Here is a 57,671-nt window from a genome sequence, read left to right as displayed (position 1 = left end):
ATTTCATAAGCCGTCTCCTCCCATTCGTATCCGCTTACATTTTTTTCAATTGTTAAAGCAATAGATACACTTTACTTTGTGTATCTATTGCTTTTGATTTCATTAATGATTAGTAGTTATCTGTAGCACCTTTTGCATCATTTAATACGATTGCAACACTAGCACTTGCTCCAACGCGAGAAGCTCCAGCAGCTACCATTTTGTCTGCATCTTCACGTGTACGAACGCCACCAGATGCTTTTACACCAACGTTTGGTCCTACTGTTTTACGCATTAATGCGATATCTTCAGCAGTTGCTCCGCCAGTTGAGAATCCAGTTGAAGTTTTTACGAAGTCAGCACCAGCTTTTACTGATAATTCACAAGCGCGTACTTTCTCTTCATCTGTTAATAGGCAAGTTTCAATGATTACTTTTACAAGAGCTTTTCCTTTTGCTGCTTGTACTACTTCATAAATATCTTTTTCAACGAACTCGTTATCGCCATCTTTTAAAGCGCCTACGTTGATTACCATATCAACTTCAGTTGCACCTTTTGCGATAGCATCTTTTGTTTCGAAAGCTTTTGTTTCAGTAGTGCTTGCTCCTAATGGGAAACCGATTACAGTACAAACATCTACGTCATGTCCAGCTAATTCTTCAGCAGCTAGCTTCACCCATGTAGGATTAATACAAACAGAAGCGAATTTATATTCCTTTGCTTCTTCGATTACTTTCATAACATCTTCTTTTGTAGTATTAGCTTTTAAAATTGTATGGTCAATTAACTTTGCAATATTCATTATCTTCACTCCTCATATCTTTTAACAACTTCATTCTAACCCTTAGTTGAACAAATGTAAATACACTTTTGAAATTTTGTTCATTCTTTTTTAGAAGGGAATCTCTTGTAGTAAATAAAGCGCATTCTATCTAAGAAACACTTCATATATAAAATGAAAACTTTTATATTAACAGTGGTAGTATGTATCTCAATATCCATAATTATTTTAAAAAAGGCAATTTGTATTCAAAAACACTCCCATAATTCATACATAGTAAAATAAAAGGCTTTCTCAAAATTAACATCTTGAGAAAGCCTTTTATTTCTAATCTTTTTGATACTGTAACAATTCCTTCGCCGTATGCTGATCAATAATTAATACATTTGCATACCCGCCACGTAACGCACCATCAATTGATTTTATTTTTCTATTACCACCGGCAACTAAAATAGAGCGTTTCTTTAATTTCAGTTCTTCTAACTCAATTCCAATAGTCCGTTTATTAATTTCTTCACTACTAATATTTCCATCTCCATCAAAGAAACGTGAACAAATGTCACCGACCGATTGTTTTTTGAGTAAACTTGTTTCATCCTTATCGAAATAGCCTAATCGGAATAATAGTGCTTCGTCTCGCACTGTTCCTACAGTAAAAATTGCAATATTCGCTTGTTTCCCCATTTCGATAATGTGATGAATATGTCGATCCTGTTCTACTAATTCTTTTGTCACTGCATTATCGAATATTACTGGTAATGGTAAATTTCTTGGCGTCGTTTGAAAAGCATCTGCAAATAAAGCAATGGTCTCATTCGCATATGTATTTACACTCGAATGACTAATACCACCTTTTAACTGGACAACTTCTACACCTTTTACATGTTGTGGTACGATTTTTCTAGCGATTTCATACATCGTCATTCCCCAGCTTACACCAACGATATCACCGTTTTTAACCGTCTTTTCCATATACTCAGCTGCATATTTACTAATATACTCTGTAATCGTTGCATATTCTGGCACTGGAGAAAATACGACATGTGCCTCTAGCAAGTTGTACTTTTCTTTCAGTAAATTTCCAACGTTATCTAGATCAGCAAATGGATCGGCTATACTAATTTGAACAAATCCTTTTTCTTTCGCGTACTTTAATAGTCTAGAGATCGTCGGCCTTGAAATATTTAATTTGTTAGCAATTTCTTGCTGACTATAATCTGATTGATAATATAATCTTGCAACTTCAACGCTTAATTGTTGTTTATCTTTATCCATAATAACTTATTACATATCCTTCCCTGTATTTCCTTTTCGTTACAAGCATTATACAGCTTTATGCAATAAATTTCGACTAATGAATTTTATCTAACTGAACTTCTACTACACTTAGTATTTAAAATGAAACTTTAATCAATGTTTTTTATCCATCCCCTATTAGTTATCATCCCGCCCCCATAATGTACGATTTTTCTTATAAAGCAAACCGGTCAGGTTATTGAAGAAGTCAGTTTTAAAGTTCAAATTAGATATATAAAATCAATATGAAGGTGTGAAATCAATTGTAAAATAGTAGTTTTGGAATAAGTAAATAAGAGAAATAATCAATAGTGATTATTTCTCTTTTCATATACATATTTATTTTTGGAAAAACAACCTCACTCCAAATACTAATAATACTGCGCCCGTAATACCCTCTATTGTACGGTTCACTCTTTCTTTTCTTAAAAAAGTTCTTAATTGACGTATGAGTGAGATATAAAGTAAATACCATACTGCTGTCAGAGTCGTAAATGTAACTCCTAATACAAGAAATTGGAGGAAATGATTTTGATTACTTACAATAAATTGGGGTAAAAAACTAAGGAAAAACACAGCAGTTTTTGGGTTTAAAATTGCCGTAGTAAATCCTTGTCTAAAGCTTTTAATTGCCCCAATATCCTTAGAGTCCCTTTCTACTGAACCTGATATAGCTTCTTTTTTATATAAGGCACTTTTAATTGACTTTACAGCTAAGTAAATTAAATAAACTGCCCCAGCATATTTTATAAATGTAAATAACATAGCAAATTTCATTAAGATGGCAGAGAGTCCTAGCGTAGCCATTATTGTATGAATCATCATTCCAGATATCGTTCCTAAGACAGTCTTTATCCCACCATTTTTACCATGCGAGATAGTATTTTTTGTAACTAGTGCAAAACCAGGACCAGGCATCATTATGATTAACATTGCTGTAAGGATAAATAGTAGATAATTTTCCATGTTCTAGTATTTCCTTTCCAATTTTTAGTTTTGCTTACAGTATAACTTTTTTCATTAAAACATTACATATAAAAAGCTTGATCAGAAGTTTATCTAAGGTATTAGTATCGATTCGATTAAACATTACCCTAAAACTACATGAATAAAAAACATGAAAAATTTAAATATCAAATTACAAGTCCAACTCTCACAAAAACAGGATAAAAAAATAAACAGCGGAACTAGTCCACTGTTTACTTCGCCACACCTTCATGTAATTTTTCTGTATAATCTTTGACATCTTTCCAGCTGTCTTTCGCTGTATGTAAATCTTCTTTTATAAACGTAAACTCTTCAGGGCTGATTCCTTTTACGTTTTGTAGTAAATTATTATATTTTGCCCCTACTGTATACCATTGATTTGATATATTTTGCAATGCTGTAATTGCTGCATCAATCGTTTCAGTCATATTTGTTGTTTTATTTTTTACATCTGTCAAAATTGCAACTTCTGCTTGTACGCCAGAAATTCTATCTTTTAAATTGGCTATTTCTCTTTCTGCATTTGCGATATCTTTTTTCGCAATGGCAATCATCGGTCCGCCAGCAAGACATGTAATTAGTGCTACGCAAAGTACGCCACCAGCAATGACCATATCATTACTCTTTTTGATTGAATCGTTATATGTATTGATTTGTTGCTCTAGAGCTGGAATACCAGCATTCGTACTTGCCAAAATCGCTGTTAATTGATTTGTATCCTCTTTAAAACTATTTGTGTCTTTCGCCATTCTATCGCGAAAAGCTTTCAAATCCCCTAATAATACATCTACCTCATTTTGATTCTTTACAATATCCGCATACAACTTTTCTAAATCCGCTTTTAACTTTACGCTATCCTTTTGATCAATCGCTATTAGCATGCTATTATAATACGTTTGAAAAGTATTATTGTAATTAATAATATTTTGATCTGTTTTCATAATTTGCGGCTTCATATAATTTAACCAATACGCCGCGTTAATCTTTGCATCTCTTTGATGCTGAACCATACTTCCTTTAAACTCACTATTAATGGAATTTATTTTACTTAAATCAGTCTCTTGCTGATTTTGAATTAATTTTGCATATGAATCCATTGCAAATATGCTCGATGTCGTTTGCGCCATTACATCTTGGAATCCAGCTGGTCCGAGAGAATAATTTTTCGCATTTTCTTGCAATGTTTTTACATTTGGTTCTGCTGCAACAGGATGTAAAGGAAATGCGTTACTCGTTGCCACCCCAGCAATCATTAACGCTAAAAGACATTTTTTATAAAATCTTTTCTGCATTCTTTTCACCTATTTTCTTTATAAGGGTATGAAAAACTCCTGCTCACAACTGAACAGGAGCTTCAAATCTTTCATCAATACGTAATGCTCTAACGATTCGTATTTGATTAAGCTTTTTTCGTATCTACTACTTTAATATCTTCCGCATAAATCTTTTCTGCATAGTCTTTAATGTTTTTCCAGCTATCTTTCGCAATGTTTAAATCTTCTTTAATGAAAACAAGGTCGTTTGGACTAATTGAATCTACATTTTGAAGTAAAGAATTGTATTTTGATCCCATTGTGTACCATTGGTTTGAAATGTTTTGCAACGCTGTAATTGCAGTATCAATTGTATTTGTTAAATACTCCGTTTGTGTTTTAATGTTCGTTAACCCAGCTACTTCTAATTGAGCAGTTGTAACTTGTCCTGTTATTTTTTGAATTTCAGCTTGTGCATTATCAAGCTCTTTCTTCGCTAATACGATTCCAGCTGTACCACCGCCTACAGCTGCTGCACCACCTGCAATTAACGCGACTCCTAGCGGCGTTCCTGCACCTGTAGCAATGACTACTGCACCACCAATAATGGCAATTGGCCCTAGAGCTGTCGCAACTGATGAACCGATAATAATTGCATTATACTTACTAATTGCTTCATTATACGTTGTAATTTGATTTTGCAGAAGCGGGATTCCTGCATCTTGACTAGCTAATATAGATGTAATTTGATTTGCATCACCCTTGAAGTTTTGCGTATCGGACGTCATTTTGTTTCGGAATTTCTTCAAGTCTTCTACTAACTGATCTACTTGCGCTTTATTTTCATTAATACTACTTGATAATCTAGTTAAACCTTTCGTAAGAGTCGCTTTATCTTTTGCGTCTACCGCAGTAACTAAAGTATCATAATAGTTTTGGAATTTCGTATTGTAGTTAATAATATTTTGATTCGTTGAAATAAGCTGTGGCTTTAATACATCTAACCACTGTTTCGCATTTCCTCTAGCTGTATCTTGGTGCTGAATTACTTTACCTTTTAAAGCAGTATCAACAGACGATACATTACCAAAGTTAACGTTCCCTTGTTTAATAATTGTTAAAGCGTACAGATCCATTACTAAAGCGTTTGAACCTGTTCTTTCCATTGCATCTTTTAAGCCTTCTGGTCCTAATGAGTATTCCTCATAGTCATTATAAGCTTTTGCTACCGCATGAATTGGAGCTTGTTTCACTGTACTTTCAGCTGCATACGTATGAGCTGGCATAATGTTTCCTGCTGCAAATACTGCCATAAGTGCTGATAGAGCCATTACTTTATAAGGTTTTTTTGTCATTTTTCTTCTCTCCCTATATCATTACTTATTTTTAATGTACTTCAACGTTTGTAACGTAATCTTCAAATTGATTCGTTTGCTTATTCATTTCATCACTTACTTTTTTAATTTGATTGAAATGTTTTTGAAGTAAACTACTATCTGTATATGTGCCTTCTTCAACATTCTTTTGAATTTGGATCATATTATTATTTAAAACTTTCCAATCTGTTAATAACGTTTCTAAAGTTGTAATTTGACGATCGATTAGTTCTGTAAAGCTACTTACTTGATCTTCAACAAATGTAATTTGTGTCGCTTCTGCTTCAGTTTGTGATAACTTTTGAATAAGTGGTAGTAGCTCTTTTTGCTTTTGCTGAATGCGAAGAGCCGCTTCCCTCGTTTGACTATCTGCAGCATTTACAATTTCATTACTTAAAGTACCGATAGAAACAAAATCAATTGTTTTCGTTTGTGCAGTTTGATTTGTAATTGTAAATACTTGTTTACCGATATTAATAGAACCTTTAATAATTTCTTGAGGTCTATTCAAAATAGTAGTTAGCTCAGCTTGAATTTCCCCTTGAATTCTTTTAATATCTTCTCTTAACTTCACAATATCCCCACTTGATCCTTGTAGTGTTTTTATTGCTTCATCAGCTTTAATTGATAAGTTGTTACTATCTTTATCTAATACCGTTTTAAATCGATTTAACTCTAATAAATCTCGCTCCATACTCTCTTGGATGCTTTGTACTTGCAGTTGTAATTTTCCATATGCATTTGTAAAATCTGCTTTTGCTTGTTCATCTTCATTTACGTTTCCCGCTAGTTCATAGAGCTTACTATAATAGCTATTAAATCGAGTGCTATATCTCATCATCTCTTGATTTAAGTCAATTAGCTTCGGATTATATTCATCAATCCACTCTCGTACATTTGCCTTTGCAAACTTTTGATGATTCGTTAAGCTACTCATCGCATTTACTTTAATGTCTGGCTGTTGTAAAATAACTAATCCGTATGCTTGTATAAGCGGTGACTGTGATCCTAACATTCGAATTGAATTAGATAATGTATTTGGAGCAATTACATTTTGTGCATATACTGTTTTCACTTCTGTTTGCCCCTCCGTCGCGTAAGCGCTTACAGGAATAAAACAACTCGTAGATACTGCTGTAACCAATAACCCTGTAATTAAAGTCTTTTTCACTTTAACTCCTCCTATGTATTAGCAACTATTACTATCGCATTTTATTATTCTATTTTCTTACACATAATTTGAGATGGTTAAAATAGAGAACGTTCTCACCGCGATCCATGTATGAACCACCTCTCTCAACTTTTATTGCTACAGTACTTACTTATTGTTATAAAACATTTCATATGTGATTAGTATGAATAACATTGTATAAAATTTCTATTTTATAGCCATTTCCACATTCACACAGTGAATATATTACATGAAAATATTATTCATTATAAACTAAAAAACGTACGTCAATATGAAATTCTGTTTTGTTTTCATGTAAGTTTTGTACTGTAAGGTCATTTAAACACAGCTATTTATATAACGTAAAGAAGTATTTTCACTCCCTTTATTTTCAAGATTTCCTGTCCTTATTTCAAAATATAATCCGCTTCACTATTCCAATTGAAATATCCATATATCACAACAAAAATCTCTACTTATTCACAGACATAAAAATTATATTAATATACCTTTTAGACTCATATGCAATTATGCATAGTGTATACACAAAAAGGATAGCTTCACTTTCATGAAGCTATCCTTAAAAAATCTTCTTACTTTTTCAAATGATATGGAACTGTCGTAATAACAACATTTCTTTTATAGAGTAAATACGCACGAATGAGTAAACTAGACTGGTTATGAAGAATGTTATGCCAACCTTTTTTCGGAATGAACTGTGGTATAACGACCGTAACTCGGTAATTTGATTCACTCGCTTTATATTGCACTGTATCAATAAACTTTGTTAGCGGTTGAAGAATGCTTCTATAATGCGAATGCAATGTAACGAGTCTTACTTCAGGTTGCCACTTCTTCCATTTCTCTTCGAATTTCTTTTCCTCTTCTCTGTCAAAAGCAACATATACAGCAATTACTTGATCTGCAGAAAGAGACTTCGCATAGTTCAATGAATTTTCTACCACATGTGTCATACCAGCCACAGGAACGACAATTACATTTCCTTCAATCGGAACAATTCTCTCACAAGTTTTTAAACTTAATTGATCGCCTACTGCATCATAATGCTTCTTAATTCGGTGGAACAAGAAGATAATGACAGGTAAGAAAATAAGGATTGACCAAACTTGTGCGAATTTAGTTAAAAAGAACATACTCATTACGATAAAACTAATGACTGCTCCTATTAAATTGACCGTTAACCTCAAAGCCCATCCTTCAGGTTTTTCACGAAGCCATTTTAATACCATACCCGTTTGAGAAAGGGTAAACGGAATGAATACACCTACTGCGTATAACGGAATTAAATGTTCTGTTTGTCCTTGGAAAGCTACAATTAAAATAATCGATGCGATTCCAAGTATAATAATTCCGTTTGAGTATCCTAGGCGGTCTCCTCTAATCATAAACATTCTCGGTATAAATTTGTCTTTTGCAAGGTTAACTGCTAATAGTGGAAATGCAGAATAACCTGTATTAGCAGCCAGAATTAATATTAAAGCAGTTGTACCTTGTATGAAATAGTACATGAAATTACGTCCAAAAGTTTGTTCAGCAATTTGTGAAACAACCGTTACTTCCTTACTTGGATTAATTCCGTAATAATAAGCTAAAAAGACAATTCCTGAAAATAAAACGGCAAGTAATGCACCCATTGCAAGCAATGTTTTCGCTGCATTGTTTGGTGCAGGATCTTTAAAGTTTGGAATTGCGTTAGAGATCGCCTCAACACCTGTTAAAGCAGAGCTTCCTGAAGCAAATGCTCGTAGCAGTAAGAACAAACTAATTCCTGCAACTGGTGTTCCAATTGGCGTGTGTAATGTCGGTGAAACTTGACCAGTTAAAATATTGTATATCCCTACTCCAATTAATATAAATAATGCTAAAACGAATAAATAAACAGGATATGCTAAAACGGAAGCAGATTCCGTTACCCCTCTTAAATTTAATATCGTAATCAATATAACAAATATAATCGCAATGATTACATTATGTGCATGTAAACTAGGAAAAGCCGATGTAAGCGCATCTGTACCTGCTGATACACTTACTGCAACAGTTAAAATATAATCGACTAATAAAGACCCTCCAGCTATTAACCCTGGATTCATCCCTAAATTTTCTTTTGATACAACATACGCTCCTCCGCCGTGCGGATAAGCGAAAATAATTTGTCGATAAGATAAAATAAGAGCAGTTAATAACACTAATACCCCAACAGCTATCGGAATGGAATACCAATAAGCTATTGCCCCAAGACCAGCTAATGCGATTAATATTTGCTCTGGTCCGTATGCGACCGATGACAATGCGTCAGAAGATAAAATGGCTAGCGCCTTCGTTTTATTAAGCTTTTGCTCTCCTAACTCAGTTGATTTTAACGGCCTTCCAATTAAAAACTTTTTGATAGATGAAACCACTGCTGTCCACTCTCCAATAATTTTGTACGAACTTTTCTGCTAGTTACAGCCGATAAACGATTTCTTCAGAAAACAAAAAATGTCTACAAGCCATAACGAAATAGACTTGTAGACATTATATTTTTTGTCGCACAAGCTCCACCTTCCTTCTCAATATAACGCTTACGAGGTTAGCTGTCGGATTCGGGCCTATGAGTAGCCCTACCTTTTTCAAGGATTCACCCCATTGGATTAAGAACTAATCCATAAGAACGGGTCCCCCGTACCATGCGGTTTCAGCGATTTAGAAAATTGAAACTGTGGATTATAATACTCCTTTATTTTCAAAATGTAAACAAAAATTTTGAAAAAGAAAAAATTTAAATGATTGCGCATAATCCGCCGGTAAATATACATAATGAATATTAAAAAATCGATAAAGGAGACCCATATGTCTAAAGAAAAGAAGCCTATTTTTTCCGATTCCTATTTAGATGCATTAGCAAATGAAATTAATCAATTATACGGTAAACGTGAACAGGAAATAAATTTGACAGATAGAACGAAAAGAAATAAATAATTTGTCATAAAAAAGAAAGCAATACACTTATATATTGCTTTCTTTTTTATTTTTTCATACATCCAATTGTATTGCTGATTTGTTAAAGGTCATTTCTTCATACACCTTTAAGTTTTGATATACCGCACTCAATAATGGTGCTTCTATAGAAAATTGCTTTGCTATATCTAGTAAGTACCCCTGTAAGTGCTCACCTTCAATTCCAGAACCTTTTTCCATATCCCGCTGCATCGATGACTTCATATCATACGAAATTTTATCAATTGTTTTCATATGTTCTTGGGCAATACTATCCTTTACCGGAGCTCCTAATGCCCTCATGATTTGTACAGATTCCTCAAATAAATTTCGGATGAAATCACGTCCACCTTCACTCTCACGAATTGGACCGATTGGCGCACGCATTAATGTTGTCACACCTGACATTACAGTAATAAATAAATATTTATGCCACATATCTTGCGTAATGTTTTCACTTAAAACAAAACTAGATTTTGTACCTGCAAATGCTTTAGAAATATGCTTTATCCTCTCTGAATCTTGAAGCTTCATTTCTCCAAAGACAAGTCTGTTGGCAGCACTCGTTTGTACAATTTCTCCTTGATCGTTTAACGTCGTCTCGATAAAACATAAACCGCCAATTACTTTTTCTTCGCCGAATTCCTTTTGTAATAGTAATACATGAGCGATACCATTTAACAATGGAATGATGACAGTATTTTCACCTACAAACGGCTTCAAATCTTGAATTGCCTCGTTTAAGTGATACGCTTTTGTTGAAAATAAAATGACATCAAATGGAGCAGTTCGGCCTTCCTTCGTTATTAATTTCGGTTGGAAGGAAAAATCCCCATTCACACTACGAATAACAAGTCCCGTTTCCTCTAATTGCTGTTTTCTTTTACTGCGGACAAGAAACGTAACATCTTCTCCTTTTTCGACTAATCGGCCACCAAAAAATCCTCCGACGCCACCAGCTCCTAATACTAAAATACGCATACAACATCCCCCTTTTCAAAATACAGTTTTATAACATTTCGTATACATAACATTATACATGTCCCCTACTAAATAAGCTGAATTTTCATTCTTAATCAAGTATAAAGCAGTGGTTATTTTCAAATAAATTTGGGCATGTTGTTTTTATAGCATATATGAAAGGAAACAATGTAAATGGAGGCAATACAAACAATCGAGGAAAAAGATGTAACAACAGCTATATTTCAATTCATATTCCCGTTTTCTTTTAAAACTGGATATGAACAAAATATGTTCCCTTTCTTACAGAAAAATAATTTTCGCCCTTTTCGACTCGATCATCTTGAAAATGAAAATACATACTACGGAAAGTTTCAAGTTTCACATCAAAATATGGAAGCATACTATCTTTCATTTACCAATAAAATACTATTCCCTCACTCAGAGCATCAAAAAGGATTGCAACGCTATTCTAAAGACCTTAACTTAACTGGACACTTAACAACAAATCTTGTTTCCGTTCCATTCAAGATTCATTCTATTGACGTAACACTTTGTCCCTATGAGCTTGGCTTCTTAACAATTCGGACAGAAGTAGAAACTGCTCCAAACATGACATTATCAGAAGCAATTGAATTCGCCGCCCGCTTCCGTGTACTTGAAACTAAAAATGGCACAACTGAAACGATCTGCATTGAATGTAATGGAAAAAAATATTCACAAGTAGAGAAGCTTATATTCGGCGATTTATTTCATGGTGTAACAGACTTCTTTGAGAAAAAGAGATTGCGGAGCTCTTACTTTCAAACATTCCCCTTCTTTGAGGATCAACGAATGTATGTACAAACTTTATTATCCATAAACAAAGAGTCGGACCTTCATGTAGTTGATGTATACCGAGCTTCCAGTCTTTCCGGATTAACAGACGATGGCAAGCCGTATATTAGCGCAAATAATGTTCCTTATATTCAAGATTATTTAATAAAGCATTCATATCAAAGATGGGCTCCTAGTCGCTACTTTATTATGGAAGAACATATTTTCACATGTATAACAAACGAGGGTGAACACGAATTCGCTAAACTTGCTAGTCAAATGTACGGGGAGTTTTATTACGCCTTGTTATTGAATTTATTTCATAAAGTTGTTTTATTAAAAATGGCAAATGCTTATGCGGAGTTAAATATTGAACAAGATACAAATGAAATAGAAAAATTAATTTATTCAATCAATTCGTTTACAGCGAATTACTTTTCTTTAGAGCTAGTATCCCAATCACAGAGTGAAGATATTTTCTTCCGCTTAAGAAATCTATTTAACATTGAAGTACTATACTCGAATGCAAAACAAAATCTTGATAGTTTGTTTAAATATCAAGAAAATGTCGCCTCTAAAAAAGATAGCCTTTTACTATTAATTTTAACGCTCTACTCTGTAGTAGGCCAAATGTTAGGGTTTACTATGATTGACCTTTTAAGAAACACCGATTCAAACAAAATATCGTCACCACTGGAATTTTTCGCACTTTTAATAGCAATTAGCGGCATCGTTATTTCACTTATTTTAGGTGCGCAAAGTTTATACCAATGGAGTCTACAACATAAACGAAGAAAAGCATGGGTAAAACAAACTGTACTTTCTGCTGTGAAAGAGAAAGATGATAAGAAGTAACGAAGACTATTTTCAAATTTCAAATACGTGGCAGGATTCAGTAAATGAAATTATTATGAGCGATTTTCCGATTATATCGGCGCAACTCAAAATATATCGACTTACCAACAAAAACTGACAAAAGAAAAACTACATAGAAAAAGTACTCCAAACTAAAATTTGGAGTACTTTTTTATTACACTAATTCAGCTTACTTCCCTGCTTCGATTTTCTCTAATGCAGCAGCTACTTGTTCTTCCGTTAATTCATGTTGTACTACGTAGCGGTTACGTGGGCTTACGCGACATTCATGAGAACATGCACGTAAATATTTCGCTTCGTTTTCTTCAGAACATAAAATCTTCTTATTACATTCTGGATTTGAACAGTTTACATAGCGCTCACAAGGTTCGCCTGAGAAGTGGTCTTTACCAACGATAACATGTTCTTTTTGGTTTACTGGTACAGCGATACGCTCATCGAATACGTAACATTGTCCGTCCCAAAGCTCACCTTGTACTTCTGGGTCTTTTCCGTAAGTTACAATACCGCCGTGAAGCTGACTTACATCCTCATAACCTTCACGAACTAACCAACCAGAAAACTTCTCACAACGAATTCCGCCTGTGCAATACGTTAAAATCTTTTTACCTTCAAGTGTTTCTTTATTTTCTCTGATCCAATCTGGTAATTCACGGAATGATTCAATATCAGGTTTAATCGCACCTTTAAAGTGTCCTAAATCAAACTCATAATCATTTCGTGCATCAATAATAACTGTATCTTCTTGTTTCATTGCCTCATAAAAATCTTTTGGCTCTAAATACTTCCCAGTTATTTCGTGTGGGTTAATGTCATCTTCTAGACGAAGTGTAACTAACTCTGGACGAGGACGTACGTGCATTTTCTTGAATGCATGCCCTTCTTCTTCATCTATTTTAAATACGATACCGTCAAAACGTGGATCGTTGTTCATTGCTTCCATGTATTTCTCTGTTTGCTCTACAGTACCAGAACAAGTTCCGTTAATTCCTTCTTTTGCTACAAGAATTCTACCTTTTAATTCAAGTGAATTACAAAATGCTAAATGCTCTGCCGCGAATTCTTCTGGGTTTTCAATTGTTGTGTACATGTAATATAGTAATACTCTATATGGTTTTGTAGTTGCCAATGTGTTTCTACCACCTATCTAATTTTTAAAATCATGTATAAGTTAACGTTCATATCAAAACATATATAATAAGAAAATGAATCCATTTTCTTCTCTTTATACTATTTTCTATCAGTTAACAAAAATAAAAAACAAGATTACACACCAAAACCCTGTGGTTATGTTGTAATCCCAATATATTATATATCATACAAATGCAATTCCATCAATTAATATGCTGTATTATCGGCTTTTTGTTCACATAAATTTCAAAAACAGCCCTTTAATTCATTATGTTTCCCCACGTCATCACACCATAAACTCCCAATTTTTTATTACACGACACCATCCATTGCAGCAAGGCATATAATTTGCACTAAGGAAACATTTATGTTCAAATAAAGTGAAACTTTAATCAGTGGGGGTTTTCTTCATCCCCCACTGATTATTAGCCCTCACCAATCGGACTTTAATGGGCAGCCCGACCCCCTCCTAACTTCTTTGCTTTCGCTGAATTTTGAGGTGGGGGTCTTACTGCCCATTAAAGCGGGATAAAAATATCATCTAATACATTTAAATGTATTGAAATAAACAATAAGAATACTTACAATAATTTCATCAAGTTAACATTCCAAAGGGGAAAACTACTATGAATAAAGATATATCAAAAGATGCACAAGTCCCTTCTCAAAGTACAACTGTTCAATCCGCACACTTAGCTTTAAGTGGCGAAACGAAAGGATGGAAACGACTGTTACCGTTTTTAGGACCCGCTTTTATCGCATCCGTAGCTTATATTGACCCTGGTAACTTTGCTACAAATATCGCTGCTGGTTCACAATACGGATATTTACTATTATGGGTTATATTCGCTTCTAACTTAATGGCAGTATTAATTCAAACTTTATCAGCTAAATTAGGAATTGCTACAGGAAATAATTTACCTGAAATAGCTCGCGAGCACTTTCCAAAACCTGTGTCTATCGGCTTATGGATACAAGGTGAACTCGTTATTATGGCTACAGATTTAGCTGAATTTATCGGGGCAGCACTCGGATTGTATTTATTATTTGGAATTCCTATGTTACCAGCTGCTTTAATTACAGCAGTCGGATCATTTATTATTCTTGAGTTTCAACGCAGAGGATTTCGCCCACTAGAAGCTATTATTACAGGGATGATTTTTATTGTAGTAATAGCATTTGGGATTCAAGTTTTTTATGCAAAACCAGAATTAAGTCCCCTTCTTTCAGGACTATTGATTCCGAAATTCCAAGGTGTAGACAGTATATTACTTGCAGCAGGGATATTAGGCGCGACAGTTATGCCACATGCAATCTATTTACATTCTGCATTGACACAACGCCGCGTCGTTGGAACAACTGATGAACAAAAGAAAAAGATTTTCCGTTTCGAATTTATTGATATCATTATCGCAATGGTTATCGCTGGAGCAATTAATGCGAGTATGTTAATTGTTGCTGCTGCACTATTCTTTAAAAATGGCTTGCATGTTGAAGACCTTGATGTTGCTTTTAATCAGTTCAGTACTTTAGTCGGTCCAGTATCGGCTGCTTTATTTGGAATTGGGCTCTTATCCGCAGGACTATCTAGCTCTTCTGTCGGTACAATGTCAGGTGATATTATTATGCAAGGTTTCATTCGAATGCATATTCCGTTATACTTACGCCGCTTTATTACAATGATTCCACCATTAGTTATTATCGCTTTAGGTGTAAATCCAACTTACGCTCTAGTCATGAGCCAAGTCGTCTTATCATTCGGTATTGCTTTTGCATTAGTACCACTTATTATGTTTACAAGCAATAAAAAAATTATGGGTTCACTCGTTAATCACCGCATAACAACTTTTATCGCTTGGATCATTGCTGCACTTGTTATCATTTTAAATATTTTCTTACTGTATCAAACATTTGTAGGGTAATAGAAAAAGGTATTCCAATAAAACTGGAATACCTTTTTTCATTACCACTTATGTATGTACCTCTTTTTGGCATTAGCGCACCTTTCTCAGTTCGAAAGTAAAGTGGTAATCCTTCCGAAAAAAACATGCTCACCTTGGATGGATCCTGCCTTTGATGATGAATATGTAAATGCGGCTCACTTGAACTTCCGGAGTTACCGACTTGGGCAAGAACCTCTCCTTCATTTACATGTTGTCCTTCCCTCACTTTAATTGATCCTTTTTTTAAATGGGCAAGAATCAAAAATGTCCCTGATTCATCTAGTCGTAAATAAATATGATTCCCCGCCATTGACTGAAAATCATCCTCTCCTGGAACTACATCTTTTTCATCATTATTGATAGATACAACTGTTCCAGAAGCTGGTGCCATTACTTCCGCTCCATATATTCCATAATCCCCTAAATTACTACTTTTCACTTCAGCAGGCGGAATAAGAATATCATATGCCCATCGTTCATTTGGTTTTATAACATGATAGTTCGTTTCTAATCGATCACCGCCCCAGCCCACTAATGCTCTTTCATTCAAAGGAAAACGAACGAATGCTTTAGGATTCATAGATTGTACATCTGCTGGGTAAGCAAGTCCCCCTATGTTAGCAAACCATCCTAAAGGCCAGGCTCCAATTATAGAGAAAAGAACGATGAAGAGTAGTGTTCTATCTATTCGCTTTCTGAAAATGCCTTTCCACAAAAATAGTAATACTGACCCTATCAAAATAAAAATTGATACTAAGCTAAAGGCTTGTAACCCCCACCAAACAATGACTGATATAACACCATGGGCTAAATAAACTACACTCCAACTTATAATTAAAAACGCTACTAAAATTACTAATACATATCTCTTCCACATGTTGTACCCCCACCCTCATATCTTTTTTCTACATAATACGAAGTGAAAATTACAACATATAAAAGAAATACTTACGATTTTCTTATAATTCTTTATAATGCGGTAAAACGATGGTAAAAACAGTTTCTTTCTCATTACTGCACACAGTGATATCCCCTTTATGGAGCTCTGCTATACTTCTCGCAATTGCAAGTCCCATTCCTTTTCCACCCGTATAAGAGCTACGTGATTTTTCGCCACGATAAAACTTCTCAAAAACATAAGGAAGGTTCTCTTTCGGAATGCATTGTCCAAAATTTTTAATTTCTATTTCAACATTCATGTCTCTTTTAGAAATTCGAATCAAAATCTGTTTTCCGTCTTTCCCGTACATAATACTATTACTAATTACATTTTCGAACAGCCTCACCATAAGCGCTACATCCATTTCCACATGTAACTCCTTATCACCATTAATACAAAAGCTCATATCGGCATCATCTAGTTGTGGTACAAAATCAATCATGATTTGTTCAATGAACGCTTTCATATTTACTTCACTTTTATGTAATTCAATCTCCCTATAATTTATTTGACAATATTCTAATAAATCATCTACTTGATTTTTTAATTCATAACTTTTTCGCTTTAATATACTTACATACTGTTCACATTCTTCTCTATTTGAATGAAGCTGATTTCCTAACAGGTCCGCATAACCGATTAGAGATGTTACAGGTGTTCGTAAGTCATGAGAAATATTGCTAATCATCTCATTTTTCGTTACCTGCGTTTTTTTTTCATTTTCGATAGACTCTTTTAAACTTTTAGCCATCCTATTAACATTCGTTGCTAATTCACCAATCTCGTCATTTTTCGAAATAGATATATGTATTTCCAAATTACCATTACTTATTTCTTTCAAGTTCTTATTTATTTCAGATAACCTTTTCATCATTGTTTTTGTCATGAATGCAAAATATATTGTAGTAAAAATTAAAAAAGCTATTACATATAAAAGTGAATATTTTTCCTCTAACGCAGTAACATGACTATATATATTTCCAATTAATATTTGAAACGCTATTATACTTACAGTTGCTAACAGAATGCTACATATGAATGCGATAAAAAACTTAGTTCTAATGCCTTGTAATGATTTAATCTTCAATTTTATATCCGACTCCCCAAACATTTTGAATAAACTTCGGCTCTTTTGGATTCTCTTCAATTTTATTTCTTAATCTTGCAATATGAACCATTACTGTATTATTACTTTCATAGGCCCTTTCTTTCCAAACGCTCTCATATATTTCTTCAATAGTAAACACACGATTCTTTGCAGCTGCCATTAAATACAAAATATCATATTCAGTTTTCGTAAGATTGATTGTTTCTCCATATAGCATTACTGTTCTCGACACTTCATCTATTTCTAAACCTCTAATGTTTATTTTCTTTTCTATTACTTGGACAGCATTTTGATTAAAATATGTATACCTTCTTAATTGAGCCTTCACTCTCGCTATAAATTCAATTGTACTGAACGGCTTCACAATATAATCATCTGCTCCTGTACTAAATCCTATTACCTTATCTACATCCGATGATTTTGCGCTTAAAAACATAATTGGTAAACTATGTTTCTCTCTAATCCTTCTACACAATTCTATCCCATCCATTTGTGGCATCATAATATCCAATATAGCAAGTTGAATACTGTTGTTATTTATTATTTCTAAAGCCTCTTCCCCATTATGAGCACTAAAAACTTTAAAACCTTCTTGCATTAAATTCACGTTCATAAATCGAACAATATCTTGATCATCATCTACAATTAAAATTGAATTTTTCTCCATATACAAACCTCTTTTTGAAATATATTCCACAATTAATTTTATCATAAATCAAAAATATAGTTCCCTCTTGAATAATCTTTATTTTCAGACTAGATTATATAATAACAACATATTCTAGTTTCAGAAGAAATGGAGTGAAAGTATGTTTCCTATATTAAAAACCGACCGACTCATTTTACGAGAACTTACCGAAATAGATGCACCTAGTATACTACAATGCTTTTCTAATACTGATGTACTGCGCTATTATGGCCAAAAACCATTACAAAATGTTGATCAAGTGAAACAAATCATTCATAACTTTAAGCTGAGTTACAATGCAAGAAGTGGTATAAAATGGGGAATCGAATTAAAAGACAAGAAAGAACTCATTGGAACAATCGGATTTCATGATTGGTCTTCTGAACATAAACGAGCCAATATAAGTTATGCCTTCCTCCCTGAACACTGGGGAAATGGGTATGCGACTGAAGCGGTTTCTGACGTTATATCATACGGTTTTTACACACTTCATTTAAAACGGATCGGGGCGATTGTCTTTCTTGAAAATGAAGCTTCCAATAAAGTGCTATTAAAACTAGGATTTGAAAAAGAAGGTATTCTGAAAAATTATATGTATCAAGATGATATCCCCTATGACACGAATTATTATTCTTTATTAAAATCAGTTTAATAGAAAGTATACGTAAAAACTCGCTTCAGCATAATGAATCAAGATAGTGGATTTTTAACGAAAGATGGAAAACCGAGCGTTTTTCATTTCTTAGATCATCATACGACTGATGCGAAGTAGAATACATTATATAATCTAAAAAAAGGGGCATGAGCATATTCTTACTCACGTCCCTTTTTTTACGTTCTTTTTCTGTTTTCGCAATATTTTTGGAATGTATACACAGAAAGGTTCGCTTTCCATGTAATCTCCCGTCATTGCATATGCTTTAGAACGAGATCCTCCATAAATATATCGATACTCACAAATACCACACTTTCCTTTATAATTGTCAGGATTACGAAGGTTTTGAAAAACAGGAGAGTTTCGATAGATTTCAGTTAGCGATGTTGTTCTAATATTTCCCGTTTTAATCGGTAATAACCCACTTGCATATACATCTCCAATATGAGAAATAACTACACAACCGTTTCCATCATTCAACCCTTTTGTATCACGCCCAAGCCCATCAATTCGCCCTTTCCTTCCACTCATCAATACATCCTGATATTCAATGACCTGATTTTTTAATAACTGACTTGTTTCTCAGTATAAAATTAAGAGATTAGGGTTTTTTCATTACTCTAAAAATACGCCCTTTGGCTAAAGATTCTTAAAGTTTTCAACATCATCACCTCTTTTCTAAAACCATAAAGAACGTACTATCCGGTAGCACAACCGCATTGCCAGACTCATCTTTAAACTCGATTTTCTCGCTAAGATGTTGTGTATATCCATCCTGTAAATAGTTCATAGCTTGAACGATGTTTACTTTATCTCCGAAGATACCCTTTACGAAATCCTTATAGTCGTTTGGCGTAAAGATTCCAAACTGCTCTTGCACCTCATGAACGAAGGAATCCTCACCCCAAGTATACGTATATAAGAACTCCATCGCATCGTTAACAGGCATTTTGACTGTATTGTCTGCAAGTACCTCATACTGGATTATACGTCCCTTAAATTCACGGACATACTGCTCTAAAAACTTCATTCCGCTTGCATCTTTAAAATGAATCACACGCATTAACGTTTTATCTTCGGTCATGATGCCATCACGAATGATAATACGACCTCCTGGCTTTAACACTTCGTAAGCACTCTTTAGCCCCTTTTTAATTACTTCATGATTGAATTTCTTACCTTCATACTCGATATAAGAAAACAGCTCATGAAGGATAGAAGAATATACAATCGTATCAACCGATTCTTTTTCAAACGAGCTGCTTAAGTTGATTGCATCCCCTTTAATGACATCCCAAGAACGCCCCTCGTTCTGCTTCTTCTTTTTCAACGTATCAATCACATTTTCAGAAATATCGATACCATAGATTCGTTTGTCCTCGGTCTCTTCTTCGATCATGTCTAACATGACACCACCACCGGCTCCGACATCTACCATCGTATCTCCCTTTATATAATCAAGAATAATTCGTTTATCATCAGCCGAGCTATTCATATGCTCCAGATACACTTCTTCGTTATGGAATCTATCATATGCATCCTTACGTAACCCGAAGAAATCAAACAGCAGCACATTTGCCCGAGCATGCATCATATCTATCTTTTCTGCCTCTACACAGAAGGTAATTAACGCCTCACCTACAGCGGAAAACTGAAACGACACATACGCAGTCTTCATATCTTCATCGACTTTAGCCTTAAAAGAAACATGCGTTGTATTCGGCTTCTCGTTCTCACGGTACTCCCGTAGATATTTCTCAATAACCCGCTTACGATACACGTTGTCCTTTTTCTCGCCTTTGAAATCATAGTGCAACTGCTGCATCAATTTCTCGAAATGTATATGCTGAATTTTTCTAGATCCTATCTCGTTCTTTAACATAATAAAAACTGTCCAAATATCCTCAAAACTAAGAGCATGCATAGACGGTTCTACATACCACAAATCCTTATTAGATAAAAATATTTGAACGTCTCTCTTCTCGCTTCCCATAATTATATCTTTTTCAAATACTGACTCCTTATGTTTTGGAGTGAGTCTATGTATACGAGAAGTAAATGGCTCCACATAACCATCAAATAGTCCATCAATTGTAATCTTCACATCGTTCTTTACTTCGCTCCACAAAGATTTTGATACACCCTCAATAATACATTGGTTAAGATAGTATAGAATCTCCTTTAACCTAACGTCTCCGTACTCTTCTTTATATTTGTTAATTAAATCAACATGAGAGTCCAAACGAGCCTCCCCGCGGATATACTGCCCGATTAATCCATGTGTTCTAATTAAATCTCGAATAAACAAATACTCTGTAGAATTTAAGTTTGTCTCCACACGTTCAATAAACTGAATATCACTAAAGATATCAGCAGAACCCTCGTTATGTACGAATAGATTAATCCCGTTTTTCTTCCATTGCTCCCGCTGTTTTAAAGAGCCTACCTTTGCAAGTTCACTATACGTTAGTACCTTTTCAATAATACGATACGCTTCTTCATCTATAGGCAATCCATCTAACACTTGCAGCGTACGGTGTACATAGTACAACACCGCATCTGTTTTTAATGCACCAAGTACTTGTACATTCTCATAGTTTTGATGTATCTCCTCTGCCTCGATTAAATATTTTAACCACGTAGGGAGAGTATCAGAAAACCCTTCAATATATGTATTTAGAATCTCAATGTTTTTCAAATTATTTACCCCCATATATAACCAATATCTGTAGTAAGGTTTGGGACACCTTCTCTAAAAAGATCATCACCCTATGTCCCCCTTTACCATCTAGATCTCTTTTAAATACGAACGCATCAAACCTAGTCCTTTCATCTTGTAAAAGAGAGTTATCAATTTTGTTTTTAACATGCCAAGTTTGTAACACATTCTTTTGTTCATCTCTTATTTGAACTCCATCAGGAATTTCGGCGGAATAAACATCAGGACTCAGCCGATCACTACTTAAATCGATAAACATATGTTGTGACAGAATCAACTGAAAATGGAAACGGCAAGCGGGTGCACTCCACTTGCCGTTTTTTCATAGCTTAGTATGTATTTGAATTTCTTTTGCTTTCTCTTTTTCACCCTTCACGCGTACAATTAAATCATATGATCCGGATTTTGGAGCTTCAAAAGAAAACAAACCTTCTTTTTGAGAAGTGATTTCTTCTTCATAAATAACCTTATCATCTTTTGTAACTTGTAATAAAATCGTACCTTCTTCAACAGCTGCTTCATAAGGGATTTCCACATTTCCTTTTTCAGCTTTAAGCGTTTGTACGTCGTAATACCCTTGCAGAGAACCAATTTCCAAAGTCGTTTCTCCATTTTTTTGAACCTTTGTAACTTGTGTTGCTGTATTGCACGCGCTTAACAATACAACAAGAGTGAGAATCATAAATACACGTATTAATTTCATAAAAATTCCCCTTTTTTATGTATATGAATTAAGATTCATTCTTTAATTATTTCAAAAACACCAATAGCTTAAAAGAATCACTGCTTTTCTTCAGTTTCTTTTTTAAATAATTTTTGAAACTCTAATTCAGTTTCATTAATAAAACCGAGATGTAACACACTAGAGATATCTTCATGATTCAAAAAGAAATTGTACTCCGAAGAAATATTACCATGAGGGAAATAACAACATACATAATCCCATGTTTTTTTTGTTTCAGAATCCATCTGTCTTCTTCCATAAACCATTAATGGATGTTCCCAATCTTTAAACATTACAACAGAACCTATTGGAAGTAATTCTAACTCTAAATTTTGTCCCATCTTATTTCCCACCTCTTAAAATAGCTTTTTTTACAATAAAATACATAATAGAGAATAGTAAACAAGCTCCAATTGTACCGAAAGTTGCAATTGAAATTTTCCCTGCTAATGATTCATTTGGATCTAATGCATTAGGTAAAACTGTCCCAAAAATTGCAATGCAAGCTAATATAACCATAAAATATTTTAAAATTTTCACTTTCTTATTCATACTAATTTTCCCCTTTATTCTTTAATAGCAAATTCTCCACCAAATCCCCATAAACCTACACCAGGACCAACTGGTACATGGAATTTCACTCCACTTTTTCCAGCTTCTAAAGATCCCCCGACTGTCCCAAGTGACGCCGATCCTCCAATTTGTAATTTTTTATCAGAAAATGGAAGTGGGATTTTTATAGCACTCTCATATTTTACTAGAGTAGCTTCAGCTCCTATATGTAAATTCCCATTTTCTACATGAGCACCTAATTCTGCAGTAGCAAGTGCTACTTTAGCTTCAGCCCCTACTCCAAATCCTCTAATATTCTCTTGTTCTATTCCAGCTTGGGCTACTGTAAAACCAACCATAGGTCCATAAGTTTGTTCCCTCTTGTTTTTATCTTTCACATCAAATCTATCATAAGTACGAGAACTTACAAATGGCTCAGCTTCAACTGTAAGACCTTTAATAAATAGACCACCAGTTCCATTTTCATCTACAAGTGATTTTTCATACTTTTCACCATTAATTACATTACCAATTCCTTTTACAACTACTCCAGCACCTGCTTCAACCGCTGACTTTGAATTCATCAAAAGTGAATTATTATTAGAGTTTTTAGACGAGTATTCCATATCAGTTTTTTCAAATTTCTCTGCTATACGAATTAATTCATCTTCTATTTGTTTTAACATATTAAGAAAAGATTCATGTGCTTTATTCATTCTAGGTAAATCATTATAAAAACTTAAACTCGAAGCACCAATCCATCTCATTTGAAGATTTAATAATTCCCCTTGAATTTTCAAATGACGATCTGATTCTACATTACTAGCATATCTAAAATTCTTTGCAATTCTTCTTAACTCTTCCGGTTTAACTTGTATATTCCCCATTTATATCCCCCTAATAACACATTCAATAAATCTTATAACATAAACATTTAATTTTAATCATTAAAAATCCTACTTTCTCTTACTTTAATTGTTTCTAAAATATAGATAAGAACCCCTAAACCAAATATCTTTTCAGCGTTAGAAATATTATTACCTAATTTAATAATAGGTACATTTAATCCGAATCTTTCACTCCATTCCAAAGGCATATATCCTCTTTTACAGTTTATTAATATCCGATTATCCATTGTACGAAAAGAAGTTTCGAAAAAATCAAATTCAACTTCTACTTCAGAAAGTTTTATCTCTTTTTCATTCATTAAAGAACCACGTACCGTTCCAAATCCTTGTATCATATTTTCTTTAAACATCCCTACACGATTATAATTTGAATCATAAATAGCCCAATCATAATTTTCAACTTCACTATGAAAATATGCAAGAATTTCTCCATTACTTGCTTCCAATCCAAAAATTTGTTTATTTTTTAAAAATGGTAATGTTGAAGAAACCATCTTTGTTCCTGCTACATATATCCCATCAGGAGTATATAAGCCTACATGTTTATTTTTTTCAGGTAATTCTAATAAAACATAAGTATCGATATTCCAAAACTTCAAATCATTTCCAACTATATTTTCTCTTAATAAATCCCCTTTTCTTAGTTGCCAAAATCCAATACCAAAAACAACAAATGAAACTATAATAATGAAAATTACTGGTCCCCAGTTAATATTACCCCAGGTATTATACATACCAATTAATCCATAAAGAAAAAGCCCAGTTCCAATCAAACACTTAACTTTCCCCTTTTTTTTATAATACTCAAACAATTCCACACAAACACCTCTATCAATTCATCTTAATACCCCAAATTACCCTTTAAGTATACCAAGGACAAAATATATAATCTAATATTTTCTTTATATAATTAAAAACAAGCATAGTTACAGCAAGAGAATGCTTGTACGCTGATCTGTACTGCATTTCCTTATTCCATGTATGCTATATTTCTATTTTTCTTTTTCTGTTATTAAAAACCTACAAAGAATAGCAACCACATTCAAGTATCTTTTTTCTTAACTATTTAATTTCGTTTACTACTAACTTCTTTTTACTTAAATAAACTGCTCGAATTGATTTTTTACAATTTCTTATGAATGCGTAACTACAATTTTGCATCTATCTTCTTTATATGCTGGGAACATCACCAAAGGCTGTCCCTGCCCTCTGTAAAAAACCTTACTTTTAAAAAGTAAGGTTTTTTGCATTTATTCATTTGCGATATAAGCATTCTTATACGTATAAACACCACCAAATTGATGCTTTTCAATTCCTTTTACATAATCCTTTTGTACGTAAGCTGATCCCATTTGATAAAGCGGTGCAACTGCAGCATCATCTAATAGAATACGCTCAGCCTCTTGCAATGCTTCCCATCTTTTCTTCTGATCTAGTACAAAATCGCTTTTCGCTTTCTTTATTAATTCATCGTAGTAAAGGTTAGAATAATTCATTTTGTTATTTGGATTACTCGTCGTAAATAGCTCTAAATAACTAATTGGGTCTTTATAATCCGGTCCCCAATTTGCCATAGATATATCGTAATCTCCTGTTTGTTCTAACTGTAATTTTTGCTTAAATGGCTGTTGTTTAATTTGTATCGTTAATCCTTGCAAATGCTTTTCTAAGTCCCCTTTTATATATTCTGCCATACGTTTTGCATTATCTTGTTCATACGTTAAAAACTCGAGGTTTACTTCGTCTGCTCCCAGTTCTTTTTTCGCTTCTTTCCAAATCTTTTTCGCATTTTGCAAATCATATGGAGAAAGATCTCCATTTTCTTTTCTAAACTCTTTACCAGTCTCCTCATTTATATGCCCAACTGGTACAACTCCACTTGCAGACTTTGCCCCGTTATTAATAAAGTGAGCAACGAAATCTTCTTTATTTAACGCTAATGAAATAGATTGACGCACCTTTTTATTTGCTAACGCACTATTTTGCTCATTAAAACGTAGCATAGCAATCCCAGGTTCGCTCGACATATGTAATTCCTTATTCCCTTTATACTTGTCTACAAATTGAGAATTAATAGACACTCGATCCAAATCACCAGCTTCGTATAAATTAACAGCCGTCATTGTATCCTTTACAATCTGAAAGTTTATCTCGTCTAATTTCACTTTCTTTTCATCCCAATATGTAGCATTCTTCTTTAATTGAAACTCTTGTTCATGCTTCCATTTCTCTAATACAAATGGCCCGTTATATATGAGATTACTAGGTTCCAATGCATAATTACTTCCTTGTTCTTTCAAAAATGATTCATGCTGCGGTAAGTATATCGGCAATGCTAACAACTGTAAAAAATACGGAATTGGCTGATCGAGTTCCACTTCTAACTTATAATCATTTATAACTTTAACGCCAAGGTTATCAAGAGGCATTGTTCCCTTATTTATCTCTTTTGCATTTTTCACGTAAAAGAGCATGTACGCATATTGAGACGCTGTTTCACGGTTAATTGCACGTTTCCATGCAAACATAAAATCATTTGCTGTCACACTGTCTCCATTTGACCATTTTGCATCTTTACGCAAATCAAATGTATATTTTTTACCATCTTCACTTCTTTTAAACGATTTTGCTACCGCTGGAATAGGATGATCTTGATCATCTAATACATACAAACCTTCAAATATGTTTTGCATAACGTGTGCTGATGTACCATCCATCGTTTTCGCAGTATCAAGAGAAGGAATTTCTTCTGATACTGTTACATTTAATACTTGTTTTTTTGCCTCTGTATCACTTTTATTCGCTTTATTATTACAAGCTGTTAATAATAAAGTTGTAACAAGTGCCATTACCATTAAATGGCTCTTTTTTCGCTTCATGAGTTTTTCTCCTTAAGTATAAAATATTATAAAGCGTTATATATTATAGCAGAAATATGAACAGAAAGATGCGACATTCTTTTGAATATTTATTCGCTCAAGAAAAAAGCGATCCTTTTAAAAAAGGATCGCTTTTCCTAAATACAATTAAAACTAATTGTAGTCTCAATTGTATGAAGGAAACATTCTTTCGGAACTAACTCTTCAACAGAAACTGATACACATTCGTCACAATGATTATTAAAGCACCATCCTAAGAAATCTCTCCTTATTCTCTTTTTATCAGTGTTAACACATAAAAAGAAGTTCAGATAGAAAGTGGTATTTGACAAACCTTATATACTTAAGGTTTTTGTAAGGATCAAGTAAGAAAAACGAGAGCTTTGTTTCGTATAGTCAAAATATGAAGTGAAGGAAGAAAGAGAGATTAAGAGTTACCAGAGTTATTAAGACAAAATCAGTACGGTTGGTTTTAGATGAACATATCAATGGATTAGGCCTTTTTTGCACCAGAACCATAATTACCATGCCTGTTTTTACCATCACATATTGGAGGTTAAAATATGAATAAAAAAAAGAAAATACAAAAAACAGTACTTTCCTTTACCTTGCTCTTTTCTTTTGGCATTTCATCTTTCCCGCTTACAACAGCTATTCACGCAAATACACATGCGAAACAATCTACAGAAAAGGAACGAGTCTCTTTAACAGAGCGGACATCGTTATTTTTTGAATATCTCCAGCAAGGTAAGTATGCAGAGGCACTTCAGTTGACGTCTGCTGCTTTTCAATCTAAGTTTACAGCAAACACATTACAAAACTGGTGGAAACAAAGTGACTGGAGCGGGATAAAAAGTATGGGAACCCCCGTGATAAAAGAACGAAACTTGGTCCATCAGACGGTGGAAATTCCAGGAACCACCCAAGGAGCTACCATACCGTTACTCCTTAAATTCACACCTGGTGGGAAAGTAGATGAAGTTGGGGTAAGGACGCCTCCAGAATCTTATATTATCCCGCAGCCTAGCTACGATCAACCTGCTTCCTATAAAGAACGTGAAATCGTCATTGGAAGTTCTACCTATCCGTTACCTGCCACATTAACGGTTCCGAAACATAAGCCTGGTGAAAAGGTACCCGTAGTTGTTCTTGTTCATGGTGCTGGCATCCATGATCGCGATAGTACATATCTGGGAACAAAAATCTTACGAGACATTGCGGTGGGCCTTTCGTCCAACGGAATTGCGGTGTTACGCTATGAAAAACGCACCTTTGAACACGCATTAAAGATGAGTGCAGAACCCGTTACGTTAGACCGTGATACTACAGATGATGCCATATATGCAGCAAAATCAGCAGCGCAGCAGGAAGGCATTGATCCAAATAATATTTTCATTCTCGGACATAGCCAAGGTGCTGGCACAATGCCGCGAATACTGAGCAAAGCGCCTTCCTCACTTGTTCGAGGAAGTATCTTACTCGCACCACCTGCACGCCCTTTGACTGACACTGCCATTGATGTGAGTCAATACCTTGGGGCGCCAAAGGAAGTAATCGATGAACTAAAAAGACAGTTCGCTTTTATCCTGGATCCTACTTTCGATCCTGACCATCCGCCAGCTGGATACAATTTTCCATTTCCGTCTCCTCATTTTATGTATGATGTTACTAGGTGGCGTCCAGTTGAGGAGGCAAAATCACGAAAAGAGCCTTTGCTGATTCTGCAAGGGGCACGCGATTATCAAGTAACAGTAAAAGAAGATTATACAAAATGGCAGGAAGGACTTTCAAACCGCGGGAATGTTCAGTTCAAAGAATATCCGAAATTGAATCATTTCTTCACGGAGGGTGACGGGGAATTGAGTCTTCCAAGTGAGTACGAAATCCCTGCAAATGTTCCCGAGTACGTCATCCAGGACATTATTACATGGGTCAATGAGACAAAAAAATAAGAAAACATCAAAAGCCTTCATGCAATCATTATTGCGTGAAGGCTTTTTTAAAACTAGTGATTTTATCTAAACCATTCTCTTCTGTTTTATTAATCAACACTCATAAAAAACTTCTCCTTTCCCTCTTTTTATCAGTGTTGACACATAGCACAGGGAAAGGTACAAAAACAGGCTGTGGAGAAGACCTTCCCCACAGCCTAAAAATACCTATCTTTGCAAACCTCGTTTATAACGACTTGCTTCAAATATAATACGCTCTTCATCTAACGTTTTACATTCGCCATTCCAAACGACACGTTTTCCGTTAATAATTACATCACTTACATCTTTTCCACTAGCAGCATATACAAGGTGCGATAACACTTCATCTGCTGGTTGTAAATGCGGCTTATTAGATGGGTCAATCGTAATAAAATCAGCACACTTTCCAACCTCAAGTGATCCTGTTTGTTTCATCCCGATTACTTCAGCAGCTCCTTTAGTCGCAAGTGTAAGAGCTGTTTCAACTGGTAACGCTGTTGCATCTTGGTGAATACCTTTTTGTAGTAAAGTCGCTATGCGCATTTCTTCAAACATATCTAAATTGTTGTTAGATGCCACACTATCTGTTGCAATTCCTACTTTCATTCCTGCTTCTAGCATCGCTTTTACATTCGCTATACCAGAACCTAGTTTTAAATTACTATTTGGGTTATGTGCTACTCGAACATCATGTTCTGCTAAAAATGCACGCTCATTTTCATTTAATACTACACCGTGTGCAATAACTGTTGGGCGTTTAAATAACCCGCAACTTGCTGCATATTCTACTGGACGTTTCCCGTACTGTGCTTCAATATCACGTACTTCACGCTCTGTTTCCGAAAGATGAATATGAACCATCGTTTGATTTTCTACTGCAATACGAGCGCACTCTTCTAACAGTTCTGCACTACATGTATATGGACTATGCGGTGCAACCATCGTAGTTAACATGCCACTTTCGTTATAGTAGCGCTTCACATATTTCTCAGCTTCTTCGATTGCTTTCTTTTCATCGTCTTTCGTTCCGAAGCTAAATAAAGTTCTTGAAACAGCAGCTCGCATCCCGCTCCTTGATACCGTTTCCATAATTGCATCTTGATCTACTCCAATTGGATTAAACATGTCAGAGAATGATGTTGTACCACTTTTCACCATTTCAAGTAATCCTAATTCCGTGCTAGCGACCGCAAGCTCTGGCGTAAATTGACTTTCAAGTGGCCAAATTCTCGTCTCAAGCCACGGTTGTAATAACATATCATCGCCAATACCTCTTAAGAGACTCATTACAACGTGTGTATGTGTATTTACAAGCCCTGGTAAAACCCACTTTCCTTTCATGTCAATTACTTCATCTACTGCAAAATCATTAGCGAATTCTCCGCTCTTTACATCTATAATTTGATCATTTTCTACAATGATATATCCATTTTCTATCACTTCGTTTTGTTCATTCATCGTTACGATTGTAGCGTTTACATAAGTTGTTTTCAAAAGTATTTCCCCTTTCAACTCTATGAAGTTCCCTTTAATAAGTTACCACCATTATAGTAACTTATTAAAGATTAAGAGTCAAAAGATAATTTCAATTCTTTCATTATCTTTTCCTTCAAAATGCTATATTGTTTTTCATTTGTATCTGCAAATGCTTCTTCCCGGTTTGATTCCACATCCAAATAGTTCAGGTTTTCATTGAATTGAGCCTCTGTAAAATCAAATCTCTCCCCATCTATACTGTTATAAAAGTGCCACTCCTCTCCAACTTTTGTCTTTTTGATTTTCCCTCCACATATATCTTGAACAACTAAAGCTGTTACACCACACTGTCCCTTTGCTAGATTTTCACTTGTCCACTTTGAACTTGTTTCAATCGACCACAATTTTATAAGTGCTTCATATATTCTTTTTGCCTTTACATTATCCATTCTCAGCTTCTCCTACTATTAATAGTTTTACACATCATATTTCAAAAGGGGCAGTAATCGGTCCTTAAAAACCGTTGATGGTGTCTCTCCGATTAACTTTGCTCCCATTTTCAAATAATATCCTTTTGCATTCGGATCACTATCAATCGTAAAGCTTTTTATTCCTAGTTCCTTTGCTTGCTCTATTACAAACTTCCACATTATTTTCCCATACCCCTTTCCTTTGTAACGAGGATGAATGTATAAGAAATCGAGAGCTTTATCGTTACGTAAAAATGAGAAAAAACCAATCTTCGTATTATCGTTTTCTAAAACATATACAAAATTGTTTTTTATGTACTCATCGGTAATTGTTAAATCTTCCTTACAAGCAAGTATGAATGCTTCGCTATAGTTCCACGTTGCTTTTGAATGTAGTGCAAGTTCACTTAATTCATTTGCTTCACTTACTAACGCTTTTCTTATCTTCATGATTCTTTCTCCTCACCTTCAATATGTAACCTATTAAAATGATTCGAAAAAATAATTTAAAAAACCTCTTATTTCCGTAAATAAGAGATTATTTTTATAAGTCTTTATTATAGGTAACAATTTTTTAAAAGAAAAAGAACGCCATTCCTGAGAATTGGCGTTCTTTTTCTTTTAACCTGTATAGCATATTATATTAAGAATCATTTTTACACTTCTAAACAGTTTCTACTACCTCTTCAAGCATTGTTCCATTTTTAGCATAATTCGTATGCCAAGAAAAAGCTTTTTCTAAAACATGAGGAGTTTGTCCACCTCTTGTTTGTGCTTCTTCGTAATAAGCTCTTAGCTGGTCACGATACATTGGATGTACGCAACTCTCAATAATCAGTTCCACTCTTTCTCTTGGCGCTAATCCTCTTAGGTCAGCATACCCTTGTTCAGTGACGATAACATCTACATCATGTTCCGTATGATCTACATGAGAAACGAAAGGAACGATACTTGAAATGTTACCACCTTTTGCAATCGATTTCGTAACAAATATAGCTAGACGTGCATTTCTCGCAAAATCACCAGAACCACCAATACCATTCATCATCTTTGTACCTAAAACGTGAGTAGAGTTAACATTTCCGTATATATCTAATTCTAAAGCAGTATTAATCGAGATCAATCCAAGGCGACGAATGATTTCAGGGTGATTAGAAATCTCTTGCGGGCGCATCATTAATTTATCACGATATTTTTCAAAGTTAGAAAATACTTGTTGCATTTTCTCTTCAGAAAGCGTGATGGAGCAGCAGGAAGCAAAATTAACTTTCCCAGCGTCCATTAGATCAAAGACCGCATCTTGTAAAACTTCAGAATACACTTCTAAACCTTCAAACTCCGAATCAAGCATGCCGTGCAATACTGCATTAGCAACTGAACCAATTCCCGATTGTAACGGTGCTAAACTCTTTGTTAATCGGCCTACTTTAACTTCTTCTCGAAGGAACTCTATTAAATGTTGTGCCATAATGACAGTTTCTTCATCTGGAGGAACAATTGTCGATGGTGAATCCAGTTGATTCGTAAACACAATCCCCTTCACTTTTTCAGCATCAATTGGGATACCAATTGTTCCAATTCGATCATCCGTTTTCACGAGCGGAATTGGAAGTCTTTCCCCTTGTTTACCTGGTTCATATAAATCATGCAGCCCCTCTAGTTGCGTAGATTGAGCCATATTCATTTCAATAATAATAGACTTAGCATGTAAGGAAAATGCTAAGGAATTTCCAATTGAAGTGGTTGGAATAATCATTCCATCTTCAGTAATCGCAACCGCTTCCAAAATAGCGACATCTATATCCATAACGTCAGCACGAAGTAACTCTGCTGTATGAGATAAGTGCTGATCCACAAATAAAAAGTCTCCGTTATTAATTCCTTTTCGCATAGTCGCATCGGCTTGGAAAGGCAATCTTTTCCCTAAAATTCCTGCCTCAGCAAATAATTTATCTACATCCGAACCTAAAGAAGCCCCTGTATAAACATTTACTTTAAAAGATTTATCATTCTTCACTCGGTTCACCAGCGCAAATGGGACTGCTTTTACATCCCCAGCACGTGTAAATCCACTTAAACCTAAAGTCATTCCACTTTCAATCCATGAAACTGCCTCTTCAGGTGTAACTACTCGATCTTTGAAACGTTGATCCCTAATTCTATCTAAATTATTCTCCATATGTAATCCCTCTCTCAATGAATATTCATAATTATTTTACACATTAACACTATCAAAATAGGGATTTTTGTACACAATGCCGAAAATTCAGATAAAACAGCGAATCTAGGTTCTAAAGCAGAAAAATTTAGAATCCTAGAAGCTTACGAAAATAGCTAGCGTATGACTGACTCACTGGTACCCTCTCTCCGTTATCCATAGAAAGTACAAAAGTAGAATGCGTATCAGGGTAAATCGCTTTAATATGATTAACATTTACAATAAAGGAACGGTGGCATCTAATAAAGGAATCTTTCGGCAACAAGTATTCGAATTCTTGTAGCGAGTACTTATGTGTTCCTGTTAACTCTTCTGAATTCACATACGTCTTTTTATCTTTAGCTTCTAAATACATCACCTTTGAAAAAGGAATCGGAACCCATCCATCTGTTGTCTTTAAAGTAACGACTGACTTTCCATCCGTTAAAGCTGGATAAATCGCCGTCACGCACCCTTCAATCTTCCCATTATTTGAAAACGGTACGGCCATTCCATTATAAGGAATACCGAAAACATCCCGATTAATAAACTCAGAGGCTTTTTGCTTCGTTACTATTGCTTTATGAGCAATCGTCCCTTCCTTAATTGGATCCCCGGCGCTAATCTTTAAATCAATTCTTTTACTTGGCCGATAGTAAATATATTCTTTCGTATCCGAAACGGCAATTGATATTTCATCTGAAAATAATTCCCCAACTACATCTAGTAGTATACCTAATGTTTTATCTTCCATAGTATGAACACCTCATTTACTATTATACTACTATTATGAACGGGCAGCTGTTGCTTTTACATGTAGTACAAGTTCACTTCATTCACTAGCTTCAATTACTATCAATTTTCTTACTTCCATAATTGTTTCTCTCCACCTTTAAAATATGAACTGCTAAAGTATTGCCACAAGCAATAAAAAACCCTTTATTTTATATAACTTTAAATCAACTTGCTTCTTATATTACTTGCATTATAAAATAGAAAAGTATTCTAAAAAACATTTCATGTAGGGGGGAATTGCCTATGCCGTTGGATTCCATTTCAGGTAACGAATATTCCAACATTTAAAGGAGTGCCTGAAATTTGTTAAACTCATATATCAATTCATTCTTATATAAAAATATCGAAAAATTTAATGGAACAATTTTAATAGTCCATAAAGAAGAGACTCTTTATAAGCAGTCATTTGGAAAAGCTAATTATAATTGGGACATACCTAATACATCTACAACAAAGTTTCGTATTGGATCAATAACTAAAATCTTCACAGCAGTTTCAATTTTAATGCTGGTGGAAGAGGAAGAATTACAGCTACATGATACTTTAGATCGATTCATTCCCGATTTTCCAAAAGGAAATCAAATTACGATCAAGCATTTATTAAATCATACTGCTGGAGTCGGTAATATTACTGCTCAACATGACTTTTTATTAAAATCTTTACAGCCTCGAACACCGAATGAATTAATACAATGGATTATTGCGTGTCCCTTTGAATCTAGTCCTGGTGAAAAATTCAATTATTCGAATTCAGGATATATTATATTAGGAAAAATTATTGAAGTTATAAGTGGAATTTCTTATGAGGAATTTCTTAAAAAGAGAATTTTCTACCCACTCTCTATAATAAACACAGGCGTTGATTTGAATCATATGATTCAAAAACATAAAGCAACTGGGTATGAGTTACATCCAAACAATGGCCTACGGAACGCATCATTTATTCATATGTCTAATTCATATTCAGCTGGTGGATTAGTTTCTACAGCCGAAGATTTATATAGATTTGATAAGGCGCTAAAAGAAAATCGCTTATTATCAAGTAGGATGACATCTCGCATGCTTACTGCAGAATCTTACGGATATGGTTACGGTTGGAACATTGGTATGACTGAAAGAAATAATAAACTTATATTCCATCACGGCGGAATTAATGGCTTTACGTCCTCCTATTTACGATTAATTGACAAAGAGGCTACAATCATCATTTTAAGCAATGTATCTACACTATTAACATCGAGTCTTGCTAATGAGATATCTTCTTATATAGAAAGTAATTTTTAAAACTATTATAATCTGTAAAACCGTTCAACAATTTGAACGGTTTTACAAACAATTTAGTTCACCTTAGCTCCATAGCATCTAGCTACCGCAACTGCCTGTGCTATATCTAATGTTACATTTTTTAAATCAAAACTTGTAAAGTCAATTCTATCAACTATCGCTCCTTTTAAATTTGCACCGCTAAGTTTCGCCTTACCTAATTGTGCACCGGTTAAATCCGCTTCACGTAAATCTGCTTTTTCTAAATTACATTCATATAGGTCAGCTTCCATTAAACGTATACCCTTTAACATTTGTTTACTTAAGTTCGCGAACCTTAAATTCGTATAGGACCAATCGCCCGATATGATAGTTATTCCGTCTAAATTCGCTTCTTCAAAATCAGAGCCAGTCATTTTACATTCTTCAAACTTCGATACGAATAAATTCGCACCAACAAACTTACAATTTGCAAATGTAGTTCCTTTATGGATAGAGGCGTTAAAAAGAGAACCGGTAAAATCACATTCTATGAAGTTACAATTTTCAGTAGAAACTTCCGATGCATCTATCCCTCTAAAACGGCATTTTATGAATGTACAATTCTTCAATTCCTCTTCTTTAATCAAGACATCTTGAAAATCTATTTCTACATATTCTTTATTTACAAATTCACTCATAACTACTCCTCCATCTCCTTAAAGAAACCTCACTTCAAAAAAGTGAGGTTTCTTCTCATACAATATGCTTATCTAACCAAGAAATCAAATCTTGAAATACTTCATCTTTATTTACTTCATGGAACATTTCATGTCTGCCATTTTCATATAAACGCAGCGTTACATCTTTCACTTCACATTTTTTATAATTTTCATATACTTCTTTTACACCTTTCCCCATATCCCCAACAGGATCACGATCTCCTGAAAAAATATGTATTGGAAGGTTTTTCGGTGTTTTCTTGAACTCTTCTAGCTTATTTACTTCTAATACACCAGAAAACAATTCTCGATAAAAACTCGTCGTACAAATGAATCCACATAACGGATCCGCAATATATTTATCAACTTGATTATTATCTGAAGATAACCAATCAAATTTTGTACGATTTGGTTTAAAGTGCGAATTGAAATTTCCGAATGATAAAAAGTTTAACATTGGACTTTTCGTTTTTTCTCCGCGTAATTTCATCTCAATTGTCGCTACTTTATGACCGATACTTCCTAAAAGCCCTGGATTTCCACCAGTTCCTGAAATAAGGAATCCATCATATAATTCACCTTTCAGTTGTACAGCACGTCTTGATAAAAAAGAACCCATACTATGTCCAAGTAAAAATAACGGGCATGTCTGCTCTTTTCTTATCGTTTCTGATACAAAAATAACATCAGAAACAGCCTCATTCCAACCTACATTCGGTTTAAAATGACCATAATCTTCTTCTCTTTTCACTGTTTTCCCATGACCTTTATGATCATGTGCATAAACACCATACCCTGCTTCTAATAACGCAGCAATAAAGTCTGTATAAACACCTGCATGTTCTGTCATACCATGTGCAATTTGAATAATCCCTCGCGGATTTCTTTCTGGTAGCCACTTACGTAAATAAATTTCCGATCCATCCAATGCCGTAACGAAACTTTCCTGTACGTTCATTTCGTCAGCCCCCAACTCTATTATGTATATCAAAAAATGAATATCCATTCATTATTCTTATTATGTATTATATGCAATTGCCTTCATTATGACAAATGACTCACTTTTCCAATTAGCTCTTAAACTAATATATTGACGAACGGAAAATAAAATTATATAGTTACTTACATAAAGTAATTATTATATTTTTGGGAGGTTTCTATTATGATGCCATCATTATTTTTAGCACACGGCTCACCGATGCTTGCTATTCAAGATACAGACTATACAAGGTTTTTAAAAACACTTGGAGAAACATATAAACCGAAAGCAATTGTTATTTTCACTGCTCACTGGGAAAGTGAAGTATTAACGATTTCTTCATCAGATAACGAATATGAAACAATTTATGATTTTGGAGGTTTTCCTCCTGAGTTATACGAAATCAAATATCGTGCGAAAGGCTCTTCTAACATTGCATCTATGTTAGAAACAAAATTTAAAAACAAAGGTATTCCAGTCCATCATAATATGACGAGAGGTTTAGATCATGGCTCATGGACACTCTTGCACCGCATGTATCCAGAAGCAAATATTCCTGTCGTCCAAATTTCAGTCAATCCATTCCTTCCTGCAAAAGAGCAATTTAAGATTGGAGAAGCGCTTAAAGGACTTGGAAAAGAAGATATTTTAATAATCGGTAGCGGTGTTACCGTTCATAACTTACGAGCTTTGAAATGGAATCAAACGACACCCGAACAATGGGCCATTGAATTTGATGATTGGATTATTAAACATATGCAGACTACTGATAAAGATGCATTATTTAATTGGGAGAACAACGCCCCTCATGCACAATTAGCAGTACCAAGAGCAGAGCATTTTGTACCTTTATTTATCGCTATGGGAAGCGGTGAAAATAACGGTGAAATCATTCACCGCAGTTACGAGCTTGGTACATTAAGCTATCTTTGTCTTCAATTTTAAAGAAAAGGATGAAGCAATCGTTGCTTCATCCTTTTCCTTTTTCATTCACTTAGTTAACTAACTTCCAAATGTCGTTTCTCTGATACCTCTTCGTTCTTATTATGAAAATAAACCCAAATGCACGCAATAAATAGTAATGATGAAGTAGAGAAGAAAACATATTGGAAGCCCGCATGTGCTGCAATTTGTCCACCAAGTACTGGTCCAATCATATTCCCTAGAAACTGAAACGATTGATTATATCCAAATATTCGTCCCGTTACATGGGTTGGTGTATGTTGTTTTAGTAGAGTTTGTACGGAAGGTAATAATCCTGCTTGTGCGATACCTAATAAAAATCGAAGAATTAATAGTTGCCAAGCTGAGGTTACAAATGCTTGCGGGATAAAAATAATTCCTGCAGCAAACAACGCTACAACTAACGTTTTTTGAGGACCGATTTGATCTGATAATCTTCCTAGTCTTGGTGCTGCCAAAATAACCGCTAACCCTGTCGCTGACATAACTGCGCCTGCAATCATTTCAATATGAGCTGTTCCTGGGCCTTCTAAATTTTTTACATACAATGTAATAATAGGTTGAATTGACATGTTCGCAAGTTGAATAATAAATGTTGTTACAAACAAACTAATAATTAAATGCTTCGCTGGAACCATCGTCCATACTTTTTTCGTTTGTACTTTTTTTGCTTGAGCGGAGTGATTCTCTTCATGTAGGAAGAAAAAAACGATGAGAAAAGAAAGGAATAAAAAAGCTCCTGTAACAAGAAAAACATGGCGCATTCCAATTAACTCTGACAAATAACCACCAAGTAATGGACCAAGTAAAGAACCGCTCACTCCACCTGTTGAAATTGTGGAGATTGCCCAACCTGAATGCTCTTTCGGAGTTTCTGCCGCAATAAATGTCATCGCCGTTGAAAGGAAACCAGATACTGCTCCCATTAAAAATCTTAGTGCGACTAGTTGATACACATCCGTTACAAATCCCATAAGCGTCATAATAATCGCCATACCAAGGCTCGCACGAATCAGCATCAATTTCCGTCCATGTATATCACCAAGTTTCCCCCATATTGGTGATACGATCGCACCCATTAAAAATGTTATACCAAATGCAAGTCCCGACCACTGTGCAATACTCGAAGTTCCAGTTACCCCCAATTCCTCAATATAAAAAGATAAAAAAGGAATTACTAAACTCATACCGGCTGCAGTGGTAAAACAACCTAGCCAACAAATCATCAAATTTCGTTTCCAGCTGGCCATTTTCACACCTTCTTTCTTTAGATACCCATTCTACACCCTTTCTTGTAAAAAGTTTAGTAATTTGCTTTATTTGTAAGATTTACTACAAAACCCGCTATTTTCTAGTAAGAATCACTACTTCCCTACATTATTTTCATAAAAAAACCAACTCCCCTATATGGAGTTGGTCACTTATTCTCTAACGGTATTAAACGCGCATCACAATTTCTTTCATAAAACTCAATCGGACCTGCTTGTCCAATTATTGCGTATTCATATCCATCTTGCTTCATACTATGTAAACAACGATGTAACAATTCCTTACCTACACCTTTCACACGATTTTGCTTTGCTGTGCCCATTGGACCAAACAATCCTTTCTTCCCTCTCACTACATCATAACAAGCGAAACCTACTATCACTTCTTCTTGTTCTGCTATATAAATAGGTAAGTTTTCTTTATATGTACGAAATCCATATTCTATTGAACGTAACCAACGTTCACCAAATTCTGCTGCAACAAAACTTGCTAATTTTTCAAAATCAGAAAGGTTAGCCTTTCTAACAGTACAAGTTAAATCATTATAAGTAGGAACAAAACATTTTAGATCAACCGCTAAATCTCTTGGCTCAGCTAGAATACGTAATATATCTTTTTGTATTTGTAGATTTTCAATAAACGTATCCGCTCGAAATAGTGCATCTATAACATGTCCTTCATTCATTATTACTTGTTGAAAACGTTCCATACGTCTCTTCGCTATTTGTAAAATTTCTAACACCTTATAAGATAACTTATATTGTCCTATTTCTTTATACCCTTGATCCTTTAAATCGTATTGGTTTCGTATTGAAAGCTTTTCTAAAAAGTCCGCACCAATGTGACGAAACAAATACATATACAACTCACTGCATACTCCAGTACCTTCTTTACACATGCCAATAAACAAATAAACTGGTTGAATAATATTACTTTCCGCCTCTTCTGCTGCAATCTGCAATATGTTATGAACACGTTTTGTAAATTGAAATCCCTCCATATGTACCTTCATCCCCTACTACTTTACTATTAAAGCGTAACCATAAATAAGTGAAACAATTATACCAACTACCAATATACCTGGCAGTAAATTTGCCACCTTAATTTTAATAATACCAAGTAAGTTCAATCCAATAGCGGCTATCATAATACCACCTGTAGCTGTCATTTCCACTATAAATTGATTCATTAATGCTTTCGGGACCAAACTATTAATTTGTGTTGCAAAAACCGCAATACCGCCTTCGTATAAAATAACTGGAATTGCCGAAAACACTACACCAATTCCTAAAGTTGTCGTTAATATAATAGAAATAAATCCATCGATAATCGCCTTTGTAAATAAAATATCATGATTTCCGCGAATCCCGCTGTCGAGTGCACCAAGTATCCCCATCGCGCCAATTGCAAAAATTAAAGTAGCTGTTACAAAGCCTTCTGATATGCTTCCTTTCCCTTTCGATCCAACTTTATTTTCTAGCCAATCTCCTAACTGTTTTAACTTCCCCTCTAATCCTATCCATTCCCCGATGACGGTACCAATTACTAAACTTAGTATGACAACAAGAAAGTTTTCACTTTTCAATGCCATTTGAAGTCCAAGCACAGTAACCGCTAAACCGATTGCATGCATAATTGTTCCCTTCATACTTTCTGGAATTCTACTAAATAATTTACCTAGTAAAGTACCAAATATAATACAAATCCCATTTACAACTGCTCCTAAAATAACCATTTCTCATTCTTCACCCTTCGAATTCTTTATTTCTATATTTTGGTTTATTCATTGATTTACAGGTTATCTATATGTTAACTTAATATTGAGAATATTAACAAAGGTTTTTCACTACATAAACCGCAATTTTTTGTAGTTATACATAAAGTGAAACTTTAACTAGCGCGAGTTTTACTGCCTACAAATTGCGGTATAAACTCAAAAGGGAAGGTATTTATGAAAACTTTACTAAAACGATTTCTGTTAATAGCCTTTTGCATTACACCAATTGTTTTATTAGTTAACTACTCTTTTACTTCAAAAGCGAAAGACAAATCCGATTTGCAAAACAAATCTAGTAAAACCGCTTCAACAAATGAAAAGAAAATAGAAGATCCGGAAATCACACTCACTTTTTCTGGTGATACTATGTTCGATTGGCAATTACGTCCTGTAATCGAAAAAAACGGGGCTGATTATCCATTCCAGCATGTAAAAGAAGAAATAACAAAAGCTGATATTTCTTTCGTTAATTTAGAGTCAGCATTTACAACGAGAGAAAAGAAAGCCCCTGGACAACTGTTTTGGATTAAAAGTGATCCATCCACGCTTCAAGCGATAAAAAACACTGGATATGACATCGTAAATATCGGAAATAACCATACACTTGATTATGGGCAAGATGGATTATTAGACACGATTTCTCACGTAGAAAAATTAAAGTTCCCTTACATTGGAGCTGGAAAAAATGCGAAAGATGCATATACAGCACGTGAAATGACCGTAAAAGGGAAAAAGTTCAAATTTCTTTCCTTCGTTCGATTTATGCCTGATACGAATTGGGTAGCTGGTGACAATAAACCTGGTGTTGCGAACGGATATGATTTAAATCTCGTAACAAAAACAATTAAAGAGCAAAAGCAAGATGCAGACTATTTAATTGTCTATATGCATTGGGGCGTTGAAAAATCAAATCGTCCGGTAGAATACCAAAAACAATATGTTCCTAAAATGGTTGAAGCAGGAGCTGACGCGATTGTCGGAAGTCACCCACATTGGCTTCAAGGATTTGAGTATTATAATAAAGTTCCTATCGCTTACTCATTAGGAAACTTTTTATTCCCAAGTTATGTGAGCGGGAAAAGCGCCGAAACTGGCGTATTAACTTTAACTTTTAAAGGAAAGGATGTCCAAATGTCATTCAATCCTTACATCATTCGCAACAACCAAGTTTCCCCTGTAAATGAGGACGAAAAGAAAAAAGCTCTACAATATTTACAAACGATTTCAACTGACGTAGAAATCGATGATACAGGGAACATAAAAAACAAACGAAACTAGACAACGCAAGATTTACTTCTCTGTAACATACTTTACAGAATAGGTGATGAACATGCTGAAAGACTTATTAGAAAATGTAAGTTTGTTAGAGAATATTTATAAAATATCTATAGCCGTTCTACTTTTATGTTCATTTTTTTCTGTTAGACTTTTTAAAAAAATAAAACGTGAACGAAAGCTTACTCCCTTTGAATTTACTATGTATGTAATCATTCGTATTGCGATATTCTTTTGGTTAACTAGCTTTATCTTTCTTGAATATGGAAAGTATATAATTTAATTATAAAAAGATAGATACAAGCAGCATTTCCGCTGTTTGCATCTATCTTTTTTATTTCAGGTACAACTGTATGTTTCCTCTTTCCTTCTATTAAATAAGTAAATCAAACAAAACAGGATTTTTATTAAGCTCCATAAATTGAATATTATTTTCTTTAAAACGAGTAATTAATTGCTCATAATCCTCTTTATGTTTTAATTCTACGCCGACTAACGCTGGACCATTTTCTTTATTATGTTTCTTAATGTATTCAAAGCGCGTAATATCATCTTCTGGCCCTAATCCTTTATCCAGAAATTCTCTTAGCGCACCTGAACGCTGCGGGAATTCAATGATGAAGTAATGTTTTAGTCCTTCATAAATGAGCGAACGTTCTTTCATTTCTTGCATTCTATCAATATCATTATTTCCACCACTTAGCGTACATACAACCGTTTTACCTTCTATTTCATCTCTATATAAATCAAGCGCTGCAATAGATAGTGCACCAGCCGGCTCAGCTACAATTGCATTTTTCTTATACAGTTCTAAAATCGTCGTACAAACTTTTCCCTCTGGTACTAAAACAATGTCATCAATTACATCTTTACACGTTTCAAATGTTAACTTTCCTACCTTTTTAACAGCTGCCCCATCAACAAAACTATCTATTTTCTCTAATGCGACATTTTCATTTTGAAGAAAAGCCTCTTTCATAGATGCAGCTCCCATTGGCTCTACACCAATGACCTTTGTAGCAGGACTAACACCTTTCACATATGTACCAACACCTGATGCTAATCCACCACCGCCGATTGCTGTAAAAATAAAGTCAACCGATTTCTCCATATCATGCATAATTTCAACTGCCACTGTTCCTTGACCAGCAATAACATACGGATCATCAAACGGATGAACAAACGTCATTCTATTTTCCTCACAATAGCGCTGTGCTTCTTGGAACGAGCTATCAAATGTATCACCAACTAATACAATTTCCGCAAAATCGCCACCAAAAAACTGTACTTGCGATACTTTTTGTTTAGGTGTCGTTGTCGGCATAAATATTTTTGACGGGATCTTCAATAAATTACACGTATAAGCAACTCCTTGTGCATGATTACCAGCACTTGCACAAACAACGCCGTTTTGTAATTGTTCTTCCGATAAACTTTGAATTAAATTGTACGCACCACGAATTTTGAAAGAGCGAATCAATTGTAAGTCTTCTCTTTTTACATAAACGTCACAATCATATTTCTCAGATAAAACTGTATCACGTTGTAACGGTGTTTTAATAACGATATCTTTCATGCAATTATGAGCCATTAAGATATCTTCAATTTTCACTCTCTCCTTTACCTTCTGCACCATTTCATATCATCCTTATCTCTTTTAAATTGGCTCAATCGAAATTCGGGATTTTTAGGACTGCACCTGTATTCGCCGATGTTACCATTTGTGCATAACGTCCAAGCCAGCCAGTTTTCACTTTCGGTTCTGGTCGTTTCCATTCTTTTTTACGCTGATCTAATTCTTCATCACTAACTCTTACTTCTAACAATCTCTCCTCAACATCGATACAAACGATATCCCCTTGTTTAAGAAGTGCAATCGTTCCGCCCGCAGCCGCTTCGGGTGAAATATGCCCTACCGAAATACCACGTGAAGCACCCGAGAAACGTCCATCCGTTAATAGCGCAACATCTGCACCTAATCCCATACCAGCAATCGCTGACGTTGGTGCTAACATCTCCGGCATACCAGGACCACCTCTTGGTCCTTCATAACGAATAACAACTACATCGCCTTTCTTAACTTTCCCAAGCATAATGCCCGCAAGCGCCTCATCTTGTGAATTAAAAATAACACAAGGTCCTTCAAATCGTTTTACTTCGGTCGCTCCGCTTTTAATAACTGCCCCATCTTTCGCAAGGTTTCCTTTTAATATACGTAATCCCCCTTCTTCACTATGAGGGTTTTCGAGAGAATGAATAACTTCCTTATCTTTAATCTCTGCATGAGCAATATTTTCTCTTAATGTTTGCCCAGTAGCAGTAATACGATCTAAATGAAGCACACCTTCTTTTCGGCTCATCTCTTTCAAAATAGCACTAATCCCGCCCGCTCGATCAATATCTTCCATATGCCAATTGGAAGCAGGGCTTACTTTACATAAATGTGGTACACGTCTTGAAACGGCATCAATACGGTTCATATCGTAATCTAATCCAGCCTCTTGCGCGAGCGCCAATGTGTGCAACACTGTATTTGTTGAACCGCCCATCGCCATATCAAGCGCGAACGCATCATCAATTGCTTCTTCTGTTACAATGTCTCTTGGTTTAATATCTTTTTCAATTAAAATCTTTAATTTCTCTGCTGCTTGTTTAATTAATTCTTCGCGTCTTGGATCGATGGCTAAAATACTTCCGTTACCAGGCAGAGCTAAACCTAACACTTCACATAAACAGTTCATAGAGTTCGCTGTAAACATACCGGAACAAGAACCACAAGATGGACAGCCATGATCTTCAATATCCTTTAATTCTTCTTCTGAAATTTTACCAGATTGATAAGCTCCTACCCCTTCGAAAACAGAACTTAAATCAACAACATCTCCTTTAGATGTTTTTCCAGCCGCCATCGGACCACCTGAAACAAATACAGTTGGAATGTTAATACGAAGTGCAGCCATCATCATACCAGGTGTGATTTTGTCACAGTTTGGAATACAAATCATGCCATCAAACCAATGTGCATTTACAACCGTTTCTACTGAATCTGCAATGATTTCACGACTCGGAAGCGAATAACGCATACCGATATGCCCCATCGCAATACCGTCATCTACTCCAATTGTATTAAATTCAAATGGAACCATACCTGCTGCACGCACTGCTTCTTTAACAAGTTTCCCAAACTCATTTAAGTGCTTATGACCTGGAATAATTTCAATAAAAGAATTACAGATAGCTATAAACGGTTTATCAAAATCTTCATCTTTCAAACCAGTTGCTTTTAATAAACTACGGTGCGGCGCTTTATCAAAACCTTTTTTAATCATGTCACTTCTCATCTTGTCAAATCCCCTCTTACGTATTTTTCACTTACAATCACTTACTCTATTTCTTTACTAATTCTTTCGGTGCATGAATCCAACTCATCATTTCACGAAGCTCTGTCCCTACCTTTTCTAACTGATGATTTTGCTCTGCTTTTTTCATCGCATTATATGTTGGACGCCCGGCTTGATTTTCTAAAATCCATTTCTTCGCGAATTCACCTTGCTGAATTTCTGTAAGTACTCGTTTCATTTCTTTCTTCGTTTCATCTGTAACAATTCTCGATCCTGTTACATAATCTCCGAACTCAGCCGTATCTGAAATAGAATGGCGCATGTTCGTTAAACCACCTTCGTACATTAAATCAACAATTAACTTTAATTCATGTAAACATTCAAAGTATGCAATTTCAGGACGATATCCGCCTTCTGTTAATGTTTCAAAACCAGCTTTCACAAGTGCAGTTACCCCGCCGCAAAGCACTGCTTGCTCTCCGAATAAGTCTGTCTCCGTTTCCTCTTGGAATGTCGTTTCAATTACACCTGCACGTGTACAACCTACACCTTTTGCATACGCAAGCGCTACACGTAATGCCGTGCCCGTAGCATCTTGATGTACTGCGACTAATGCCGGAACACCATTTCCTTCTTGGAATACACGACGAACGAGATGACCTGGACTTTTTGGCGCGACCATCGCTACATCTACGTAACTTGGCGGATTAATTTGTCCGAAGTGAATATTAAATCCATGTGAGAAAAGTAACATTTGCCCTTCACGGAGATTCTCTTCTACCTCTGCTTTATACACATGGGCTTGCTGTTCATCTGGTAATAGCATTTGTACAACTTGTGCGGTTCGAACCGCTTCTGAAACAGACATTACTTCAAACCCATCTGCTTTTGCTACTTCAAAAGACTTACCATGGCGAACACCAACTACAACTTCCACACCAGAATCACGTAAATTTTGTGCCTGCGCATGACCTTGAGATCCATAACCAATTACCGCAACTGTTTTCCCTTGTAATAACTCTAAATTTGCATCTTTCTCATAATACGTTTTCATATTCCATACACCCCTTATAATTTATTTACTTGCAGTACATCAATTAATTTTTTCAACTGACCAACAAGTAATGTCGCTTCACTTTCAGTACAAACTGCTGTGAGTTTCATTTCAGAAACGCCACTAGTATCTCTTTCGTTTAAATGTAAAGAAGAAATATAATAACCACGCCGAGCAAAAATTCCACTTATACGCAATAAGACGCTTGGCTCGTTATGAATAACGAGTGAAAAAGTATGACTCATTCTTCCCACCTCTTCATAATCATTTCGTTATTCCCTTTGTTTGGCGGAACCATCGGAAATACGTTTTCACCTTCTTCTACACAAAAATCAACTACGATAGGACCTTCATGAGCAATTGCTTCTAACATCACTTGTTTCGCCTCGGTTGAATTTTTCGCTCTTAATCCTTTCACTCCATAAGCTTCTGCCACTTTCACAAAATCTGGCGATCCAATTTTTGACTCTGATAAACGATTTTCATAAAACATTTCTTGCCATTGCCTTACCATCCCTAAAAATTTGTTATTTATAATAAATACTTTTACAGGAATATTATTTTCAGCAATTGTTTGTAGTTCTTGAATGTTCATTTGAAAAGAAGCATCGCCTGCAATACAAATGACGAGTTCTTCTTCTTTTGCAAGCTGAGCACCAATTGCTGCCGGGAAACCAAACCCCATCGTTCCTAGTCCGCCAGATGTTAGAAAAGTCCGTGGATTTTTCGCTTTATAAAAATGCGCAGCCCACATTTGATGCTGTCCTACTTCTGTCGTAACAATCGCTTCACCATTCGTTACTTCACTTACTAGGCTAATAACATGTTGTGGTTTTAACTCACTTTCTTTTTGATTGTAGGAAAGAGGGTATTCAGCTTTCCATTCCTTGATTTTCGTAAGCCATTCTTTTGTTTGTGTACAAATTTGCATATGTAACAGCTTGTGTAACGCTTTTTTCACATCACCGACAACCGGATATTCCACAGTTACATTTTTATGAAACTCTGAAGAATCTATATCAATATGTACCTTTTTCGAATGCGGAGAAAAGAGTTCTAATTTTCCTGTTACACGATCATCAAAGCGAACACCTAAAGCAAGTAGTAGATCACATTCTGTTACTGCCATGTTTGCAGCATACGTTCCATGCATGCCGAGCATTCCTAAAAATAATGAATCTCCCGGCGGATATGCACCAAGTCCCATTAAAGTGGAAACGACAGGAATACGATTCTCCCTCGCAAATTTGATGAGTTCATCAGATCCACCCGAATGAATGACACCTCCTCCAATATAAAGAAGTGGGCGTTTAGCTTTTGAAATTTCTTTAGCCACCTCTCTAAGCTTTATACTGTCTGGCATAGGCTCTATTTTGTATCCCGGAATCTCAATTACTTCATTATAAAAACTTGTTACCTTTTCATTTTGAACATCTTTTGGAATATCAATTAATACTGGCCCTGATCGCCCGCTTTCGGCGATGTAAAAAGCTTCTTGTACAATACGTGATAAATGATTCACATCACGAACTTGATAATTATGCTTCGTAACAGGTACTGTAATCCCGACAACATCTGCTTCTTGAAATCCATCTTTACCAATTAAGGGCTTTGCAACTTGCCCTGTAATGACAACTAAAGGAATCGAATCCATATAAGCATCCGCTAATCCTGTAACTAAATTTGTCGCCCCTGGGCCAGAGGTAGCAAAGACTACCCCGACCTTTCCAGAAGCTCTCGCATATCCTTCTGCCGCATGAATGGCAGCTTGTTCATGACGAGTTAAAACGTGCTTCAAACCACTTCCGTATAACGCATCATACACTGGCAAAATCGCTCCGCCTGGATAACCGAAAACGGTAGTTACACCTAAATTCTTCAAGCATTGAATAACGTGTCCAGCTCCTGTCACTTCTTCACAATGCAATTTCTCACGTGTTGTATACTGTTGCTCCATTTCAATTAACTCCTCTCCCTACCTACAGTAAGCTTCCGCTAATCCTGGAACACGTACTCCTCTTTCTCTCGTTAACTTTTTAAATTCCTCTGTCAATTGTTTCGTTACACTTCCTGGTTTCCCATCTCCAATTTCTCTTGAATCAACTTTTACAACTGGAATTAATTCTGCTGCCGTTCCCGTTAAAAATACTTCATCTGCTACATATACGTCATGGCGAGTAAATGGCCTTTCCTCACACCGAATATTAAGTCGCTCACATAACTCAATAACACTATTTCTCGTAATACCTTCTAGTGCTCCTAAATAAGAAGGAGGTGTTAACACTTTTCCATCTTTCACAACGAAAACATTATCTCCAGATCCTTCACAAACATATCCTTGTTGATTTAACATAAGTGCTTCTAGCACTCCAGCTTGTGCCGCTTCAATTTTTACAAGTACGTTATTTAAATAGTTCATTGACTTAATACGTGGGTCTAATGCATCTGGTGTATTACGTCTTGATGCAACAGATACAACGCTTAATCCATTATCGTAAAATTCCTGAGGGAATAACTTTAATTGTTCTGCAATGATAATAACGCTCGGTTTCACACAACTTCTCGGATCGAGCCCTAAGTCACCTTTTCCTCTTGAAACAATTAACCGAATGTAAGCATCCGCATACTCATTTTTTTGCAATGTTTGTAAAACTGCTTCTTCCATTTCTTCAACCGTCAGCGGGATTGTAAGTAAAATAGATTTTGCCGATTCATATAATCGTTTTACATGTTCTTTTAAACAAAATACATTTCCGCCGTAACTACGAATCCCTTCAAATACACCGTCTCCGTATAAAAAACCGTGATCATATACTGAAACAACTGCCTTTTCTTTTTCTACAAATTCCCCATTCATATAAATGTACTGGTTTCCCATCTCACATCGCTCCTCTTTTTTTCTCTCTATTTTTGCAATCTATTTCTATATCGATTGCTGAGATGAGTATTTTTAACAGAATATTCAGTATATAAATCTTAAAAATATACTCGTCTCAACAATCGATTACATACATACTTGTAGCAATCCATTGCTGAGACGAGGGAATCGTGGTACCACTCAGCTTCCTTACACTTCTCACGAAATATAAGCTCTGCAAGTCCAATTAGACTTTTTGTTTTTCTATCGGAAACAACTCCGCTACTTTTTACTAGTTTTCAAAAGTAGTGCTCCGTGGTGATCTTCAATGATGAAATTGTTACTACCCTCACAGCTTGTAGGCAGCTCTCTGAAACAATTTTTATCATTTACTCTCCGCTTCTACGCATTCTCTTATTTTATTTTTAAAATAAAAACTCTCGCCTCAGCAATCAACTACTACAATTTAGTAGCTTTGATTGCTGAGGCGAGAGTTTCGCGGTACCACTCAGCTTCCTTATATTTCTCACGAAATATAAGCTTTGCAGGTCCAATTAGACCCCCGTCCTTTTACCGGAGACGATGCCGTCGCCCTCTACTCAGTTTCCCTTTCGCAAGCGATGCTCCGAGGTGATCTTCAATGATTCGATTGTTACTACTCTCACAGCCTAGGAGCAGCTCTCTGAAACGATCATAACCATCTACTTTCCTCTTCTTTGCATATACAACATATAAAGTTAGAAAATTCTTAATTCACTTTTATTTGTTAAACGTATTATAGGACGTTGTTCTTTTCATTGTCAACATGTTTTTCTAAAAAAAATAAAATTCAATCAATTTAAAGGAAGTCTATTTATTTTTTCTCAAACAAAATCGGAATGAACTTCTTACACATACTCATATATTACTTAAGTATGTTCACATTACTACATAAAGAAAAACAACTTAATAACATATAAAATTTTATGAGGAGATGAGAAAACTATGTTAAAAGGAAAAGTGGCATTAGTTACAGGAGCAAGCCGAGGAATTGGACGTGCTATTGCAAAACGTTTAGCAAACGACGGTGCATTAGTTGCTATTCATTACGGAAATCGAAAAGAAGATGCTGAAGAAACTGTTTATGAAATTCAATCAAATGGCGGATCTGCTTTTTCTATCGGTGCAAACCTTGAATCTTTACATGGTGTAGAAACACTTTATAGTTCTTTAGATAGCGAATTACAAAAAAGAACTGGTAGTACTAAATTTGATATTTTAATAAACAACGCTGGAATTGGTCCTGGTGCTTTTATTGAAGAAACGACTGAACAATTTTTTGATAGAATGGTTTCAGTTAATGCAAAAGCACCATTCTTTATCATCCAACAAGCTTTATCTCGTTTACGTGACAATAGCCGAATTATTAATATTTCATCCGCTGCCACTCGTATTTCTTTACCTGATTTCGTTGCATATAGCATGACGAAAGGCGCTATTAATACAATGACTTTCACACTAGCAAAACAGCTCGGAGCACGAGGAATAACAGTGAATGCAATACTTCCTGGATTTATTAAAACAGATATGAATGCGGAACTCTTGAGCGACCCAATGATGAAACAGTACGCTACTACCATTTCCGCTTTTAATCGCTTAGGTGAAGTAGAAGATATTGCCGATACCGCGGCATTTCTCGCTTCTCCAGACAGCCGCTGGGTTACTGGACAATTAATTGATGTTAGCGGAGGATCTTGCTTGTAATTTCTTAATCTACTTACACAAAAAAAGGCCAGCACCTTTGCTGGCCTTTTTCACTGTGTAAAACGATAGCCTACTCCCCAAATTGTCTCGATATATGATTTATCGAATGGATCGAGTTCAATTTTGTGACGAATATTTTTCACATGTACAGCAACCGTTGCTGCATCACCAATTACATCCATCCCCCATACAGTTTCAAAGAGACGATCTTTACTAAATACTTGGTTTGGATGTTCTGCCATACAAGTTAATAAATCAAATTCTTTTCCTGTTAACATGACCTCAGTTCCATTTACAAATACACGTCGTGCTGATTTATCAATAAGCAATCCTCGAATACGAATTTCATCTTTTATTTGTTCTCGTTTTCCTGTTAAACGATCATAACGAGCTAGATGAGCATTTACACGTGCCACCATTTCACTCGGGCTAAATGGTTTTATAATATAATCATCTGCTCCAAAACCTAACCCTTTAATTTTATCGATTTCCTCTTGTTTTGCGGACACCATAAGTATTGGTATGTCCTTTTCCAATCGAACTTGTTTACAAATTTCATATCCATCTATTCCTGGTAACATTATGTCTAAAATTAACAAGTCATAATCCTCCAGAAGAACTCTTTGTAAACCTTTTTCGCCAGTGTAATCAATATCTACTGTATACCCAGCAACCTCTAAATAATCCTTTTCTAACTCTGCTATAATAGCTTCATCTTCAATAATTAAAATTCTTTTCAAGATGCTCTCCTTTTTCTAATTGATTTTTTGTAATGTAAATGCCAGCGTCGTTCCTTTACCTTTTTTACTTTCTACCCAAATATCACCACCATGTTGTGTGATAATCTGATGTGCAATTGACAAACCAAGTCCGCTTCCACCTGTTTTAGAATTTCTAGAATGATCTGCACGATAGAACCTTTCAAATATATGAGGCAACGCCTTCTCTTCTATTCCTACCCCATTATCTTTTATGTAAATCGTTACATAATCAATAGATTCGTTCATGCGAATTCCTATATATCCTTCTTCTTTATCCATATACTTCACACTATTCCAAATGATATTTGTAATAACACGACGTAATTTTTCACGATCACCTTTTACCAAAATAGAAGTATCCTTTTGAGCATCCCATCTCACTACAATTCCCTTATCCTGTAATTCAAGCTGTAGTTCTTCTATACAATCAGATAAGTATTGATTAATTTCAACCTCTTCAAATTGAAACGGTTCCTCTTTTAAATCAAGTTTTGAAAAGAGAAAAAGCTCGTCAATTAATTGATCCATATCAAACACTTTATGATAAATAATCGTTAAATATTTATCTAATTGTTCTGGAGTTCGAGCGATACCTTCTTTAATTCCTTGTACATAACCTTTAATAGCCGTTATTGGCGTCCGTAAATCATGAGAAATATTTGAAAGCAACTCTTTACGATTTTTTTCATATTGCATTTGCAACTCGACCGATTCCTTCAACCTGCCACGCATCTCTTCAAACGATAAACTTAATTCACCTATTTCATCTTTCGCAAGTGGCTTTACTTGAAAATCTAAATCACCCTTTTGAATTCTTTCCGTTGCCTGCTTTAATGAATGCAATGGTTTGATAATACTCCTTGATATAAAATATGTTAATATTCCATTCGTAATAATTAACCCAAGTATTAAAGAGAATACGAAATACGGGAAAAATTCTCTAATCATTTCTTCTAAAGGATTTACATACTCAAATACAAAAATACTAACCTTATCCTTCTCTTCATCGTAGTAATCAAATTGCTTATAGTAAAAAGAATTACCCTCTATTTTCACATCCATTCCTTTTCTTTGTCCTTCCGTTTCAAATGCGGGTAGGTATTTATCAAACGAAGAGATTTTAAAATATGGAGATGAATATGTAAGCTCATCATTTTTTCGAATTAGTAATCCTGCTTGATTATCGTTTAATTCTTTATCAGTTTCCTTTAAAAAATTTATATCTTCCAATTTATCTGGAGCATACGATGAAAGAATTTTCAACCTACTAAAAATATCATCTTCATCTTCTTTTGTACGAATAGCACCCTCCTGCTCTTTATCAATGAGAGAATGACTATTTTGATTAAGACCAATGATTGCTTTTGCAATACGAATATCACCAAATAAAGTAACACTAATTAACATAACTGCTATACCGCAAAAAACGATTGGAATAATTACCATCGCAACATACGACAACAGCAATCTAATACGAATTGACATTACAGAACTCCTATGAACATTATATTTTTAGCTTATTACAGAATTCAGTGGAAACGAAACTTGACTCATCCAAATACCAGCTAATAATACGAGTATAGCTAGAACAATTTCTAAGAGCAATAAACGGCGATTAACTGTTCCAATATCGTTACCCCATGTTTTCGTTTGTCTCCATGCTACAATTGTAATTATACATACAGTAAGAATCTTTATATTTAAAAGGTTCGTCCATATTGAATTAAAATTAACAAGTACCCAATTCCTCGTCTGTAAAAACACAATTAATTCCCCAGAAAGAAATGCTAGAATAAATGAAGTACCAGCAATAATACTAAAATGTTTACGAAAACGCTTTTGATCAAATGTAATTTTGTATAATATTGTCCACACTATAACAAGAGCTAAATAAATAAGTGCTCCTAGCCACACTGCAATACTCATAACGTGGATCATTCTAATTATAACTGCTGCCCAATTTGGATTAGTAATCCATACATGACCTGTGAAAGAAAAACTCGCAACAAGAAATCCCCAAATTAGCGCATACCATTCGTTCCCCATATGTTGCAAAGACATAAGAACTAATAATAGCAGTTGAATCATAATAATAACTGAAAATGGCGAATGAATAAGTAAACTCCCCTTCGGAATAAGTGACTTATATACTATTAATTCGGCTATTAATCCTACTACAAGTATAAAGAAGAAAATCTTTTTCATATTCTTCATTCTTTGCAATATGGAAGGTAATCTATAACATTTTACAAACATATCGAGCCACTTTACTCCTGCTCCAATTAAAATCATTCCCTCTACAATATAGCGTAGTGTTACTATCATAACATCTGAAAATACTGAACCACTCCCACTCACATTCTCCTCTACCACTGCATTAGTTTGTACTTCTTCTCCAATTGAAAAGGGATAGCCTCCTTCACTCGGATGTCCGTCGGCAGATATCATAGACCACCTTACTGTGTATGTACCATTATTTAAGTTTGGTATCTTCACTTTTATTTTTGTGGGGTTATCTAATATTTCAACCTTTGATACTTGCACTCTCTTTGCACTTGGATCTAGTAGTTCAATATTGACTACATTTCCTGTAACTGGTTCACTAAATTCAAGAATAATCTGTTCCGGTTGTACTGTAAGAACCTCACCCTCTTTCGGGGTGATTCCTATAACACTTGTATGAGCAAATACACTACTATGAGAAAATAAAAATATACTTACACTTGTTAAAATAAATACTATCATTCTATAAAGCATGAAAACCTCCGTATTATTATTCTGGATGATTACCTGAGTGATCTCCGGTAGAAAATGGAGTAGTTACCCCCTCATAATTCATCATCGTATGCATTCCTTTTTCCGCATGAACGAGATGATGACAATGAACCATCCATAGTCCACTATTATTTGCCTCTAAAGCAATTTCATATTCTTCTCCCGGAAAAACATTAACTGTATCTAAGTAAATCGGACTTCCCTCCATTGGTTTACCATTTTTAGAAATAACCTGGAATGTATGTCCATGCAAATGCATTGGATGAATTTCTTCCCCCTTATTTTTAAAGTGAATCTTAACTTTATCTCCTTTCTCTACTTTAATAGGTGGAATATCAGGTGATGTCTTTCCATTAATTGTATACACCCATTTTTCTTGTCCATTTATATCTTTCACACCTTCTGCCAAATCCATATCATAGACCTTTGTAAACTTTGAATCTATCGTAAACTTGCCAACTTCTTTTTCTCCATATTTCGTAAAGTCAAACCATGGATAACTCTTTATATCAATAGGTTTTTTCGGCAAAGAACCGTTCCCAATAGTCGCCGTTAACATTCTATTCATTTTCTTAGATGGATCCACATTAATAAGTTTTACACTCGTTGTTTCCGGCATTTTAAAAACAAGGTCATAACGTTGTGCAGCTCCCATCGGAAGAATTGCTTTATCTAGCTCGTCCCCACCTTTTATATCACGACCATCTAATGCAATAATTTGAAATGGCGCCCCAACTAATGTCATTAAATGCGTATTATTCCCAGCATTAATTAAGCGCAGGCGTACTGTTTCACCTGGTTTTGCATCCAATCGTAGTCCCTCACTTGTATCATTTAATGTAAATACATCGTAATCATCTCCATCAGATAAATCTTTGAGTTGATCATTACTTGGCATCATTAACGGTCCTTCTAAAGTTTGCGCCTTTTCATTTCGAATATGATTGCTAGGATAGCTATCCCAATCTTTATCTTGTTCGCCATTATGCTTACGGGTTTTTATGTCTCCTGTTTTCCATTCATGGATCGCCACTGTATAATCTTTTTCATATTTTACAGCTGGTTTATTCGGTTCAATAACAATGGTTCCAAATAGTCCCCGCTCCGTTTGTTTTGCACTTTTTTGATGTGAATGATACCAATATGTCCCCACCTGATCAGCATTAAATGCGTATGTATATGTTTCACCTGGTTTTATAGCATTTTGCGTAACACCTGGAACACCGTCTACCGCCGCAGGAACATCTAATCCATGCCAATGGATTGTAACGGGTTCTGGCAATTCATTTTTCAAATTTACAACAATACGTTCACCTTGTTTCACTCGAATTTGAGTACCCGGTGATGTTCCATCAAATGTCCATGCATCTACCTTTTTCCCATCTCCCAAATCTAAACTTGCTACTTTCGCCGTAATATTAAAAGTTTTTGTAACCCTTTTTTTGGCATCTGACTCAGCAATAGATGTAATTGATTCTGAAGTAGATGTTGCATCTGTTAACTTCTTTTTTTCATTTGTACCTGGGTAATTATTTATTAAAAAATATCCAAAAATAACTAACCCTAATAGTAAGCATGCCGCAATAAATATATTTCTTAAATCGCTTTGTATAAATTCCTTTTTCATATTAGTCTCTCTTTCATTTTTTGTTGTAAACTATTAATTTTCATACGTGGATTCATTACCTATCACCTCACATATTCACTTCGATTTACATAATAACACTCAGAAAAAAAGAAACTTTGAAGGAATTTTAAAGACTTTATAAAGAAATATATTTCAATTTTTCTTTACTTCTAAATCTTTTTTATTGCGCAATAAAAAAGATTGTATAATACTATATAAAACATATAAATTTAGGAGGATTACAACAATGTCCGAAAAAACATACGAACTCGCAACCTTCGCAGGCGGTTGCTTTTGGTGCATGGTAAAGCCATTTGATGAACTACCTGGTATTCATAAAGTACTTTCTGGCTATGCAGGTGGTCATGTAGAAAACCCAACATATGAACAAGTAAAAGCCGGTACATCTGGTCATTTAGAAGTTGTACAAATCACATTCGACCCTTCTATTTTTCCATATGTAAAATTACTAGATTTATATTGGCCACAAATCGATCCAACTGATGATGGCGGACAATTCTTTGACCGTGGTCCATCTTATCGCACTGCTATTTTTTATCATAACGAAACGCAAAAAGAGCTTGCTGAAAAATCAAAACAAGCTCTTGCAGAAAGCGGTATGTTTAAAGAGCCAATCGTAACTGAAATTCGCCCGGCTGCACCTTTTTATGAGGCTGAAGAATACCATCAACATTTCTATAAAAAGAACCCAGAGAAATATGCTACTGAGCAAAAGGAATCTGGGCGTGAAAACTTTATAAAAGAAAATTGGCAAAAAAAATAATAAAAATGCATCGTACTTTTTAAGTGCGATGCATTTTTATCTTTGAAAAAAGTACCATACAATGATGAGAACAACCGCTGTTAATGTCCAAAGTGCTATCTCGTTTTTCACTCTACTCTTTTTCTTAGTCATTTCATCTCCTCCTCATAGCTATCAATATGTTCAAGATTTCCTCTGTTTAATTGTCCATCTTATATACGTGAATACATCCTTACAAATTCTTACAACAAGACCACCGATGATTCCGATTGCAATTGAAATTACTAACATCTGTCCAAAACTAAGAGTAGTTGTGTATGTTATGTAGAGAACAACGCATACAAGTAAAACATCCGGTAAAGAAAGCAAAAATTTTTTAAGCATTTCTTCAGCTCTCCTATGTCTTATTTATCTCTTCTACTGTAGCTTTGAAATAAAATTTGTTTAAAAACTCCATTTAGACCTTCATTTACGGAAAAGAATAAGACACCCTTTTGAAAAGGGAGTCTTATGTACATGTTCTATTCCATAATTACTCCTAAAATAGAATAATATTACTAATGATTTGTTGTACATTAACTATTTGCCAGGCAATCGGATGTTGCGCCAACTACCTACATCGCATTGACCGTATGTATTATCACCTACCGCTACCACCGTGCCATCTAATTTAAGACCGACCGTATGCGCACAACCAGCTGCTACCGCTACAATATCGCGCCAATCACTTACATTACATTGACCATACTCATTCCATCCTACTGCCGCCACAGTACCATCTGATTTAAGAGCGATTGTATGATTACTCCCTGCAGATACTGCCACAATATCTCTCCAACTGCCTACATCGCATTGACCAAGTTTATTATTACC

General features: G+C 35.0%; 52 protein-coding genes, 3 pseudogenes, 1 riboswitch and 2 other annotated features (1 of these 58 running past the window's edge). Of the genes and pseudogenes, 11 read left to right on the top strand and 44 right to left on the bottom strand.

What is annotated here, in order from left to right; translation table 11 throughout:
- From MR113_RS10340 to MR113_RS10305, 8 genes are all read right to left on the bottom strand, one after another.
- Positions 1–7, bottom strand: partial view of a NupC/NupG family nucleoside CNT transporter gene (locus MR113_RS10340; RefSeq protein WP_000876173.1) — the beginning only. The gene continues 1,175 nt to the left of window position 1, outside the view; only the first 7 of its 1,182 coding nucleotides appear in the window; its start codon is at positions 5–7; the stop codon falls past the left edge of the window.
- 102 nt (positions 8–109) lie between these two features.
- Positions 110–781: a deoxyribose-phosphate aldolase gene (deoC, locus tag MR113_RS10335; RefSeq protein ID WP_001017444.1), complete on the bottom strand. Its 672-nt coding sequence runs from the start codon at positions 779–781 to the stop codon at positions 110–112.
- A gap of 306 nt (positions 782–1,087) precedes the next feature.
- Positions 1,088–2,035, bottom strand: a complete 948-nt coding sequence (locus MR113_RS10330; RefSeq protein WP_242254012.1) for a sugar-binding transcriptional regulator — start codon at positions 2,033–2,035, stop codon at positions 1,088–1,090.
- 360 nt (positions 2,036–2,395) lie between these two features.
- Positions 2,396–3,022 carry a LysE family translocator gene (locus MR113_RS10325; protein WP_242254010.1) on the bottom strand — a complete coding sequence of 209 codons (627 nt, stop codon included), beginning with the start codon at positions 3,020–3,022 and terminating at the stop codon, positions 2,396–2,398.
- Positions 3,023–3,255: 233 nt separating this feature from the next.
- Positions 3,256–4,335, bottom strand: coding sequence for a non-hemolytic enterotoxin NHE subunit C (gene nheC / locus MR113_RS10320; RefSeq protein ID WP_242254008.1), 1,080 nt, complete (start codon positions 4,333–4,335; stop codon positions 3,256–3,258).
- A 107-nt stretch (positions 4,336–4,442) separates the two neighbouring features.
- Entirely contained in the window at positions 4,443–5,651 is a 1,209-nt protein-coding gene (nheB, locus tag MR113_RS10315) for a non-hemolytic enterotoxin NHE subunit B (RefSeq protein ID WP_242254006.1), read from the bottom strand.
- A gap of 31 nt (positions 5,652–5,682) precedes the next feature.
- The gene (gene nheA / locus MR113_RS10310) at positions 5,683–6,843 is read right to left on the bottom strand and encodes a non-hemolytic enterotoxin NHE subunit A (RefSeq protein ID WP_242254000.1); all 1,161 of its coding nucleotides are present in this window, start codon (positions 6,841–6,843) and stop codon (positions 5,683–5,685) included.
- Between the two features lie 593 nt (positions 6,844–7,436).
- Positions 7,437–9,263 carry an APC family permease gene (locus MR113_RS10305; RefSeq protein WP_242253998.1) on the bottom strand — a complete coding sequence of 609 codons (1,827 nt, stop codon included), beginning with the start codon at positions 9,261–9,263 and terminating at the stop codon, positions 7,437–7,439.
- A 144-nt stretch (positions 9,264–9,407) separates the two neighbouring features.
- A riboswitch (cyclic di-AMP (ydaO/yuaA leader) is annotated at positions 9,408–9,554 on the bottom strand.
- Between the two features lie 139 nt (positions 9,555–9,693).
- On the opposite strand from MR113_RS10305, the gene MR113_RS28335 reads away from it, so the two are divergent.
- Positions 9,694–9,822: a hypothetical protein gene (locus MR113_RS28335; RefSeq protein WP_000031869.1), complete on the top strand. Its 129-nt coding sequence runs from the start codon at positions 9,694–9,696 to the stop codon at positions 9,820–9,822.
- 54 nt (positions 9,823–9,876) lie between these two features.
- Here the strand turns inward: MR113_RS28335 and panE are convergent, their stop codons facing one another.
- Positions 9,877–10,821 (bottom strand): 2-dehydropantoate 2-reductase, encoded by a 945-nt coding sequence (gene panE / locus MR113_RS10300; protein ID WP_242253996.1) that lies wholly within the window; start codon positions 10,819–10,821, stop codon positions 9,877–9,879.
- 174 nt (positions 10,822–10,995) lie between these two features.
- Here panE and MR113_RS10295 point away from each other — a divergent pair, with 174 nt between their 5' ends.
- A complete protein-coding gene (locus MR113_RS10295; RefSeq protein ID WP_242253994.1) occupies positions 10,996–12,471 on the top strand; it encodes a hypothetical protein in 1,476 nt (491 codons plus the stop codon).
- 190 nt (positions 12,472–12,661) lie between these two features.
- Here MR113_RS10295 and trhO read toward each other — a convergent pair whose 3' ends face one another.
- Positions 12,662–13,621, bottom strand: coding sequence for an oxygen-dependent tRNA uridine(34) hydroxylase TrhO (gene trhO / locus MR113_RS10290; RefSeq protein ID WP_061676675.1), 960 nt, complete (start codon positions 13,619–13,621; stop codon positions 12,662–12,664).
- Between the two features lie 628 nt (positions 13,622–14,249).
- Between trhO and MR113_RS10285 the strand changes: the two genes are divergently transcribed.
- Positions 14,250–15,545, top strand: a complete 1,296-nt coding sequence (locus MR113_RS10285; RefSeq protein WP_242253992.1) for an Nramp family divalent metal transporter — start codon at positions 14,250–14,252, stop codon at positions 15,543–15,545.
- On the opposite strand, the gene MR113_RS10280 is transcribed toward MR113_RS10285, so the two are convergent.
- The 3 genes from MR113_RS10280 to MR113_RS10270 all read right to left on the bottom strand — a co-directional run bounded on the left by MR113_RS10280 (position 15,502) and on the right by MR113_RS10270 (position 18,281).
- Positions 15,502–16,443, bottom strand: coding sequence for a M23 family metallopeptidase (locus tag MR113_RS10280; protein ID WP_242253989.1), 942 nt, complete (start codon positions 16,441–16,443; stop codon positions 15,502–15,504). The genes MR113_RS10285 and MR113_RS10280 overlap by 44 nt on opposite strands.
- Positions 16,444–16,525: 82 nt before the next feature.
- Entirely contained in the window at positions 16,526–17,593 is a 1,068-nt protein-coding gene (locus tag MR113_RS10275; protein WP_242253987.1) for a sensor histidine kinase, read from the bottom strand.
- Positions 17,583–18,281 (bottom strand): response regulator transcription factor, encoded by a 699-nt coding sequence (locus tag MR113_RS10270; protein WP_242253986.1) that lies wholly within the window; start codon positions 18,279–18,281, stop codon positions 17,583–17,585. The genes MR113_RS10275 and MR113_RS10270 overlap by 11 nt, the downstream gene beginning before the upstream one ends.
- A 142-nt stretch (positions 18,282–18,423) precedes the next feature.
- On the opposite strand from MR113_RS10270, the gene MR113_RS10265 reads away from it, so the two are divergent.
- Entirely contained in the window at positions 18,424–18,954 is a 531-nt protein-coding gene (locus MR113_RS10265) for a GNAT family N-acetyltransferase (RefSeq protein ID WP_242253983.1), read from the top strand.
- Between the two features lie 165 nt (positions 18,955–19,119).
- Here the strand turns inward: MR113_RS10265 and MR113_RS10260 are convergent.
- The 9 genes and pseudogenes from MR113_RS10260 to MR113_RS10220 all read right to left on the bottom strand — a co-directional run.
- Positions 19,120–19,521: pseudogene (locus MR113_RS10260) on the bottom strand (SPASM domain-containing protein); the annotation flags it as partial.
- 103 nt (positions 19,522–19,624) lie between these two features.
- Complete coding sequence (locus MR113_RS10255; protein WP_242253981.1) at positions 19,625–21,670, bottom strand: class I SAM-dependent methyltransferase; 2,046 nt, start codon at positions 21,668–21,670, stop codon at positions 19,625–19,627.
- Between the two features lie 328 nt (positions 21,671–21,998).
- Entirely contained in the window at positions 21,999–22,379 is a 381-nt protein-coding gene (locus MR113_RS10250; RefSeq protein WP_242253979.1) for a BA_1872 family lipoprotein, read from the bottom strand.
- 77 nt (positions 22,380–22,456) lie between these two features.
- Positions 22,457–22,741 (bottom strand): DUF4176 domain-containing protein, encoded by a 285-nt coding sequence (locus tag MR113_RS10245; protein WP_242253976.1) that lies wholly within the window; start codon positions 22,739–22,741, stop codon positions 22,457–22,459.
- A gap of 1 nt (position 22,742) precedes the next feature.
- Positions 22,743–22,952, bottom strand: a complete 210-nt coding sequence (locus MR113_RS10240; RefSeq protein ID WP_001036914.1) for a hypothetical protein — start codon at positions 22,950–22,952, stop codon at positions 22,743–22,745.
- Between the two features lie 14 nt (positions 22,953–22,966).
- Positions 22,967–23,839 (bottom strand): WXG100 family type VII secretion target, encoded by an 873-nt coding sequence (locus MR113_RS10235; RefSeq protein ID WP_242253974.1) that lies wholly within the window; start codon positions 23,837–23,839, stop codon positions 22,967–22,969.
- Positions 23,840–23,892: 53 nt separating this feature from the next.
- Positions 23,893–24,678 carry an ABC transporter ATP-binding protein gene (locus MR113_RS10230; protein ID WP_242253972.1) on the bottom strand — a complete coding sequence of 262 codons (786 nt, stop codon included), beginning with the start codon at positions 24,676–24,678 and terminating at the stop codon, positions 23,893–23,895.
- A gap of 244 nt (positions 24,679–24,922) precedes the next feature.
- Positions 24,923–25,038, bottom strand: a pseudogene (locus MR113_RS10225) (ABC transporter ATP-binding protein); the annotation flags it as partial.
- A gap of 72 nt (positions 25,039–25,110) precedes the next feature.
- The gene (locus MR113_RS10220; protein ID WP_242253970.1) at positions 25,111–26,739 is read right to left on the bottom strand and encodes a peptide ABC transporter substrate-binding protein; all 1,629 of its coding nucleotides are present in this window, start codon (positions 26,737–26,739) and stop codon (positions 25,111–25,113) included.
- 563 nt (positions 26,740–27,302) lie between these two features.
- On the opposite strand from MR113_RS10220, the gene MR113_RS10215 reads away from it, so the two are divergent.
- The gene (locus MR113_RS10215; RefSeq protein WP_097843455.1) at positions 27,303–28,691 is read left to right on the top strand and encodes an alpha/beta hydrolase; all 1,389 of its coding nucleotides are present in this window, start codon (positions 27,303–27,305) and stop codon (positions 28,689–28,691) included.
- A gap of 207 nt (positions 28,692–28,898) precedes the next feature.
- Here MR113_RS10215 and MR113_RS10210 read toward each other — a convergent pair whose 3' ends face one another.
- From MR113_RS10210 to MR113_RS10190, 5 genes are all read right to left on the bottom strand, one after another.
- A complete protein-coding gene (locus MR113_RS10210) occupies positions 28,899–30,224 on the bottom strand; it encodes a bifunctional S-methyl-5'-thioadenosine deaminase/S-adenosylhomocysteine deaminase (protein WP_242253968.1) in 1,326 nt (441 codons plus the stop codon).
- Between the two features lie 53 nt (positions 30,225–30,277).
- Complete coding sequence (locus tag MR113_RS10205) at positions 30,278–30,637, bottom strand: YunG family protein (protein ID WP_242253966.1); 360 nt, start codon at positions 30,635–30,637, stop codon at positions 30,278–30,280.
- Between the two features lie 27 nt (positions 30,638–30,664).
- Complete coding sequence (locus MR113_RS10200) at positions 30,665–31,108, bottom strand: GNAT family N-acetyltransferase (protein ID WP_061676666.1); 444 nt, start codon at positions 31,106–31,108, stop codon at positions 30,665–30,667.
- A gap of 214 nt (positions 31,109–31,322) precedes the next feature.
- Positions 31,323–32,837 (bottom strand): acetyl-CoA hydrolase/transferase family protein, encoded by a 1,515-nt coding sequence (locus MR113_RS10195; protein WP_242253965.1) that lies wholly within the window; start codon positions 32,835–32,837, stop codon positions 31,323–31,325.
- 127 nt (positions 32,838–32,964) lie between these two features.
- A complete protein-coding gene (locus tag MR113_RS10190) occupies positions 32,965–33,609 on the bottom strand; it encodes a LytTR family DNA-binding domain-containing protein (protein ID WP_242253964.1) in 645 nt (214 codons plus the stop codon).
- 344 nt (positions 33,610–33,953) lie between these two features.
- On the opposite strand from MR113_RS10190, the gene MR113_RS10185 reads away from it, so the two are divergent.
- Positions 33,954–34,934: a serine hydrolase domain-containing protein gene (locus MR113_RS10185; RefSeq protein ID WP_242253963.1), complete on the top strand. Its 981-nt coding sequence runs from the start codon at positions 33,954–33,956 to the stop codon at positions 34,932–34,934.
- Positions 34,935–34,987: 53 nt separating this feature from the next.
- Here the strand turns inward: MR113_RS10185 and MR113_RS10180 are convergent, their stop codons facing one another.
- Together MR113_RS10180 and MR113_RS10175 are read right to left on the bottom strand one after the other, a co-directional pair.
- Complete coding sequence (locus MR113_RS10180; RefSeq protein WP_242253962.1) at positions 34,988–35,593, bottom strand: pentapeptide repeat-containing protein; 606 nt, start codon at positions 35,591–35,593, stop codon at positions 34,988–34,990.
- A 55-nt stretch (positions 35,594–35,648) separates the two neighbouring features.
- Positions 35,649–36,572: an alpha/beta hydrolase gene (locus MR113_RS10175; RefSeq protein ID WP_242253961.1), complete on the bottom strand. Its 924-nt coding sequence runs from the start codon at positions 36,570–36,572 to the stop codon at positions 35,649–35,651.
- Positions 36,573–36,776: 204 nt separating this feature from the next.
- Between MR113_RS10175 and MR113_RS10170 the strand changes: the two genes are divergently transcribed.
- Positions 36,777–37,538: a DODA-type extradiol aromatic ring-opening family dioxygenase gene (locus MR113_RS10170; RefSeq protein ID WP_061676660.1), complete on the top strand. Its 762-nt coding sequence runs from the start codon at positions 36,777–36,779 to the stop codon at positions 37,536–37,538.
- A 53-nt stretch (positions 37,539–37,591) separates the two neighbouring features.
- On the opposite strand, the gene MR113_RS10165 is transcribed toward MR113_RS10170, so the two are convergent.
- The 3 genes from MR113_RS10165 to MR113_RS10155 form a co-directional block, all read right to left on the bottom strand.
- The gene (locus tag MR113_RS10165; protein WP_063263772.1) at positions 37,592–38,806 is read right to left on the bottom strand and encodes a multidrug efflux MFS transporter; all 1,215 of its coding nucleotides are present in this window, start codon (positions 38,804–38,806) and stop codon (positions 37,592–37,594) included.
- 167 nt (positions 38,807–38,973) lie between these two features.
- Positions 38,974–39,825 carry a GNAT family N-acetyltransferase gene (locus tag MR113_RS10160; RefSeq protein ID WP_396022447.1) on the bottom strand — a complete coding sequence of 284 codons (852 nt, stop codon included), beginning with the start codon at positions 39,823–39,825 and terminating at the stop codon, positions 38,974–38,976.
- Positions 39,826–39,843: 18 nt separating this feature from the next.
- A complete protein-coding gene (locus MR113_RS10155) occupies positions 39,844–40,560 on the bottom strand; it encodes a DUF554 domain-containing protein (RefSeq protein WP_242253958.1) in 717 nt (238 codons plus the stop codon).
- 216 nt (positions 40,561–40,776) lie between these two features.
- On the opposite strand from MR113_RS10155, the gene MR113_RS10150 reads away from it, so the two are divergent.
- Positions 40,777–41,880, top strand: a complete 1,104-nt coding sequence (locus MR113_RS10150) for a CapA family protein (protein WP_242253955.1) — start codon at positions 40,777–40,779, stop codon at positions 41,878–41,880.
- A gap of 52 nt (positions 41,881–41,932) precedes the next feature.
- Positions 41,933–42,160: a hypothetical protein gene (locus tag MR113_RS10145; RefSeq protein WP_242253953.1), complete on the top strand. Its 228-nt coding sequence runs from the start codon at positions 41,933–41,935 to the stop codon at positions 42,158–42,160.
- Positions 42,161–42,250: 90 nt separating this feature from the next.
- Here MR113_RS10145 and ilvA read toward each other — a convergent pair whose 3' ends face one another.
- Genes ilvA through ilvE form a run of 6 tightly spaced genes read right to left on the bottom strand, consistent with a single transcriptional unit; the run spans position 42,251 to position 49,150 of the window.
- The gene (gene ilvA, locus MR113_RS10140) at positions 42,251–43,513 is read right to left on the bottom strand and encodes a threonine ammonia-lyase IlvA (RefSeq protein ID WP_242253951.1); all 1,263 of its coding nucleotides are present in this window, start codon (positions 43,511–43,513) and stop codon (positions 42,251–42,253) included.
- Positions 43,514–43,544: 31 nt separating this feature from the next.
- The gene (gene ilvD, locus MR113_RS10135; RefSeq protein WP_063263766.1) at positions 43,545–45,218 is read right to left on the bottom strand and encodes a dihydroxy-acid dehydratase; all 1,674 of its coding nucleotides are present in this window, start codon (positions 45,216–45,218) and stop codon (positions 43,545–43,547) included.
- 46 nt (positions 45,219–45,264) lie between these two features.
- Positions 45,265–46,272: a ketol-acid reductoisomerase gene (ilvC, locus tag MR113_RS10130; RefSeq protein WP_242253949.1), complete on the bottom strand. Its 1,008-nt coding sequence runs from the start codon at positions 46,270–46,272 to the stop codon at positions 45,265–45,267.
- A 14-nt stretch (positions 46,273–46,286) separates the two neighbouring features.
- Positions 46,287–46,517 carry an ACT domain-containing protein gene (locus tag MR113_RS10125; RefSeq protein ID WP_061676651.1) on the bottom strand — a complete coding sequence of 77 codons (231 nt, stop codon included), beginning with the start codon at positions 46,515–46,517 and terminating at the stop codon, positions 46,287–46,289.
- A complete protein-coding gene (ilvB, locus tag MR113_RS10120; RefSeq protein WP_242253947.1) occupies positions 46,514–48,229 on the bottom strand; it encodes an acetolactate synthase large subunit in 1,716 nt (571 codons plus the stop codon). The genes MR113_RS10125 and ilvB overlap by 4 nt, the downstream gene beginning before the upstream one ends.
- An 18-nt stretch (positions 48,230–48,247) precedes the next feature.
- On the bottom strand, positions 48,248–49,150 hold the full coding sequence (ilvE, locus tag MR113_RS10115; RefSeq protein WP_132131728.1) for a branched-chain-amino-acid transaminase: 903 nt from the start codon (positions 49,148–49,150) through the stop codon (positions 48,248–48,250).
- Between the two features lie 152 nt (positions 49,151–49,302).
- Positions 49,303–49,543, bottom strand: a binding site (T-box leader).
- 66 nt (positions 49,544–49,609) lie between these two features.
- Positions 49,610–49,855, bottom strand: a binding site (T-box leader).
- A 258-nt stretch (positions 49,856–50,113) separates the two neighbouring features.
- Here ilvE and MR113_RS10110 point away from each other — a divergent pair.
- A complete protein-coding gene (locus MR113_RS10110; protein WP_061676649.1) occupies positions 50,114–50,872 on the top strand; it encodes an SDR family oxidoreductase in 759 nt (252 codons plus the stop codon).
- 50 nt (positions 50,873–50,922) lie between these two features.
- Here the strand turns inward: MR113_RS10110 and MR113_RS10105 are convergent, their stop codons facing one another.
- Genes MR113_RS10105 through MR113_RS10090 form a run of 4 tightly spaced genes read right to left on the bottom strand, consistent with a single transcriptional unit; the run spans position 50,923 to position 56,035 of the window.
- Positions 50,923–51,612 (bottom strand): response regulator transcription factor, encoded by a 690-nt coding sequence (locus MR113_RS10105; protein WP_242253945.1) that lies wholly within the window; start codon positions 51,610–51,612, stop codon positions 50,923–50,925.
- A gap of 15 nt (positions 51,613–51,627) precedes the next feature.
- The gene (locus tag MR113_RS10100) at positions 51,628–53,118 is read right to left on the bottom strand and encodes a sensor histidine kinase (RefSeq protein ID WP_242253943.1); all 1,491 of its coding nucleotides are present in this window, start codon (positions 53,116–53,118) and stop codon (positions 51,628–51,630) included.
- 27 nt (positions 53,119–53,145) lie between these two features.
- Positions 53,146–54,390, bottom strand: coding sequence for a copper resistance CopC/CopD family protein (locus tag MR113_RS10095; RefSeq protein WP_242253941.1), 1,245 nt, complete (start codon positions 54,388–54,390; stop codon positions 53,146–53,148).
- Positions 54,391–54,406: 16 nt separating this feature from the next.
- The gene (locus MR113_RS10090; protein ID WP_242253939.1) at positions 54,407–56,035 is read right to left on the bottom strand and encodes a multicopper oxidase family protein; all 1,629 of its coding nucleotides are present in this window, start codon (positions 56,033–56,035) and stop codon (positions 54,407–54,409) included.
- Between the two features lie 247 nt (positions 56,036–56,282).
- On the opposite strand from MR113_RS10090, the gene msrA reads away from it, so the two are divergent.
- Positions 56,283–56,819: a peptide-methionine (S)-S-oxide reductase MsrA gene (gene msrA, locus MR113_RS10085; protein ID WP_242253937.1), complete on the top strand. Its 537-nt coding sequence runs from the start codon at positions 56,283–56,285 to the stop codon at positions 56,817–56,819.
- A 162-nt stretch (positions 56,820–56,981) separates the two neighbouring features.
- On the opposite strand, the gene MR113_RS10080 is transcribed toward msrA, so the two are convergent.
- Positions 56,982–57,182, bottom strand: a complete 201-nt coding sequence (locus MR113_RS10080) for a hypothetical protein (RefSeq protein WP_242253935.1) — start codon at positions 57,180–57,182, stop codon at positions 56,982–56,984.
- 195 nt (positions 57,183–57,377) lie between these two features.
- A pseudogene (locus tag MR113_RS10075) lies at positions 57,378–57,671 on the bottom strand (chromosome condensation regulator); the annotation flags it as partial.

Source organism: Bacillus cereus group sp. BfR-BA-01379 (assembly GCF_022663605.1).
In the GTDB taxonomy this organism is placed as follows: Bacteria; Bacillota; Bacilli; order Bacillales; family Bacillaceae_G; genus Bacillus_A; species Bacillus_A mobilis.
Note: the sequence above shows the minus strand (reverse complement) of the source record. Positions and strands in the feature narration are given on the sequence as shown.

Coding starts and splice junctions, on each gene's coding strand:
- deoC (WP_001017444.1), bottom strand. CDS start 781: ATGAATATTGCAAAGTTAATTGACCATACAATTTTAAAAGCTAATACT.
- MR113_RS10330 (WP_242254012.1), bottom strand. CDS start 2,035: ATGGATAAAGATAAACAACAATTAAGCGTTGAAGTTGCAAGATTATAT.
- MR113_RS10325 (WP_242254010.1), bottom strand. CDS start 3,022: ATGGAAAATTATCTACTATTTATCCTTACAGCAATGTTAATCATAATG.
- nheC (WP_242254008.1), bottom strand. CDS start 4,335: ATGCAGAAAAGATTTTATAAAAAATGTCTTTTAGCGTTAATGATTGCT.
- nheB (WP_242254006.1), bottom strand. CDS start 5,651: ATGACAAAAAAACCTTATAAAGTAATGGCTCTATCAGCACTTATGGCA.
- MR113_RS28335 (WP_000031869.1), top strand. CDS start 9,694: ATGTCTAAAGAAAAGAAGCCTATTTTTTCCGATTCCTATTTAGATGCA.
- panE (WP_242253996.1), bottom strand. CDS start 10,821: ATGCGTATTTTAGTATTAGGAGCTGGTGGCGTCGGAGGATTTTTTGGT.
- MR113_RS10295 (WP_242253994.1), top strand. CDS start 10,996: ATGGAGGCAATACAAACAATCGAGGAAAAAGATGTAACAACAGCTATA.
- MR113_RS10285 (WP_242253992.1), top strand. CDS start 14,250: ATGAATAAAGATATATCAAAAGATGCACAAGTCCCTTCTCAAAGTACA.
- MR113_RS10280 (WP_242253989.1), bottom strand. CDS start 16,443: ATGTGGAAGAGATATGTATTAGTAATTTTAGTAGCGTTTTTAATTATA.
- MR113_RS10270 (WP_242253986.1), bottom strand. CDS start 18,281: ATGGAGAAAAATTCAATTTTAATTGTAGATGATGATCAAGATATTGTT.
- MR113_RS10265 (WP_242253983.1), top strand. CDS start 18,424: ATGTTTCCTATATTAAAAACCGACCGACTCATTTTACGAGAACTTACC.
- MR113_RS10255 (WP_242253981.1), bottom strand. CDS start 21,670: ATGGGGGTAAATAATTTGAAAAACATTGAGATTCTAAATACATATATT.
- MR113_RS10250 (WP_242253979.1), bottom strand. CDS start 22,379: ATGAAATTAATACGTGTATTTATGATTCTCACTCTTGTTGTATTGTTA.
- MR113_RS10245 (WP_242253976.1), bottom strand. CDS start 22,741: ATGGGACAAAATTTAGAGTTAGAATTACTTCCAATAGGTTCTGTTGTA.
- MR113_RS10240 (WP_001036914.1), bottom strand. CDS start 22,952: ATGAATAAGAAAGTGAAAATTTTAAAATATTTTATGGTTATATTAGCT.
- MR113_RS10235 (WP_242253974.1), bottom strand. CDS start 23,839: ATGGGGAATATACAAGTTAAACCGGAAGAGTTAAGAAGAATTGCAAAG.
- MR113_RS10220 (WP_242253970.1), bottom strand. CDS start 26,739: ATGAAGCGAAAAAAGAGCCATTTAATGGTAATGGCACTTGTTACAACT.
- MR113_RS10215 (WP_097843455.1), top strand. CDS start 27,303: ATGAATAAAAAAAAGAAAATACAAAAAACAGTACTTTCCTTTACCTTG.
- MR113_RS10205 (WP_242253966.1), bottom strand. CDS start 30,637: ATGGATAATGTAAAGGCAAAAAGAATATATGAAGCACTTATAAAATTG.
- MR113_RS10200 (WP_061676666.1), bottom strand. CDS start 31,108: ATGAAGATAAGAAAAGCGTTAGTAAGTGAAGCAAATGAATTAAGTGAA.
- MR113_RS10195 (WP_242253965.1), bottom strand. CDS start 32,837: ATGGAGAATAATTTAGATAGAATTAGGGATCAACGTTTCAAAGATCGA.
- MR113_RS10190 (WP_242253964.1), bottom strand. CDS start 33,609: ATGGAAGATAAAACATTAGGTATACTACTAGATGTAGTTGGGGAATTA.
- MR113_RS10180 (WP_242253962.1), bottom strand. CDS start 35,593: ATGAGTGAATTTGTAAATAAAGAATATGTAGAAATAGATTTTCAAGAT.
- MR113_RS10175 (WP_242253961.1), bottom strand. CDS start 36,572: ATGAACGTACAGGAAAGTTTCGTTACGGCATTGGATGGATCGGAAATT.
- MR113_RS10170 (WP_061676660.1), top strand. CDS start 36,777: ATGATGCCATCATTATTTTTAGCACACGGCTCACCGATGCTTGCTATT.
- MR113_RS10165 (WP_063263772.1), bottom strand. CDS start 38,806: ATGGCCAGCTGGAAACGAAATTTGATGATTTGTTGGCTAGGTTGTTTT.
- MR113_RS10160 (WP_396022447.1), bottom strand. CDS start 39,825: ATGGAGGGATTTCAATTTACAAAACGTGTTCATAACATATTGCAGATT.
- MR113_RS10155 (WP_242253958.1), bottom strand. CDS start 40,560: ATGGTTATTTTAGGAGCAGTTGTAAATGGGATTTGTATTATATTTGGT.
- MR113_RS10150 (WP_242253955.1), top strand. CDS start 40,777: ATGAAAACTTTACTAAAACGATTTCTGTTAATAGCCTTTTGCATTACA.
- MR113_RS10145 (WP_242253953.1), top strand. CDS start 41,933: ATGCTGAAAGACTTATTAGAAAATGTAAGTTTGTTAGAGAATATTTAT.
- ilvA (WP_242253951.1), bottom strand. CDS start 43,513: ATGGTGCAGAAGGTAAAGGAGAGAGTGAAAATTGAAGATATCTTAATG.
- ilvD (WP_063263766.1), bottom strand. CDS start 45,218: ATGAGAAGTGACATGATTAAAAAAGGTTTTGATAAAGCGCCGCACCGT.
- ilvC (WP_242253949.1), bottom strand. CDS start 46,272: ATGAAAACGTATTATGAGAAAGATGCAAATTTAGAGTTATTACAAGGG.
- MR113_RS10125 (WP_061676651.1), bottom strand. CDS start 46,517: ATGAGTCATACTTTTTCACTCGTTATTCATAACGAGCCAAGCGTCTTA.
- ilvB (WP_242253947.1), bottom strand. CDS start 48,229: ATGGAGCAACAGTATACAACACGTGAGAAATTGCATTGTGAAGAAGTG.
- ilvE (WP_132131728.1), bottom strand. CDS start 49,150: ATGGGAAACCAGTACATTTATATGAATGGGGAATTTGTAGAAAAAGAA.
- MR113_RS10110 (WP_061676649.1), top strand. CDS start 50,114: ATGTTAAAAGGAAAAGTGGCATTAGTTACAGGAGCAAGCCGAGGAATT.
- MR113_RS10100 (WP_242253943.1), bottom strand. CDS start 53,118: ATGTCAATTCGTATTAGATTGCTGTTGTCGTATGTTGCGATGGTAATT.
- MR113_RS10095 (WP_242253941.1), bottom strand. CDS start 54,390: ATGCTTTATAGAATGATAGTATTTATTTTAACAAGTGTAAGTATATTT.
- MR113_RS10090 (WP_242253939.1), bottom strand. CDS start 56,035: ATGAAAAAGGAATTTATACAAAGCGATTTAAGAAATATATTTATTGCG.
- msrA (WP_242253937.1), top strand. CDS start 56,283: ATGTCCGAAAAAACATACGAACTCGCAACCTTCGCAGGCGGTTGCTTT.
- MR113_RS10080 (WP_242253935.1), bottom strand. CDS start 57,182: ATGCTTAAAAAATTTTTGCTTTCTTTACCGGATGTTTTACTTGTATGC.